Source organism: Desulfoluna sp., assembly GCF_030145185.1.
In the GTDB taxonomy this organism is placed as follows: Bacteria; Desulfobacterota; Desulfobacteria; order Desulfobacterales; family Desulfolunaceae; genus Desulfoluna.
Map to the genome: position 1 here is coordinate 1 of NZ_JAQYWB010000035.1, position 57,671 is coordinate 57,671.

The 57,671-nt window shown below is 52.8% G+C and carries 41 protein-coding genes and 1 riboswitch (1 of these 42 running past the window's edge); of the genes, 19 read left to right on the plus strand and 22 right to left on the minus strand.

Annotation, left to right across the window (positions count from 1 at the left end; genetic code table 11):
• Window positions 1-221: 221 nt before the first annotated feature.
• The 6 genes from Q1Q75_RS12505 to Q1Q75_RS12530 form a co-directional block, all read right to left on the minus strand.
• Complete coding sequence (locus Q1Q75_RS12505) at window positions 222-416, minus strand: type II toxin-antitoxin system RelE/ParE family toxin (protein WP_300671015.1); 195 nt, start codon at window positions 414-416, stop codon at window positions 222-224.
• The gene (locus Q1Q75_RS12510) at window positions 413-694 is read right to left on the minus strand and encodes a type II toxin-antitoxin system Phd/YefM family antitoxin (protein ID WP_300671018.1); all 282 of its coding nucleotides are present in this window, start codon (window positions 692-694) and stop codon (window positions 413-415) included. The genes Q1Q75_RS12505 and Q1Q75_RS12510 overlap by 4 nt, the downstream gene beginning before the upstream one ends.
• A 391-nt stretch (window positions 695-1,085) precedes the next feature.
• Complete coding sequence (gene ansA, locus Q1Q75_RS12515; protein ID WP_300671021.1) at window positions 1,086-2,102, minus strand: asparaginase; 1,017 nt, start codon at window positions 2,100-2,102, stop codon at window positions 1,086-1,088.
• A gap of 357 nt (window positions 2,103-2,459) precedes the next feature.
• A complete protein-coding gene (locus Q1Q75_RS12520; RefSeq protein ID WP_300671024.1) occupies window positions 2,460-3,668 on the minus strand; it encodes an L-serine ammonia-lyase, iron-sulfur-dependent, subunit alpha in 1,209 nt (402 codons plus the stop codon).
• A 220-nt stretch (window positions 3,669-3,888) separates the two neighbouring features.
• On the minus strand, window positions 3,889-3,987 hold the full coding sequence (locus Q1Q75_RS12525; protein WP_139163969.1) for a MetS family NSS transporter small subunit: 99 nt from the start codon (window positions 3,985-3,987) through the stop codon (window positions 3,889-3,891).
• A 5-nt stretch (window positions 3,988-3,992) separates the two neighbouring features.
• Window positions 3,993-5,468 carry a sodium-dependent transporter gene (locus Q1Q75_RS12530; protein WP_300671037.1) on the minus strand — a complete coding sequence of 492 codons (1,476 nt, stop codon included), beginning with the start codon at window positions 5,466-5,468 and terminating at the stop codon, window positions 3,993-3,995.
• A 353-nt stretch (window positions 5,469-5,821) separates the two neighbouring features.
• On the opposite strand from Q1Q75_RS12530, the gene Q1Q75_RS12535 reads away from it, so the two are divergent.
• Complete coding sequence (locus Q1Q75_RS12535; RefSeq protein ID WP_300671039.1) at window positions 5,822-7,162, plus strand: Na+/H+ antiporter NhaC family protein; 1,341 nt, start codon at window positions 5,822-5,824, stop codon at window positions 7,160-7,162.
• Window positions 7,163-7,373: 211 nt separating this feature from the next.
• On the opposite strand, the gene ugpC is transcribed toward Q1Q75_RS12535, so the two are convergent.
• Window positions 7,374-8,471, minus strand: a complete 1,098-nt coding sequence (gene ugpC, locus Q1Q75_RS12540; RefSeq protein WP_300671042.1) for a sn-glycerol-3-phosphate ABC transporter ATP-binding protein UgpC — start codon at window positions 8,469-8,471, stop codon at window positions 7,374-7,376.
• 473 nt (window positions 8,472-8,944) lie between these two features.
• Here ugpC and ugpB point away from each other — a divergent pair, with 473 nt between their 5' ends.
• The 4 genes from ugpB to Q1Q75_RS12560 all read left to right on the plus strand — a co-directional run bounded on the left by ugpB (window position 8,945) and on the right by Q1Q75_RS12560 (window position 13,056).
• On the plus strand, window positions 8,945-10,261 hold the full coding sequence (gene ugpB, locus Q1Q75_RS12545; RefSeq protein WP_300671045.1) for a sn-glycerol-3-phosphate ABC transporter substrate-binding protein UgpB: 1,317 nt from the start codon (window positions 8,945-8,947) through the stop codon (window positions 10,259-10,261).
• A 253-nt stretch (window positions 10,262-10,514) separates the two neighbouring features.
• Window positions 10,515-11,405, plus strand: a complete 891-nt coding sequence (gene ugpA / locus Q1Q75_RS12550) for a sn-glycerol-3-phosphate ABC transporter permease UgpA (protein ID WP_300671048.1) — start codon at window positions 10,515-10,517, stop codon at window positions 11,403-11,405.
• A 9-nt stretch (window positions 11,406-11,414) separates the two neighbouring features.
• Complete coding sequence (locus tag Q1Q75_RS12555) at window positions 11,415-12,335, plus strand: ABC transporter permease subunit (RefSeq protein ID WP_300671051.1); 921 nt, start codon at window positions 11,415-11,417, stop codon at window positions 12,333-12,335.
• Between the two features lie 121 nt (window positions 12,336-12,456).
• Window positions 12,457-13,056: a histidine phosphatase family protein gene (locus Q1Q75_RS12560; RefSeq protein WP_300671053.1), complete on the plus strand. Its 600-nt coding sequence runs from the start codon at window positions 12,457-12,459 to the stop codon at window positions 13,054-13,056.
• 137 nt (window positions 13,057-13,193) lie between these two features.
• Here the strand turns inward: Q1Q75_RS12560 and Q1Q75_RS12565 are convergent, their stop codons facing one another.
• Entirely contained in the window at window positions 13,194-13,679 is a 486-nt protein-coding gene (locus tag Q1Q75_RS12565; protein ID WP_300671056.1) for a dihydrofolate reductase, read from the minus strand.
• Between the two features lie 122 nt (window positions 13,680-13,801).
• Entirely contained in the window at window positions 13,802-14,194 is a 393-nt protein-coding gene (locus Q1Q75_RS12570; RefSeq protein WP_300671059.1) for a hypothetical protein, read from the minus strand.
• Window positions 14,195-14,654: 460 nt separating this feature from the next.
• On the opposite strand from Q1Q75_RS12570, the gene Q1Q75_RS12575 reads away from it, so the two are divergent.
• Window positions 14,655-15,257 (plus strand): hypothetical protein, encoded by a 603-nt coding sequence (locus Q1Q75_RS12575; protein WP_300671063.1) that lies wholly within the window; start codon window positions 14,655-14,657, stop codon window positions 15,255-15,257.
• 21 nt (window positions 15,258-15,278) lie between these two features.
• Here the strand turns inward: Q1Q75_RS12575 and Q1Q75_RS12580 are convergent, their stop codons facing one another.
• Entirely contained in the window at window positions 15,279-15,749 is a 471-nt protein-coding gene (locus Q1Q75_RS12580; RefSeq protein WP_300671066.1) for a polyhydroxyalkanoate synthesis regulator DNA-binding domain-containing protein, read from the minus strand.
• A 464-nt stretch (window positions 15,750-16,213) separates the two neighbouring features.
• On the opposite strand from Q1Q75_RS12580, the gene Q1Q75_RS12585 reads away from it, so the two are divergent.
• Complete coding sequence (locus Q1Q75_RS12585; RefSeq protein WP_300671068.1) at window positions 16,214-16,819, plus strand: TetR/AcrR family transcriptional regulator; 606 nt, start codon at window positions 16,214-16,216, stop codon at window positions 16,817-16,819.
• Between the two features lie 126 nt (window positions 16,820-16,945).
• Window positions 16,946-19,573 (plus strand): hypothetical protein, encoded by a 2,628-nt coding sequence (locus Q1Q75_RS12590; RefSeq protein WP_300671071.1) that lies wholly within the window; start codon window positions 16,946-16,948, stop codon window positions 19,571-19,573.
• Window positions 19,574-19,791: 218 nt separating this feature from the next.
• On the opposite strand, the gene queF is transcribed toward Q1Q75_RS12590, so the two are convergent.
• The 5 genes from queF to Q1Q75_RS12615 all read right to left on the minus strand — a co-directional run bounded on the left by queF (window position 19,792) and on the right by Q1Q75_RS12615 (window position 24,490).
• Complete coding sequence (gene queF / locus Q1Q75_RS12595; RefSeq protein ID WP_300671073.1) at window positions 19,792-20,610, minus strand: NADPH-dependent 7-cyano-7-deazaguanine reductase QueF; 819 nt, start codon at window positions 20,608-20,610, stop codon at window positions 19,792-19,794.
• Between the two features lie 572 nt (window positions 20,611-21,182).
• Window positions 21,183-21,842: a 7-cyano-7-deazaguanine synthase QueC gene (gene queC / locus Q1Q75_RS12600; protein ID WP_300671076.1), complete on the minus strand. Its 660-nt coding sequence runs from the start codon at window positions 21,840-21,842 to the stop codon at window positions 21,183-21,185.
• A gap of 4 nt (window positions 21,843-21,846) precedes the next feature.
• Window positions 21,847-22,476, minus strand: a complete 630-nt coding sequence (locus Q1Q75_RS12605; protein ID WP_300671079.1) for a 7-carboxy-7-deazaguanine synthase QueE — start codon at window positions 22,474-22,476, stop codon at window positions 21,847-21,849.
• Between the two features lie 11 nt (window positions 22,477-22,487).
• Window positions 22,488-22,886 carry a 6-carboxytetrahydropterin synthase gene (locus Q1Q75_RS12610; RefSeq protein ID WP_300671082.1) on the minus strand — a complete coding sequence of 133 codons (399 nt, stop codon included), beginning with the start codon at window positions 22,884-22,886 and terminating at the stop codon, window positions 22,488-22,490.
• A gap of 368 nt (window positions 22,887-23,254) precedes the next feature.
• On the minus strand, window positions 23,255-24,490 hold the full coding sequence (locus tag Q1Q75_RS12615; RefSeq protein ID WP_300671085.1) for a CinA family nicotinamide mononucleotide deamidase-related protein: 1,236 nt from the start codon (window positions 24,488-24,490) through the stop codon (window positions 23,255-23,257).
• Between the two features lie 969 nt (window positions 24,491-25,459).
• Between Q1Q75_RS12615 and pta the strand changes: the two genes are divergently transcribed.
• From pta to Q1Q75_RS12650, 7 genes are all read left to right on the plus strand, one after another.
• Complete coding sequence (pta, locus tag Q1Q75_RS12620; RefSeq protein WP_300671088.1) at window positions 25,460-27,568, plus strand: phosphate acetyltransferase; 2,109 nt, start codon at window positions 25,460-25,462, stop codon at window positions 27,566-27,568.
• Window positions 27,569-27,745: 177 nt separating this feature from the next.
• Window positions 27,746-28,951: an acetate kinase gene (locus tag Q1Q75_RS12625; protein WP_300671090.1), complete on the plus strand. Its 1,206-nt coding sequence runs from the start codon at window positions 27,746-27,748 to the stop codon at window positions 28,949-28,951.
• Between the two features lie 355 nt (window positions 28,952-29,306).
• Window positions 29,307-30,134: a DUF2628 domain-containing protein gene (locus Q1Q75_RS12630; protein WP_300671093.1), complete on the plus strand. Its 828-nt coding sequence runs from the start codon at window positions 29,307-29,309 to the stop codon at window positions 30,132-30,134.
• A 410-nt stretch (window positions 30,135-30,544) separates the two neighbouring features.
• Window positions 30,545-32,362 (plus strand): acyl-CoA dehydrogenase, encoded by a 1,818-nt coding sequence (locus Q1Q75_RS12635; RefSeq protein ID WP_300671096.1) that lies wholly within the window; start codon window positions 30,545-30,547, stop codon window positions 32,360-32,362.
• A gap of 532 nt (window positions 32,363-32,894) precedes the next feature.
• Window positions 32,895-33,353 (plus strand): hypothetical protein, encoded by a 459-nt coding sequence (locus Q1Q75_RS12640; protein WP_300671099.1) that lies wholly within the window; start codon window positions 32,895-32,897, stop codon window positions 33,351-33,353.
• 234 nt (window positions 33,354-33,587) lie between these two features.
• Window positions 33,588-34,322, plus strand: a complete 735-nt coding sequence (locus Q1Q75_RS12645) for an AzlC family ABC transporter permease (protein WP_300671102.1) — start codon at window positions 33,588-33,590, stop codon at window positions 34,320-34,322.
• Complete coding sequence (locus tag Q1Q75_RS12650; RefSeq protein ID WP_300671105.1) at window positions 34,309-34,632, plus strand: AzlD domain-containing protein; 324 nt, start codon at window positions 34,309-34,311, stop codon at window positions 34,630-34,632. The genes Q1Q75_RS12645 and Q1Q75_RS12650 overlap by 14 nt, the downstream gene beginning before the upstream one ends.
• 168 nt (window positions 34,633-34,800) lie before the next feature.
• On the opposite strand, the gene Q1Q75_RS12655 is transcribed toward Q1Q75_RS12650, so the two are convergent.
• Window positions 34,801-36,714, minus strand: coding sequence for a TonB-dependent receptor (locus tag Q1Q75_RS12655; protein WP_300671108.1), 1,914 nt, complete (start codon window positions 36,712-36,714; stop codon window positions 34,801-34,803).
• Window positions 36,715-37,012: 298 nt separating this feature from the next.
• Window positions 37,013-37,201, minus strand: a riboswitch (cobalamin riboswitch).
• A 1,038-nt stretch (window positions 37,202-38,239) separates the two neighbouring features.
• On the opposite strand from Q1Q75_RS12655, the gene Q1Q75_RS12660 reads away from it, so the two are divergent.
• Window positions 38,240-40,246: a methyl-accepting chemotaxis protein gene (locus tag Q1Q75_RS12660; RefSeq protein WP_300671111.1), complete on the plus strand. Its 2,007-nt coding sequence runs from the start codon at window positions 38,240-38,242 to the stop codon at window positions 40,244-40,246.
• A 438-nt stretch (window positions 40,247-40,684) separates the two neighbouring features.
• On the plus strand, window positions 40,685-43,900 hold the full coding sequence (locus tag Q1Q75_RS12665; protein WP_300671114.1) for a ligand-binding sensor domain-containing diguanylate cyclase: 3,216 nt from the start codon (window positions 40,685-40,687) through the stop codon (window positions 43,898-43,900).
• Window positions 43,901-44,057: 157 nt separating this feature from the next.
• Here the strand turns inward: Q1Q75_RS12665 and Q1Q75_RS22615 are convergent, their stop codons facing one another.
• The 3 genes from Q1Q75_RS22615 to Q1Q75_RS12675 are packed head-to-tail and all read right to left on the minus strand — an operon-like array spanning window position 44,058 to window position 48,633.
• Window positions 44,058-44,237, minus strand: coding sequence for a CHAT domain-containing protein (locus Q1Q75_RS22615; RefSeq protein WP_366945209.1), 180 nt, complete (start codon window positions 44,235-44,237; stop codon window positions 44,058-44,060).
• 20 nt (window positions 44,238-44,257) lie between these two features.
• The gene (locus Q1Q75_RS12670) at window positions 44,258-46,216 is read right to left on the minus strand and encodes an SUMF1/EgtB/PvdO family nonheme iron enzyme (RefSeq protein WP_300671117.1); all 1,959 of its coding nucleotides are present in this window, start codon (window positions 46,214-46,216) and stop codon (window positions 44,258-44,260) included.
• A gap of 50 nt (window positions 46,217-46,266) precedes the next feature.
• Window positions 46,267-48,633 carry an autotransporter outer membrane beta-barrel domain-containing protein gene (locus Q1Q75_RS12675; protein ID WP_300671120.1) on the minus strand — a complete coding sequence of 789 codons (2,367 nt, stop codon included), beginning with the start codon at window positions 48,631-48,633 and terminating at the stop codon, window positions 46,267-46,269.
• A gap of 462 nt (window positions 48,634-49,095) precedes the next feature.
• On the opposite strand from Q1Q75_RS12675, the gene Q1Q75_RS12680 reads away from it, so the two are divergent.
• Together Q1Q75_RS12680 and Q1Q75_RS12685 are read left to right on the plus strand one after the other, a co-directional pair.
• On the plus strand, window positions 49,096-49,671 hold the full coding sequence (locus Q1Q75_RS12680; RefSeq protein ID WP_300671123.1) for a porin family protein: 576 nt from the start codon (window positions 49,096-49,098) through the stop codon (window positions 49,669-49,671).
• A gap of 656 nt (window positions 49,672-50,327) precedes the next feature.
• Window positions 50,328-51,455 carry a DUF6765 family protein gene (locus Q1Q75_RS12685; protein ID WP_300671126.1) on the plus strand — a complete coding sequence of 376 codons (1,128 nt, stop codon included), beginning with the start codon at window positions 50,328-50,330 and terminating at the stop codon, window positions 51,453-51,455.
• Between the two features lie 104 nt (window positions 51,456-51,559).
• On the opposite strand, the gene Q1Q75_RS12690 is transcribed toward Q1Q75_RS12685, so the two are convergent.
• The 3 genes from Q1Q75_RS12690 to Q1Q75_RS12700 form a co-directional block, all read right to left on the minus strand.
• Entirely contained in the window at window positions 51,560-52,915 is a 1,356-nt protein-coding gene (locus Q1Q75_RS12690; RefSeq protein ID WP_300671129.1) for an IS66 family transposase, read from the minus strand.
• 885 nt (window positions 52,916-53,800) lie between these two features.
• On the minus strand, window positions 53,801-54,175 hold the full coding sequence (locus Q1Q75_RS12695; RefSeq protein WP_300671131.1) for a CbiX/SirB N-terminal domain-containing protein: 375 nt from the start codon (window positions 54,173-54,175) through the stop codon (window positions 53,801-53,803).
• A gap of 397 nt (window positions 54,176-54,572) precedes the next feature.
• Window positions 54,573-57,671, minus strand: partial view of an autotransporter outer membrane beta-barrel domain-containing protein gene (locus tag Q1Q75_RS12700; RefSeq protein WP_300671134.1) — the 3' portion only. It continues 831 nt past the right edge of the window; only the last 3,099 of its 3,930 coding nucleotides appear in the window; its start codon lies off the right edge, out of view — the gene reads right to left on this strand; the stop codon is at window positions 54,573-54,575.

A 57,671-nucleotide genomic window follows, 5' to 3' on the forward strand; every position in this document is an offset into this window, starting at 1 on the left:
TGTACGTCAAGACCGACATACGATAAAATTGGTTCCATACCTGCCTCCATGATTTTGGCTCTGTGCGTTATTTTCTTAATATAATGCATAATCCACGCTTTTCATGGAGCGCAGGTTCTACTTGGCAATCATTATGTCTACGGGGTCCCACGGTATCCGAAGGTCAAGGCTTATGCCGCAGGATTTCACACACGAGGCAAAAAAACCGCTTTCGAGGTGGCTCACCTCGCCGCCGGAGGCACGCTTTTATTGATTTCAGGTACAATCCGACCGACTTCAGGAGACTCTTTTAAGAGATCCACTTTTGAAAAAATTGTTTCAACCCACTTTCTTGCTGCTGAATGTTTCTCTTTAGCGATATAGTTTGCAATTTTAGAAGTTTTATCAATGGCCAATGGAGACCAAATAATCTTCATTTCAGGATACGCTTTAGTATGGTTTCTTTGGCATCATCATGTTCTATCCCTGTACAATTTTCCAGTTGCCCTATAGCTGTTTGAACCTCTGTTAAGAGCTCAATTTTTTCTTGCATCGCTTCATATTCAAGAGCACCTAATAGAACTGCAACACTCTTCCCATGCTGAGTAATTATAACTGGCCTTTTAGTATTGTGTATTTGTTTTATAAACGTTGCGATGCCAGTCCTTACTTCTGACAGGGGTTTTATATCCTGGTCAATTTTTAATCGTTGCATATTTACACCTCACATAAGTTTTTGTACATTATAACGTACAATATATGGAGCGCGCAAGCTTTTCCCTTGGCATAACAAATAGTAACGAATAGTTAAGGGACAGTGCATGAAGCCCCCCCCCGTAGCGGTGCGAAGCTGATCCCTTCAACCGGATGGAGCACGACGCGCCCAGCGTGGTGCATCAAGACGTTGTCAAAGTCCCAGCCGTGTTTTCATTCGGTAGCCCCATCACTCTTCAACAGCTCATGCACGTGCGACGCATTGCTCGCCCCCTTGCACTCGGCTCGTGAAATATCCGGGTCAGGACACTTTTTATCCTGTAATTATGACGTCCAAAGCGCATTCGCAAACCCGCTTTCAAGGTGGTTCACCTTGCCGCCGGAGGCAGCTTTTACTCCGTCAGTTCGCCCTTGAGGCTGGTCTGCATGAGGGTGCGAATTTCATCAACGTCGTGGCGGGTACTGAAGAGAAAAAACATTTTCGCCAGGGCGGCCTCAGGCGTCATGTCAAAACCGCTGATGACACCCGCTTCAAGAAGACCGGTGCCGGTGGCGTAGGCGCCCATCATGACGCGCCCTTTGAGGCATTGGGTGCAGTTGACGACGACCACGCCACGATCCGTGGCCTCTTTTAAAACCGCCATGAGCGAGGGGTCGTTGTCCGGGGCGTTGCCCACCCCGTAGGTTTCGAGAACCAGCCCCTTGATGGGCGGGGCCAAAAGGTTTTTCACCACGGCGGCGTTGATGCCTGGAAAGAGGCGCAGCACGGCCACCGGGGAGTCGTGAAGCCGCTGCACCTGAAGGGGGGCATGGCCTTCCGGCCTCGGCAGGAGCAGGGACCGGTTGATCTCGATATCGATGCCTGTGGTGCCCAGGGGAGGAAAGTTGGGCGAATCAAAGGCGTCAAACCCGCCTGCGTTCCACTTGGTGGTGCGGCTTCCCCGAAAGAGACGGTTGTCGAAGAAGAGGCACACCTCGTGGATATCGTCCCGGGCGGCCAGCAGCAGAGCGGTGATGAGGTTCTCCCGGGAATCGTTCCTCACCTCACACATGGGAATCTGCCCACCGGTGAGAATCACCGGTTTTTGAAGGCCCTCCAGCATGAACGGCAAAGCCGAGGCCGTGTAGGCCATGGTATCGGTGCCATGGATCACCAGAAACCCGTCATACTCATCATGATGGGCCGCAATGTCCTCGGCGATATCAAACCAGGCCGACGGGCTCATGCTTGAGGAGTCCATGGAAGGGTCGTACTCGTGGATATGATACTCCGGCATCAGCGGATTCTTAAGGATCTCCATCTTGGCCATCTGCTCCCCGAGAAACCCCGGGGCGGGCTCGTATCCCCTGGCCCCCGGCCTCATCCCAATGGTGCCGCCGGTATCCGCGATATAAATCTTTTTTTTCAATTTTTTCCTCTTGAATGGGATCAAAAAAAAGCCTCCGGCGGCAAGGTGTGCCACCTTGAAAGCGGGTTTACGAATGCGCTACGGCTGTTGGGTCTCTCAGCACCTCGCGTCCGCATTCGCGCGAAGGGTGGAGGCCAGCATCATACGTCGCAAGCGCGTGGGCTGTTGGTACTACTTTGTCAATTCACTTATTGACATAAACCGGAACAACCCTCAGGACCCGTTTGTCAAACCCATCTCATAAAAATTGGCAAAAGGTTGACCTCCGGCAGGGCCGCCGGAGGCTCTTTTCCTCTAACATGAACTCAACCTTCCGGCCCACAGCCACCACTCACCCGCACATGTGATCAGGCCGGCTCACCTTGGCACGCGATTGGTGTAGGCTCGTGCCAGCCCACCGGCGGAGGTCTCGCGATAGGGGCTGGGCAGATCGTGACCGGTTTCCCGCATGACGCGCACCACCTCGTCAAAGGAGATAAAGTGGGTGCCATCGGAGAAGAGGGCATAATCCGAGCAGTTCATCGCCCGTGTGGCGGCAAAGGCGTTTCTCTCAATACAAGGAATCTGAACGAGCCCGGCCACGGGGTCGCAGGTGAGGCCCAGGTGATGTTCCAGGCCCATCTCGGCGGCATACTCCACCTGGCGAACCGTTCCCCCCAGCACCTGGGTAGCGGCACCGGCGGCCATGGCACAGGCGGTGCCGATCTCCCCCTGGCATCCCACCTCGGCCCCTGAGATGGACGCATTGTGCTTGATCAGGTTCCCGATGAGTCCGGCGGTGGCCAGCGCCCTTAAAAAAATAACCTCATCCACCTGCACCACCTCCTTGAGATACCGAATGACCGCGGGAAGCACGCCGCAGGAACCACAAGTGGGAGCGGTAACGATCACGCCCCCGGCGGCGTTCTCTTCGGAGACAGCCAGGGCGTAAGCGCTGATTTTCCCGGTGCGGCGAAAATGGGGACTGCTCATCACGGCCTTCTGATGAAAGGTCCATGCCTTTCGGGTAAGCCCCAAGACACCGGGTAGTACGCCTTCGGTTTCCAACCCCCGCTCCAAAGAGGCCATCATCGCCTGATATTTTTCCCGTAAAAAATCCCAGATGCCCTCCCCTTCGCATTGTTCGACATATTGCCAGAAGGGAATCCCCTTCTTCACGCAATGGGCCAGAATCGCCTCCATGGTGGTGAGCTCATACGTCGATGTACCGGCGGACGCCAATCCGGTTTCGCTGATGGTCCCGCCACCGGTGCTGTAGACAATCCACGCATTCCCCTTGGCCCCCATGTCATCCAGGGTTTCAAAAAGCATGCCGTTGGGGTGCCCGGGAAGAAGCTCTTCGGGCCGCCAGACGAGGGTCACCGGGGTCGGCGCGAGCGCCTCGTTAACCGCCAGATCGGTTAAATGGCCCTTGCCTGTGGCGGCAAGGCTGCCAAACAGTGTCACCTGAAACCCGTGGGCATCCGGGTGCTTGCCGGCAAAGAGTTCTGCTGCTCGACGTGGCCCCATGGTATGGCTGCTGGAGGGCCCCACCCCTGTTCTGTAAAGTTCACGAAGTGACTCCATCCTTATCTCTCCTTCTCACCCAATCATCATAAAACACGGCTGAAGAGGACCCGAGGGACGCGCACAAAAAGCGGGGCCCACCGTCCAGATCAAACAAACAATGCCGCCGGAAAAAGCCACGGCGGCATTGATGATCTTACACTGCAAATCGATCTCCGGACAAGGCCGGGGTGAGATGCACCCACTTTTTTTTAAAGGAGCTCCCTTCAGGAGCCCCAGGCTATTTCAGGTTGCGCAGGGCAATGCCAATGCAAAAGCAGGCACCACCCCAGGTAACTCCCAGCCCGAAAACCATCATCAAAACGGCGGAGGTTTCCATACCGGCTACTCCTTTCGACCCAGAGAGTCGCATTTGGTAAACAGAAAGGCGATCACCGGCAGAGCCGCGACCACGGCCCAGCCATAAACACCCAAGGCCGAAGAAGGGTATCCTTCATAGGGAACTGTTATATCGCCCACACATTTCATCACCAGCATATAGCCCACCACAAAGGTGGTGAAAAACTTAAGGCAAAAGTTCCACCAGTTCCCCACCAGAAAATCGGAGGTGCGGTTGACGTGCTCACGAATCGACTCCAGGTTAAAAAACCAGGAGAGAAGCGCCACTTCAATGAAACCGCCAAGCAAGACAGCATAAGTATTGATATAGTGGTCGACGATATCAAGGACATACAGCCCGCTTCCGGTGGTGAAAATCACACTCGCCAGAAAACCCACCAGACAAAAAATGGTCGTGGCCGCCTTTCGGCTCAAACTGAAACCTTCCAGGATCCCTGCGATACAGGCTTCACAGATGGAGATCATGGAGCTGACCCCGGCAAAGAGCAGAGACAAAAAGAAGAGCACGCCTATAAATGTGGCCCCGGGCATGAAGTTAATGGCCTGGGGAATGGTGACAAAGGCAAGCCCTACGCCGGAGGAGACCACATCCTGGATGGGAACCCCCTTCTGAGCGGCCATGTAGCCCAGGACGGAAAAAATCATGATCCCTGCCAGCATGGAAAAGCCGCAGTTAATGAAAGCCGTCATAAAGGCGTTGTTGTTAATATCCGAATCATCGGAAAGATAGCTGGAGTAGGTCAGCATAATGGCGAAACCGATACTCAAGGAGAAAAAGACCTGCCCAAAGGCAGCCGCCCAGACCTTGATATCACCGAGTTTGGAAAAATCCGGCTTAAAAAGCCAGTTAAGGCCATCCACGGCGCCCGGCATAGTGACGGCACGGGCCATGATAAGAATCACCATGAAAAAGAGAGCCGGCATGAAGACCTTGTTGGCTGCTTCAATGCCCTTCTTGACACCGCAGATCAACACCCCCCAGCACGTCAGCCACACCAGGGCCACGGGCCCCAGGATGTGCCACTGGATGCCACCTACATCAAAAGCGCCGCTGGAAAGATGCAGATACTCTTTAAAGAAAAAGGCGCTGGTGTCACTGCCCCAACCCAGGTTGAAGGAGAACTTCAAGTATGAAAAGGACCAACCGATAATGACCACATAATAACAGGCGATGACAAAAGCCACGAGTACCTGCCACCAACCGATCCATGCCCATTTTTCTTTAAGAAGCCGAAAGGTGGCGGGGGCGGAGCCGGCATGCTTCTGTCCCACACCGAATTCCAAAATCAACAGGGGGATACCAGCCGTGAAGACCGCCACAAAATAAGGGATCAGAAAAGCCCCCCCCCCGTTTTCATAAACCATGTAAGGAAAACGCCAGATGTTTCCCATGCCGATGGCGGATCCCACCGCCGCCAGAATAAACCCGAGACGGGTTCCCCATTGATCTCGCTGTTTCATACTACCTCTTTTCCGTCGTGGATTTCGGTTCATATCATTATACCAGAAGCCGGTCCCTGTGAATCCACGATACATCACCCAGAGCCCAACTTTCAATTCCAATCCCTTTAAACTTTAAAAATGTAAAAAAGGATGCACTAAAATTTAACGATATACTCAATAGAGGCCTGCCTGTCAATCACCAACAGAATAACAAAACAGCCTGTTCCGTGTGACGGAAAACCTGTCAACAACGCCTTGAAACATAGGCATCCACGCGCCTTGACTGTCCTTGCTGATACTGATAAAGTAGCTGCTCCAAAAAAAATTAAATAATCCACCAAAATATAAAGCAGTTATCGAGGTAATCAGCAGTGAACAAAAACTTTTCAGCGCAACCCCATTTGTCGGCACTCCTCCCCCTGGGGCTTTTTCTTGCCATTTTTGTAGGAAGCGGGCTCTATTTTCAAAGCGTGGGCACCAGCTTTGCTTTTTATCAGGTAGCGGCCCCTGTGGCAGCGCTCCCAGCCATCATCCTCTCGGTCCTGCTCTCCAGGCAGAAACTGACGGAAACCGTCGAACGCTTCTTAACCGGCGCCGGTCACAGCAATATCATGGCCATGTGCATGATCTATCTCCTGGCTGGCGGCTTCAGCGCCGTGGCCAAAGCCACCGGCGGTGTCGATGCCGTCGTCGCTGTGGCCATCTCGGTCATCCCCGCCTCCTTTCTTCTTCCCGGCCTCTTTGTGGTGGGCGCCCTGATCTCCACGGCCATGGGAACCTCCATGGGGACCATTGCCGCTCTGGCACCCATTGCCGCAGGGGTTGCTGGTGAAGCGGGTCTTTCCATTGCCCTGACCGCCGGAGCCGTCACCGGCGGGGCCATGTTTGGTGACAACCTCTCCATCATCTCCGACACCACCATCGCGGCCACCCGGACCCAGGGGTGTGAGATGAAGGATAAGTTCCGCGTAAACATCGCTGTGGCCGTTCCTGCGGCCATCCTGACCATCGTGCTGCTCCTTTTCCAGGCCCAGGGCACGACCATTGCGGAAGCCAAGGATGCCTCCATGCTCCTGGCCCTACCCTATGCCGCCATCCTCGTCATGGCCGTTTCAGGAGTCAATGTGTTCGCCGTCCTTCTTTCAGGCATCATCCTGGCCGGACTCGCCGGCTTCATCACCACGCCAGACTTTACCCTCCTCCTCTTCGCCAAAGAGATCTACAACGGCTTTACAGGGATGCAGGAGATCTTTATTCTTTCCATTTTTATTGGAGGACTGGGAGAGCTCATGAAAGCCCAGGGAGGCCTCCTGGCTCTGGAACGGATGGTCTCAAGCGGCATCCGCCGTGTGGCCGCCGGCAAAGGCAGCACCGCCATTGCGGAGATGGGCATCGGGATCCTCGTCTTCCTGACCAACCTCTGCACCGCCAACAACACCGTGGCCATTCTCGTCACAGGGAGCGTGGCAAAAAACATTGCCGAAGCCAATGGCGTCGAGCCCAGACGCGCCGCCGGTACGATGGACATCTTCGCCTGCATCTGCCAGGGCCTCATCCCCTGGGGTGCCCAGGTTCTCCTGGCTGCGTCCATTTTCAAAATTTCGCCCCTGGACGTGGTGGGCAACGTCCACTACTGCATGATCCTCTTTCTTTGTACCATGGTGTCGTTTTTCATCCCCTGGGGGAAAAGAAAACAGGAACAGACCGTTTAAGAAGGTCGCCTTAATCGGCTCGTCCCGGTCATTTTAACGTAACCGGGACGAATCGGTAAAACGGGACCCGCAACACCAAAATAAAAAAAGCCCCGCACACCATGAGTGGTATGCGGGGCTTTCTTTGTTTCGATGACAACCTCACCCTGGAGGCAATAGATTAGCCCCCGACAGGGCCGCCGGAGGCATAAGCTGAACAGTTACAAACTTTTTAATAAACCGCCTGGGTCGTTTCGGCATCAAAAATATGGAGCTGATTAAGGTTGGCCTCCACCTGAACGAGATCGCCCGGCGCCACCACCCTTCGACCATCACACTTGGCGAGCATACGGGCTCCGCCCAGTTCCATGTGGACATGGGTTTCGTTGCCCAGGGGTTCCACCACATCCACCACACCGGAAATTTTCCAGTCCTCCGGAAAACTGGGCTCATCCCCTTCAAGGGTCAGGTCTTCCGCACGGATTCCGACAATCACGCTCTGGCCTGGAGAGAGTGCGCAGCCCTCTTTTTCAGGAATCGGGAGCCTCAGGTCGCCCTCAAATTGCAATGCCAGTCCCCCTTCGACGCCTTCAACCATAGCGGGCATCAGATTCATGGGGGGACTCCCGATAAATCCGGCCACAAAGGTGTTTACCGGCTTTTCGAAGAGCTCCAGAGGCTTGCCCTGCTGCACGATATGCCCGTCTTTCATGACCACGATGCGATCCCCCAGGGTCATGGCTTCCACCTGGTCATGGGTTACGTAGATAATGGTGGAGTTCACCCGGCGATGCAGTTTCTTCATCTCGATTCGCATCTGCGTTCTCAACTTGGCATCCAGGTTGGAGAGGGGCTCGTCAAAGAGAAAAATCTCCGGACGACGCACAATGGCCCGTCCCATGGCCACCCTCTGCCGCTGGCCGCCGGAGAGCTGCGAGGGTTTTCGATAAAGGAAGTCTTCAAGCCCCAAAATGGCCGCAGCTTCTTCCACACGACGCTTAATTTCCTCTTTGGGCCGTTTTTTTATTTTCAGACCAAAGGACATGTTGTCAAAGACATTCATATGCGGATAGAGGGCGTAGTTCTGGAAAACCATCGCCACCCCCCTGTCTTTGGGGGCAAGGTCGTTGATGACCTGGTCTCCGATGGACATGGTTCCGTCCGAAATTTCCTCAAGGCCGGCGATCATCCGAAGTGTCGTGGATTTACCGCATCCCGAAGGTCCTACGAAGACGACAAACTCTTTGTCCTCGATATCAAGGTTGATGCCGTGCACCACCTCTGTTTTGCCATACCTCTTCACCACATCTTTAATTCGAAGCCGAGCCATATCCTGTCCTGTTTTGTCAGCACCCCGTACGGGACGGAGCTTCTTATCACCGGCATCACGCCGGCCCCACCATATATTAAACAGCCGTCCGAAACCATCATGCTGCAGGGGGGAGGAGATCCCGCATCTCTGTCAGGGGTCTTAGCAGGAAAGTCTTTCATGAAACAATAAAAAAATAACTCTCCCAACCGGCTGGCCGATGATTTCTTGAGCTCTCCAGTCCCCTCCTTCCGTTGTCAAAGATATCCCCTGCAAAGAGGATGAAAATAATTAAATCAAAAAACAACGGTTCGGATTTAAAATCAATATTTCCTTTCGTATCCACACAACAGAGGGTGCAAAGCCGAATCGAGCTGATTATGCCTTGACGCTCCATAGAATACGACCTAACGTATCAATGTTATCGAAATATCTATGTCGTTATAATCAAACAGGTTTAATTACAATATTTCAGGATTGAAGAGGAGATAGAGATGGTTCTTCGAAAATGGGTCGCATCCATCACCGCGGCGCTGATTCTTGCACCGGCAGCAGCCATGGCCAAACCCGTCACCATCCAATGGTGGCACGCTATGAGATCCGCACGCGGCGAGGTGGCCAACGAAATCATCAAACGTTTCAACGAATCCCAGGATCAATACAAGGTCGAGGGCTCGTTCAAAGGCAACTATGATGAAACCCTGAACGCGGGCATTGCTGCCTTCCGAGCAAAAAAACAGCCCCACCTCATGCAGGTCTTTGAGGTCGGCACCCAGACCATGATGCTCTCCGGAGCGATCTACCCTGTATTCCAGCTGATGAAGGATACAGGCAACGACATCGACTGGTCCCGTTATCTTCAGCCCATCCTCTCATATTACATGAACGCCGATGGCAACCTGGTCTCTATGCCGTTCAACTCTTCGACCCCGGTCATGTATTACAACAAGGCACTTTTTAAAAAAGCCGGCATCGACACCATCCCCGTTACCTGGGACGACATGGGCGTGGCCACAAAAAAACTGCGCGACGCAGGTGTTGGGGCCGGCATGGTCACCGCATGGCAATCCTGGGTTCAGGTAGAAAATTACAGCGCCATTCACAATATTCCCTTCGCCACCCTATCCAACGGATACGAGGGGCTCGACGTAGAACTCACCATCAACAATCCCCAGATGGTCAAGCACATCACCCGTCTCAAAGAGTGGGCCAAAGATGGTCGTTTCGTCTATTCCGGCCAAAAATACCAGGGGCCCAAAGCCGAATTTCTGGCTCAAAATGCCGGCATCTACATGGACTCCATCAGTGGCATCGCCAAGCTGAAAAAAGCAGCCCAGTTTGACTGGGGCGTGGCTCCCCTTCCCGTCGAAGCCGACATGAAAAATCCCCAGAACAGTATTATCGGCGGGGCCTCCCTCTGGGTGTTCAAAGGCAAGTCCAAAAAAGAATACAAAGCCGTGGCCGCCTTCCTGAAATTTCTCTCCACCAACGAAATCCAGGAATACTGGCACAAAGAGACCGGCTACTTCCCGACCACGATCGATGCGTATGAAAGCCTGAAAGCCAAGGGGTATTACAAAGCCGATCCCAAGCAAGAGGTAGGCATCACCCAGCTTAAACGCCGCGATCCCACCAAAATCTCCAGGGGCCTGCGTCTCGGCAGCTTCACTCAGATCCGTAACATCATCAATGAGGAGCTTGAGCTGGTCTGGAACGGCAATAAAACCCCCCAGGAAGCTCTGGACTCCGCAGTCAAACGCTCTAATATCAAGCTTAAATCCTTTGCCAAAACCTACAAAAAACGATCTTAATCGTTTCGATTTAAGATAACGGGCCTACCGGATCCAGCGTAATCGCTGGATCCGGTTCTTTTGTCCAGGGATTGAAAAATCCAAAATTTTCATATATCAAATGATGCGCTTGCAGGGCCTTTTGCCCTGGGCTCCATTGGCGCCTCCCATGGGGAACGCGCCGCGGCACACAGTCGTGTTCCCTTCATAAGCTCCCAGGCTTTTCATGAAAGCCACCGAGCTTTGACGTTTTATACAGGCATCCATAGGCACCATGCAAAAACGATCCGTTTTTAAATCAAAATATCTGCCCTACGTCCTGATCCTTCCACAGCTTCTTGTCACCTTGACCTTTTTTTACTGGCCGGCTGCACAAGGGTTAATTCAATCTTTTTTTCTGAGCGATCCCTTTGGCCAGTCCAACGCCTTTGTGTGGTTCGATAACTATGTGGCGATCTTCACGGATCCCCTCTACCTGAAGTCCATCGGCATCACCGTCGCGTTCAGCCTGACCACGGCCTTTGTCTCCATCTCCTTAGGGCTCACCATCGCCACGTTGGCCAACCGCGCCACACGATGCAAGGCCCTGATCCGGACCATGCTGGTCTGGCCCTACGCCGTGGCCCCCGCCATCTCCGGGATTCTCTGGCTTTTTCTCCTGCACCCCTCCTTTGGGGTGGTCGCTCTGGCGCTGAAAAAAGGGTTCGGGTTCAACTGGAACCCGGTCTTAAATGGCGGTGACGCCCTGGCCATGGTCATCGTCGCCAGTGCCTGGAAAGAGATCAGCTACAACTTTGTCTTTTTCATGGCAGGCCTTCAGGCGGTGCCCCATTCACTCATCGAAGCGGCATCCATGGATGGCGCCTCCCCGTTCCGCCGATTCCGATCCATCACACTGCCCCTGCTTTCGCCCACCCTTTTCTTTCTCACCGTGATGAATATCATCTACGCCTTCTTCGAGACCTTCGGCGTCATTCACGCCGTCACCCAGGGGGGCCCCGGTGGATCGACCAACACCCTGGTGTATAAGGTTTACCAGGACGGCTTTATCGGGTTGGACATGGGCTCATCCGCGGCGCAGTCCGTGATCCTGATGGTTCTTATTGTCGGAGTCACTGTGTTTCAGTTCAAATTCATTGAAAAAAAAGTTCAATACGCGGGGTAAAGGCTCATCATGGTAGAAAAGACACCCATCCTTGATTTTTTGACCTACCTGTTTCTGATCCTGGGTATCGTCATCGTCGGATTTCCCATCATCTATGCCGGCATTGCGGCCACCCTGCCTCTGGAAAAAGTATCGATGGTCCCCATGCCCCTCATTCCCGGAGATCAGTTTCTGGTCAACATGAAGACGGCATGGACACGGGGGGATCTCTCAACCCAGCTGATCAACTCGGTCATCATGGCCTCGGGGATCACGATAGGAAAAATATCGGTCTCCATGCTGGGGGCCTTCTCCATCGTCTATTTTGACTACCGGTTTCGCACGATCGCCTTTGTCACAGTCTTCTGCACCCTGATGCTGCCGGTGGAGGTCCGAATCCTGCCCACCTATGAGATGGCTGCCAACGTCTTCGGACCCCTGCAGCCCCTCTGGGATGCGCTCCACCTGAACAGCGTGGTCAGCTGGTTTGCCGGAAATGACATTGAGGTTGCCCTCAACTGGAGCCTTCTGGACAGCCACACGGGCCTGATTTTACCCCTCGTGGCCTCGGCGACCTGCACCTTTCTCTTCCGTCAGTTCTTTCTGACCGTGCCCGAAGAGCTTTGTGAGGCGGCCAAAATGGACGGGGCCTCGCCCATGACTTTTTTTCGAAAAATTCTCTTCCCCCTGTCCAAAACCAACATCGCCGCCCTGGTGGTCATCGAATTCGTCTACGGATGGAACCAGTACCTCTGGCCTCTTCTCATCACCACCAACCCCAAAATGCAGACAGCCGTCATCGGCCTTCAGAACCTCATCCCCCTGGCCGACGACCTTCCCGAGTGGAACATCGCCCTGTCCGGCGCCCTGATCGTGATGCTGCCGCCCATTGTGGTGGTGCTGGCCATGCAAAAATGGTTCGTGAAAGGTCTCGTCGACTCCGAAAAATAGGCGCACGTTTAAATTTACGAATGCAGAGGGCGTCGCTGGCTTCGATTGGGACGCCCTCTTCTTTGTGGCATACAGCGGACCTCCCGGTTCCGCCAAAATAAACCAGACAAGGTTAATTATCATGATCACCCTACCCTTTCACACCAACCGCTACTTTATTTTACGACACGGCCACAGCGAGGCCAACGAACAGGGCCTCATCGTCAGCAGCCCGGAAAACGGCATCGGCGCATGGGGGCTGTCGGAAAAAGGCAAAGCGGACGTCGCACAATCGATTGAAAAAGCGATCCAGAACGAATGGTTCAATCCACGGATAAAACCCGTGGTGGTGAGTTCCCCTTTTTTACGTGCCCTGGAAACGGCATCCATCGTCAAAAAGGCGCTCAAAGCAGAACAATTTTCCGATATGAATTTAAGGGAGAGATTTTTCGGGGAATTTGATCTGAAAGAAAATACAAACTACGAAAAGGGATGGGAATCCGACGAAGCCGATCCGGAGCATCCCCGATTCGGCGTAGAGAGTGTCCAATCCGTGGTCACCCGTATGGTCGAAGTGATCAAACGCACCGGACGCCGTTACAATGAAAAGGACATCATCTTAGTCACCCACGGTGATCCGGGACAGATCCTGCAATGCGCCTTTGACGGCATCGACCCGGCAAAACATCGCAGCCTGCCCCCTCTGGAGACAGCTGAAATCCGACTCGTTCCCACACGTTAGGGCTCAGGCAAAAAACAGATGCCGAAACCCAATAAGAAAGCCGCCGTGAGTTGACCCGAGGAGCGAGGGATAAATCACGGCGGCAACCTGCTTTCAAGGTGGCTCACCTTGCCGTGCCATGGACACATGGCGCGGGATCAGTACTCCCCGGCCTTTTTTAAATAGATGGTATACGTGTAAGGAATGTCGGCGGGAAAATCCTGAGAAAAAACAGGTTTAAACACGGCGGGAATCTCCGGCATCAACACATCCCCTGCGACCTCCGTGTGAATATGGGAGATATGAAGGGTGTCGGCAAAGGGAAGGGTCGCCTTAAATATTTCCCCGCCCCCGGCCACTACGAGCCGGCGTCCCCCCTTGCAGCCCATCGTCAGGGCCTCATCAAGGGTGGTGCAGACCTGGCAACCGGGCGCTTCGTAGGCCGGATTACGAGTCAAAACGATGATCTTGCGACCCGGCAGGGGCCGCCCGATGGACTCCCAGGTCTTGCGGCCCATCAACACGCTGTGGTGATAACTCATCGCTTTAAACAAGGAGAGCTCCCCTTCGATCTGCCAGGGAATATCCGCGCCATCACCAATCACCCCGTTGTCCGCCACAGCCACAATAAATGACACCTTCATCCAGCTCTCCTCCCTTTAATGCACCACCCGACCTGTTCCCCTCTTTTCCGTTGCACGGTCCCCTTCGGGAGCCCCCAGAGGATTGTTATACCATCGCCCCAAAGGATGTGTCGAGGATCTGCCTATTTGATCACCTGAATCCCCATGGTGTGCATCCGGGCCATGCGCACCTGGCCCTTGGTCCCACGCGTGATGGAGAGGACCCGATTCACCAATTCCAGCAGTTCCCGACACACGGGTCGAAAGGCATTAATCGAGCACACCGACGGATGAAGCAAAATACTGTAACGATCCAAAAGGGTGGTTTCGTTCACCCCTTCCATCAATTCCTCAATGGACTCCGTCACATCTTCGGCCACTTCCCGAAACAGATCGATATCTACCACATCATATAAAATCGACACAAGACGAGCCTGGAGGTGCTCGAAATCTCGGCGTTTGACTCCTGCCAACGCCAGCGTACGATAATAACGAGTTTTCACAAGTTTTCCGACACTATCAGATAAAATATCCATACGGCCTCCCGTCCGAAGCGGGATTACGATGACTGCCCGGACTTTAGATCCACTGCCGGCATGATCATAAAAATATCTGGAATACGAGAAAGAGAGGGCTGATTTAGATGAGAAACAGTCGACATGCGGCCTGCGACAACCAAGCCCTGTCAGGGCTTGAATATACGGCCGACCTCCCGGTCGCGTGCCTCGGCACGTCAAACGGACAGATTGAAATTCGGTCAGGAGAGAATGATAGAAAATATCCGGCAAATGAAGGTTATGCTCTCAGTATACGTCGGAAGCCATTCTTCAGCAAGCTTTGTGGCCGCAAAGAACACCACGGGCAAAAAACGGGACTAAAGCCGGGCCTTCTTCCCGCCGAGATGATAAGAGAGAAACATCGCAATTAAACGCGCTGGCCTGACAAAAAGCGATATAGACGATAGGGGCAGCTAAAAGGGTTGGAAAGATCTCCGGGATGAAAAAACTCGACACGAAAAAACCAGAAGACGTCACGCCCATAAAAAGCCCAAAGAAGGTCCTCCGTCTCCTTGCCGTGGGGCTTCTTGTCGCAGCCCTCACCGCCGGGGGCTGGTTCGCCTATACCACCTTCTTCCGCTCGGATTACCCCAGGGCCGACCTTTCTTTCGTCGACTTGGACGACGCCGTACTCCGCTTTACATGGAGAGAAATTCCCGATGTGTATGGCCAAATCATCCAGGCAAACGCAGAGCTGGTTTTAATGGAAGGTGAGATCGATCGTATTACCCAGGTGGGGAAAAAATATCCGAGGCAAAAAAAAATCGTCACATCTGAGATCAACCGATGGAAAAAAAGTGTGCAAAAGCTCACAAGCCAACTCCATCGATTCCAGAACCAGGTGGAAGCTCTTTACGTCACCTTCCGGGTGAACCCCGAAAAAGGGAGAACAGCTATCCAGGAAAAGGCATCAGACCTTGCCACCTCCATGAAGGATACGTTGGCGGACGTCAAAACCCAGACCGTGCCTCTGAAAAATGCCCGGATCGCCCCGAAGGGGATCAAAGGGATCATTATCAGCCTCAAAGAGCGATTCCTTTAAAAAAACAGCCGCTCAGTCCGATCACGACCCCTCATCCTTGCCAGGCTCTTTGTCACCGGGACGAAAAAAGGGAAAGGGAGCGGCCTTGGCCAGATCATCCACAGATCGCCTCGCCATCTCGGTAAACTCTGTGCTGAAATGAAGCACCTGCTTAAACTGGTCGTCGAAGGACTTTCGCTGCTTCACATAACTGTCAATGGTCTGCGAAAGATGGATATCAAAAAAATCACCCATCATGTTGTCGTCGTAGCGAAGCATCAGATGAAGGAGACGAACGGGTAATAAGAATTTCTTCTTTTTAGCCTCCTCAACAAGGACTTGTGTCAGGATGTACGCCGTCACATCATCCCCGGAACTGGCCTCTACCACCTGAACGTTCTTTCCGCTTTGAATAATTTCAGCGAGCTGGTCCAATGTCATGTAGGCACTCTCAGAGGTATTGTAGAGGCGCCTGTTGCTGTATTTTTTTATCAGCACGGTCTCGTCTGCCATTGTCTCTCCCCGTTGGGTCATCCGTTAAGACCAAAAAAATCGTCAGCTTACGCCAATTGAGTCTGCCGTCAACGGGCGATATCATCCAACCAAGCCCACCCCATTTTTTTGCAGATGCCCCTCAAATATTTGTTCGTGTCTCTGACTATATGTCAGCCACCCAAGGAATGCAATTGACCTCCTTTTCACACATTCTTTGGGGGAAAAAGAAACCGCACCCCAAAAATACATTGTTCATTTTAAACAATTGTGTTTTTACTGGGTATGTATCGGTTAATATATGCGAATACTGTCCGGAGACAGATCGTCGATATCCGCCATGGACTTTTCAATAAGATTCATGCCGCCTCTGGATCGGCCAGTGCCCAGGTAATACCCGGACAAAGCCCCCCGCTCACCCCATACAGATCCGCCCGGCGTCTTTATACGACCCCTCCGCGGCCACTGAACAGGAGAACCGAAGCATGGCAAAATCCGTTCTTAAACAACTCAAAGAAAATGAGCGTGAAGTTCGGCGACAACTTATCATCCGTGCAGCCAAAGCCCTCTTCAATCAAAAAACCTTCCATGAAATCGGCATGCGGGACATCGCAACCGAAGCCGGGATTTCCGTGGCATCTCTCTACCAGTATTTCCCCAGCCAGGATGATCTCTTCGTAGAAATCCTCACCAACGATATCAACCTGATCAAATCGCGCCTCTGGGAAGACCGCCGTGCCCTCGAAGATATCGCCATCGACATTGTCAACTTCCTCGTCGACAACGAAGATATTTTTCAAATGATGAGTCACTTCATGATCAAGGGAGAAAAAAATCCAGAGACCCTTCGCAAATTCAACGTCATTCAAATTCTCTTCCTCGACATGCTGGACAAAGCGCTGACCCGTGCCGGAGAGACCCCGCCGGTCAGTTATTACTCCCACGCCTTCTTCGCCTCCCTGTTCGGTAATGTCATCACCTTTCGAAACTACCCGTCAAGTGACACCACCTCACATCGCGAAAGCCTGTATCATGTAGCCCGAATTACGGCCAAAGCCTTCCACGATACCCTTGTCTCTCACGGAAAATAAAAAACAAATGTAATAGAAAATTTTTAACGCCCAATTACAAAACTACTTTTATTGGGATAAACAATGTTATAAGATGATTTTCTTCAGGTCCACCGATAGCAACCCTTTCGGATAAGGAGACAGTCCGTGCAGAAACGCCTGACTCTGTTCTTCACCGCATTACTCTGCCTCCACGCCTCCTCCGCCCTTGGGGTCTGGAACTATGAACGCCCGGACGGAAACAGCTCCGCCCTCATGGGATGCTGGTCAGATGAATCCGTCTCATACACCGTCGGATTTAACGGCGCCGTCTTTCGCCGCCATATGGACGGTGCCTGGACAGATATCAGTGACCCTACCCTTGCGGGCGCTGCCCTCTTCGCCATCCAGGAGACCACCACAGGAGCTGTCTATGCCTCCGGATATCGACTCGGCACACCCCGCTTCGACTCCAATGACGACGGCCAGGTGAATGCCGATGACACCCAAAGCCGCTACGCCGTTATCTTTCATTACAACGGATCGGCCTGGGAGGAACTAAGCACCCCCTACGATCCGGAATCCCCCTTCTTCGCCTCCTCCTTTGTAAGCATCTGGGCAGATGAGGGCGGCACCGTCTATTTTGGTGGGGGAAAACAGCGTTCAAGCAACAGTGACGAGCCCTCAGGGGTATTTCTTGCCTACGACGGGGCCTCCTTTGAACCCCTGATCGGAACCTCCAGCAATGCCCCCAGCATCAACAGCATTCAGGGCACAGACGCCCACGTCTACCTGGCCTGCTCTTCCGGATGCATGATCGAATTCGATCTCAGGTCCCGCGAGTTCAGCGTCATGGAGCCCCAAAACTACGCGGTTGATTTCCGTGGGGTTTGGAAAGATACGGACAACACGCTCTACGCGGTGGCAGAAGGCACCTACGGCTACATCTTTCGATACCACGACACCCGCGGCTGGGAGCCCATGGCCATCGATCATCAGGAAGTTCCCCCCCTCTATTGCATTGCCGGACGCGGTGATCTCCTCATCGCGGCAGGCAGCTACGGCAAAGCCTTCTACCTCGACCTCGCTAAAGATAAGTTCATCTGGAAAGAGCTGCTCACAGGCACCCAGAGCCACATTAACGGCCTCGCCATGGCTGGCGATGACTTCCTGGCAGCCACCTCAGGCGGTGAACTCTACCGCATGACCGAAAAGGACCCCAGAACCGCCTACATCCTGGCCAACCCGCCCACGGGCATCGGAACCTTGATCGAGGGCACCCTGACCCATCAGGCCACCCTCTACGATTTTTCTCTGGGAGATATCTGGAAACGGGAATGGCGCTTCGACAATGAACCCCACCGCGATCCCGTCCCTGCCTTCGGCATCCTCTACTCCTCTACGGCAAACGGGGTGAATACCGCGATTGAGATCACCGGGGAAGGTGGAGAAGAGAGCAACAGGGAACTGCGCATCACTGACTGCAAAGACTGCACGCCCCATGTCGACATCACCGATACGGTCGTCAAGCTCTTTATTCAATCCGGACAGACCACCCAGAACACCATCAAAAAGGTTCTGGAAAAGAGCACGGCCGTCTCGAAGGTCACGGCCCGCAACGGTGACAGCCCCTGGGTGATCTCGACCAAAGAGTATGACCGCGTTCTACTCAAAGGGGGGCGCGACAACGAAAATCTCTTCATCAACGAAGCCACCTCCGGGGATGACTTCTACCTCGCCGTCCACCGATTCAAAGACAGGGGGACCTATGAACCCAGCCTGACCGTCTACCGGGAGAACGTCACCTTTATTGATGGAATGATCAAGGTTTACGGACAGCGGACCAAAGATAGCTGCACCACCATTGAGGTGAAAGACGACGATGTGATCCAATCGAAACCGGCCACGGGAATTCTTGGAGACATCATCGAAATCCATGCCGTCCACGGTGAAAAAGGCAACATCAAAATTCAACTGGTAGCCGTCTCCGATGCGGAAGCAAAGCCGTTATTGAAAGACAATACCCTCTATATCCCCATGCAAGAAGGTGTCACAACCGTCGGCGCAATCATTCAGCACCTCACAGGTCAGGAACTCATCGACACCGCCACCCCGAAGACGCCGGCCACGGAGGAGACCCTCTGGGACAGTGAATCCGAGAACACCTCCGTGATTCTGGAAGGGGGAACCAATGCCGCAGAGGTTGCGTACGACCCCGGAACCGACACCGTAACGATAACCATCGACAGCGGCCTCACCACCACAACAAATATCGCTGAGGCGCTCTCCACGGCCCACGACCCCGTTTCAGGCACCCTTATTTTCACAGGGGTTCTGGAGGTCGTCTGGAATAAAATATGGAATATCAATGACCACACCAACACAGCAACCCTTCCCGGCATGCTCACGGAAACCGTTTCCACCACCGTGCACGTGGTGGATGAAAACGATCTGGATTTCACCTTCACGCCGACTGAAGCCAAACTCAAGGCCACCCTCTGCCTGGCTGACGCCTCAGACCCGAGCCTTGACATTATCAAGTGGGAATGGGCCGTTTTCAGGCCCACGTCGAGCGGCTACGAGACCAAAGCCACGGTTAAGAGTGAAACCGGAAATGCCGAGGTCACCATCTCCGATCTCGGAAAGTACGACATCGGGCTCCAGGCCACCCTCAAAGATGGTTCCACCCTCACCATGGAGAAGGTAGACGCTATAAAAATAAAGGGGGAGCACGCTGGAGAGTCGAGCCTGGAGGGTGCCAGCGGGTGCTTCGTCGGCGCGGCATCGGCCCGCTGAACCCCATAAAAAAAGGCACCCCGGAAATCCTCCGAAGGGTGCCTTTTCAAACTCTAATATTACAAAACAGGTAACTATTCAGCTCCCCCAAAAGCCTCCGCGCAGATTTGAAATATGTATTTAAGATCTGTTTGTTAAACTTTTCAAAAGCTTAACCCCGACAGGGCCGCCGGAGGCATAAGCTGAATAGTTACCTCTGATGTTACAAACTATTCTCTTTACTGACGTACAAGTCTCCGATTGGAAAAGGATGCCGGCACGCTGCTTCGGCAGGGATTGATGTCCAACCCGCCCCGCCGGGTGAACCGCCCCACCACCGTCAGTGTGTGAGGTGCCAGGCGCTCCAAAATATCCGTATAAAGGGTCTCCACACAGTTCTCGTGATAGCCGGTGTGGGTTCGGAAAGAGACGAGATAGGCAAAAAGAGCCACCTCATCAATTTTTTTCCCGGAATAGGTGATCTCCACCGAAGCCCAGTCGGGCTGACCAGTCACCGGACAGTTGGTCCGCAGAATATGGGAGCAAAGGGTTTCATCGACGACCTCGCCGTCCCCGTGGGTTAACAGCGAGGCGTCCACCGAGTAAACATAGGCCTCAGCCTCATGATGATCGATACACTGGCCCTTCGCCCGGCACACACCCAAGGCGGCGGTATCGTCGCAGCCGAGAAAAGAGACAACAACGGCACCGTCCGCTACCCGTGAGAGATCTTCCGTCATCGCTTCCTTCACCTTTTCCGCACTCTCAAACCGGCTCAGGTTAAAAGAGTTCAAGTAAAGCTTTAACGACTTCGACTCTACAATGCACCGGCTCTCAGCCGAAAAACGGATCTCGGCCACCGCGGACACCGGTTTCCCCTTTCCGTCCAGCCACGAAAGCTCCCAGGCCGTCCAGATATCCTCCCCATAAAAGGGAAGTTCCCCCTCATCCAAGCCAAGAAACCCTCTACCCAAGGCTCTCTCCACCGGAAAAAGCTGGGACGGGTCGTAGGTAAAGGTGTAACCGGTCTTCTTCCCCAAGGGATTCTCTGTTCTCATATTCATGTGTCTCCGACGGCAAACTTTTTTGATGACCACCCCTTCTCAGCTATCATGCAAAGGCAGTGGTGGTTTGTAGAAAATGTTCTTCGTGCTTGGTGCCTGGTTCTTCGTTCGAGGAGTCGCTGCGCTCTATCCATTATGAGAAAATTGCAACTATTCAGCTTGCGCCTCCGGCGGCCCTGCCGGAGGCTAAACTTTTGCCTGATTTTATTAAGACGGGTTTAACAAACAGGTTTTAAAAATTATTCTTGATAAAATTCCATCTTAAATGCGGATGTGATTACCTCTTATTCACAGCCATGGGTTCCCTGTCCATGTCAGGCTTCAATGTCACCCACACCGGTGAGATTACGGCGGCGTAGTAGGATGGGCACCCATTTATTATCAAAGGGCGAAGCGTGCCCATCTGGCAGTCGGGAAACCCACAACGCTGAAAATTGTATAAATTTTGACGACGCAGCATCTCTCCCCGGTGTACAGAGTTTATACTGCACCAAAACCAGCTTTCAAGGTGGCTCACCTTGCCGCCGGAGGCATGCTTTTTGTGCCTTTATTTTTTTCCTGCAACCTTATTTCAGATACGTGGTCGGATCGAGGCCCTCATCATAACGCAGGGCGTATTTGCGTTCGTCGCAGGCACCGCAGGTTCCGCAGTGGGCGGCGCCGCCTTTGTAGCAGGTCCAGGTGGCGGAAAAATCAACGCCGAGGGTTCGCCCCAGATCGCCGATGGCCCGTTTGTCGATGTGGGCAAAGGGAAAGGCGAGGGTCACCTGGCCATCGGTACCAATTTTAATGGCCGTGGAGAGGGCCTCGTTGAAATCGGGACGGCAGTCGGGATAGATAAAATGGTCCCCGGCATGGGAGGCAAGAACCACCCGAGAGGCCCCTACGGACTCGGCGTATCCGGCGGCGATGGAGAGCATGATTCCATTACGGAAAGGGACCACGGTACTCTTCATGTTGGCCGCGTCGTAGGCACCGTCGGGAACTGACTCTCCCGATTGAAGGAGGCTGGAGTCGAAGAGATCGTTGATAAAAGGAAGCGGCACCAGGGTGTGGGTCACGCCCAGGCTCTCGCACATGGCTTTTGCCAGAGGAAGCTCACAGGCGTTGTGCTTGGATCCATAATCAAAGCTAATGGCCACACATCTTTGTCCTTTATCAACGCAATCTGCCAGAAGCACGGCAGAGTCCATGCCGCCGGAGAGAACCACCAGGGTTTCAAACATTGAATTAAATTCCTTTTTTCGTATCAAACGCAAGAATATGCAGGCGACTTGCCATGCGATAGCCTTTCTTGACGCAGTGATCCCAGACAAAGGGCATCCGGGCAATCTGCTCTTCACGGGTCATCCCCATGGGCATGAGCCACACCCGGTCCTTTTCAAGGCCATGCGTCGCCACAAAGTCATCGATGGAAGAGATTGTCTCCTCACAAGCCACAAACTTGAGATGATGGGCACGGGAGAGGCTCACCGCGTCCACCTGCCAGGCCCCGGAGAGGTATTTCGGCGAACAGATCACCTCACCCTTAATCCCTTCCGGGATGCGCACTTTGCCCGAGGTCTCGTACTGCACCTCAACGCCCCGCTCAAAAAGCGCACGGTCCAGCGTCTCCAGACCCGCAGCCCACTGAAGCAGGGGCTCTCCGCCGGTGATCACCACAAAACGGTGACCACTGTCTTTCACCGCGCCCAAAAGATGCTCAACGGACACGTCGGTGCCACCGTCCCAGGCTCCCTTGGTATCGCACCAGGGGCACAAGGGGGCCACACAGCCTGAAAACCGGATAAAAAAAGCGGGCCGGCCGGTATGGGGGCCTTCTCCCTGAAGGGAAGCAAACATTTCATGGAGATTCAACATAGGAAGAGGCCTCAAGCTGTCACGGTTGCCCAGGAATCCGGGGTTTCGTAGAGGCGCACCTCTTTCAAGGTCAGGCCGTCAAATTCAGACGCAGAGGAGAGGATCTTGAAAATATAGAGCACCATGTTCTCGGCCGTGACCGGAATATTCAGATACTCGGCAAGCTCATTCAGGTTGGCGTGATCGTATCGATCCACGATGCGCTCTTTCACCAGGCGTTTCAACTCGGTGAAGTTAACAATCATGCCCGATGCATCCAAGGGGCCGGAGACCGTCACCTGAAGGGTGTAGGTGTGCCCGTGAAAGGCAGAACATTTGCCGTAAAGGGCTTTGTTCTCTTCTTCGGAAAAGTCATGACGGCAAAGCCTGTGGGCAGCGTCAAATCGAAACTCTTTGGTAATGGAAAGCATAGACCACCTTAACTTACTGCGGCACAGCAGAGAGGAGCCCGGCAAACCATCATTAATAAATCAAGGAAGGTGTACGCTTAAGGGGCCACAACCGGCTGCGCGGTCAGTGAGGGAGAATTTTTTGTGCGGGATGCCTCTCGTCCGCATGGGCCTTAGCCCGGATATTTCATAAAAAATCGCCATGGACCTGCCATGGCAGATTGATGATTCCGTTTACAACAACAAGCGTTTGTATCACAGCGCATCCCATTTGAAAACGGGAAAAATCAAGCCTCCGGCGACTCGGCCTGGGGACAAACACATGAAACGTTGGGTAAACAGGTTTTCTTGTTCGCGTTATTTTGTGTTCGTCCCCTACCCTGCGCCGTCTACATCGCCCGCCTCAGCAAATCCAGCGCCTTAAACGCAAAAATCCGTTTGTTCTGGTGGCGCTCTTTAAAGGGAGAAACAAACCGGTGGGTTTCGGTACCGGCTTCCGTGGCAACCCCAATCCAGACGGTACCCACCGGTTTATCCTCGGTCCCGCCAGTGGGTCCTGCGATGCCACTTGTGGCAATGCCGATATCGGCGCCGGAGAGACGCCGGACCCCTTCGGCCATCTCTCGGACGGTTTCCTCGCTCACGGCGCCGCAGGAATCAAGGGTTTGCCCGGACACACCGAGCACCTTCATCTTGGCGCTGTTGGCATAGGTCACAGCCGAGAGGAGAAACCAGTCGGAACTGCCTGGCACATCGGTGAGCAGAGAACCGATCAGCCCTCCGGTGCAGCTTTCCGCCACAGCCACCGTTTTATGTGCCGCACTCAAGGACTCAGCTACCGCCTCGGCCATGGAGAGCCCCTGGACTGAAATCACACAGTCGCCCAGCCGCGTCACAGCTTCTGTGACCGCCGCGGCCTGTCGCTTCGCCAATGCCGCCTCCGCCCGGGCAAAGGCCCAGAGCTTGACCTCAATCACTGGAAAGGCGGCACGGTAGCCTACATGGATTCCATGAAAGAGTGTATCAAGCCCTGCAATCCGCTCTCCGACCACCGATTCAGGAAGGCCAAAGGTGGTGATGGCGGTTTTCACCAAACGACTCCCCCCTGGCTGCAGGGCTTCGATGGCTGGCATCACGGCTTTATCCATCAGGTAACGCATCTCGCGAGTCACTCCGGGCAAAAACCAGAAACGGGTTCCAGAAAGCTCCAGACAATAGCCCGGTGCCGTCCCCACAGGATTGGGAATGCACTCAGCCCCCCTGGGCAGACGGGCCTGCTTAAGATTGGAGGCAGGAACAGGCGCCCGACGCCCTTCAAAATACGCGGCCACAGAGGCAGCCGCCAGCGGATCCTCCACCAGGGGGACCCCGGCCGATTCTGCGGCGGCCCGGGTCGTCAAATCATCTTCCGTAGGGCCCAAGCCTCCGGTCACTACAGCGATCTCGCATCGCCCGGCCACCCGCAGGAGAACCTCCTTCAAAGAGGACAAATCATCTCCCACCGAAAGATGGCGCACCACCTCCACCCCCACTTCACTGAGCTTTTCCGAAATCCAGGCCGCATGGCTGTCCACCACCTCGCCTTTTAAGATCTCCTCTCCGGTCGTGACCACCATCGCTCTCATTTATCCATCTCCTTTCATCTCGTCACAGACCTTCCCTGACCACCGGATCCCCGGCAAGGCCATGGGCCTGATCCGTCCGTTCCGTACCCTCATCATGAATCACTGTGCTGACAAACCAACCCCCGCACGCCCGCTGATATCAGATGCCTGACACCGGCTGATCCAGCCGTAAAAAAACGTGTGGAATAAGCAACCCATATTCAGAATAACGGGCCAGCATGGCATTTCCACCCACCCGCCATAATCGCCCGTCCTGCTCACCGTAAGCCAATCACCCCCAGGAAGCAAACCCCAATGCCACCCATGACGTTCCCCCAATGGGCATAACCCGGCCGGTTCTTCGATTTCAGTTGGTCATCCCCCTTTTTTATGGTAAATTGCTTCCTGTTGTTTTGTCCTGATTTTCAGATTTTACCAAACGTTCGATATCTTGGACCGAGGAATGAATCTGATCTCATGGAGATACCAACGACTGTACCGTGGGGGCCGAGCTATCCGTTGGGCCCCCACGGTAGAGTGGACAAACAGCGCGCCACAGGTTGACCGGCCACAGGTCGCAGCCCCCCTGCGTGGGTTTTGCCTCAAATGAGGAGAATCGTTTGTATTTCGCTTCGCCTTCTTGTACGCAACCCTCCCATGCATCCGAAACGTCGGATATCAATTCCGTGACGCCCAAAACAACCAAACCGTCAGGGCAGACAACGGCCGTGACAAGGCGTTCCTAAAAAGGTGGACGCGCGTCCGTATTTTTGCACTATTCTCTGCTTTTTTAGCGAGTTACCGGAATCTTTTTGGAAAGATGTTGATTGTTTCAATCACATGAAGTATGAAATATTTTTTCCATGATGGCGCTTGATGTCGCGTCAAACAAACGCGATAAAGTTCCGTTCCAACGCAAAATACGATTGATACGGCACGTTGTGCCTTTTTTTTATTGAGTTGTGTTACCAGTAATCAAGGAATAGGCGTATGGCAAAAAGTCTCTACATCAGCACAACCAACGCCAGGAGCGGTAAATCAACCATCGTTCTTGGTATCATGCAGCTTCTCATGAGGGATCTGCAAAACGTTGGCTTTTTCAGACCCATCATCAACCCGTCGGCTGAAGAGCGGGACCCGGATACAGACCTGGTCCTCTCACACTTCTATCTCGGCATGAGATATGAAGACACCTACGCGATGACCCTCGACGAAGCCAAAAAACTTGTCAATGCGGGCAAGCAGAATCAGATGATTGAAATCATTCTCAGCAAGTACAAACAGCTTGAAGAGAAGTACGATTTCGTTCTCTGCGAAGGCATTGATTTCGTGTTGGGCAACGAAGCGTTTACCTTCGACATCAACGCCGTGGTTGCCGCCAACATGGGCTGTCCCGCCCTGGTGGTCACCAACGCCCACAACGCGACCATTGACGAAATTGTGAGCCTGAACCACCTGGCCATGGAAGATCTCGAGAACAAGGGTGTCGACATCCTTGGTATCATGGTCAACCGTGCCGAGGCATCACAGACCGAGGCGATCCTTGAGGCGCTTGAAAAAGACATCAAGGTCGACAACTGCTCCTTCCATGTCATCCCGGAAGACAGCAACCTCATGAAGCCCACGGTGGCAGACCTCCAGAAATGGCTGGGTGCCGAGGTGATTTACGGCAAGAAGACCATGGACAAAATGATCGATGGCTATGTGATCGCCGCCATGCAGATCAACAACTTCCTCAACTACATCAAGGAAGACAGCCTCGTGGTCACCGCAGGGGACCGAACGGATATTATCCTGAGCGCCATGGCCTCCCGTCTCTCCAGCTCCTACCCCAACATCTCCGGTATTCTGCTCACAGGTGGCATCGCCCCCTCCGACAGCATCCAGAGACTGGTAGAGGGATGGGAAGGGATCCCCGTCCCCATCCTTCTTGTCAAGGACCCCACCTACCCCACCATGCGCAATCTCAACCACGTGCACGCACGTCTTGAGCCCGACAACCCCAAGAAGATCGCTTCGGCCCTGGGTCTTTTTGAAGCCCATGTCGACACCCAGGAGATGCGCCGGAAACTCGTCGAGCGCAAGTCCGTTAACGTGACGCCGCAAATGTTTGAGTACAACCTCATCCAGAAAGCCAAGAAGAACAAACAGCACATCGTTCTTCCCGAAGGCACCGGAGAGCGCATCCTCAACGCATGCGACATCCTCCTTCGACGCGACGTCTGCGAAGTAACTCTGCTGGGCAAAGAGGCCGAGATTCAGGCCAAGATCTTCAAGCTTGGCCTTGACCTCTCCGGTGCCCACATTGTGGAACCCACCAAGAGCCCCCTGTACGAAGAATACGTCCAGGAGTTCTATGAGATGCGTAAGACCAAAAAGGGCATGAACATGGACGTTGCCCGGGACCTCATGAGCGATGTGACCTACTTCGCCACCATGATGGTGCACAAAGGAAACGCCGACGGCATGGTCTCTGGATCCGTCAACACGACGGCTCACACCATCAAGCCCGCCTTCCAGATCATCAAAACCAAGCCCGATGCCTCCATCGTCTCATCAATCTTCCTGATGTGCCTGAAGGATCGTGTCCTTGCCTTTGGTGACTGTGCGGTCAACCCCACGCCCAATGCAGAACAGCTCGCTGAAGTCGCCATCGGCTCTGCCCAGACCGCCGAAATTTTTGGCGTAGAACCCCGAGTAGCCATGCTCTCCTACTCCACCGGTTCTTCCGGCAAAGGCGCCGAAGTGGAGAAGGTGATTGAAGCGACCCGCATTGCAAAAGAGCGTTGCCCCGATCTGCTTCTTGAAGGTCCCATTCAGTACGATGCCGCCATCGACCCCTCGGTGGCCAAGACCAAACTGCCCGACAGCAAAGTCGCCGGCCAGGCCACGGTCTTCATCTTCCCTGATTTGAACACCGGGAACAACACCTACAAAGCAGTACAGCGCTCCTCCGACCAGGTGGTTGCCATCGGCCCCGTCCTCCAGGGCCTCAACAAACCGGTCAACGACCTCTCCCGAGGCTGCACTGTTCCCGACATCGTCAACACCGTGGCCATCACCGCCGTTCAGGCGCAGGCGGCCAAAGGTCTGGTTTAAATTCCAGGGTCGGTGCACGAGTTGCCAAGTGAGCATCCCAGGGGATCATCCCCCCCTGGGATGCCCTAGGCATCGTACGCGACCGTTTGTATGAGGAATGAGCTCTGAAACCAGACACCTTTGATGTTTCAGGTGGTCATTCCGATCAACGTTTTTACGTAACAAGGTAATTCTATCATGAAAGTATTGGTAATTAACGCTGGTAGCTCATCCCTCAAATATCAGCTGCTTGACATGGATAATGAAGCCGTTATGGCCAACGGCATTGTAGAACGTATCGGCGAAACCGTGGGTAACCTCACTCACAAAGCATTCCCCGACACCGACGCACAGAAAAAAGTCGTTAAAGAAGAAGAGATCAAGGACCACAAGGTCGCCATGCACATGGTACTGGATCTCATCACCGGGACTGAAGCCGGTGTCATCTCCGACCCCAAAGAGATCGACGCCATCGGCCACCGCGTGGTACAGGGCGGCGAAGCCTTCACCAGCGCCTGCGTGGTTGACGGTTCCGTCAAGGTCGCCATTGCCGACAACAATCCCCTGGCGCCCCTGCACAACCCCGCCAACCTCATGGGGATCGAAGTGGCCGAAGAGCTCTTCCCCGGCACCCCCAACGTGGCCGTATTCGACACTGAATTCCACGCATCCATGCCCAAGGAAGCCTTCCTCTACGCCCTCCCCTACGACTACTACAAAGAGCTGCGCATCCGTCGTTACGGTTTCCACGGCACCTCCCACAAGTATGTCTCCCGCAAAGTGGCAAGCCTCATGGGCAAAAAGCCCGAAGAGATCAACGTCATTACCGTGCATCTCGGTAACGGCTGCTCCATGGCCGCGGTTGAAAAAGGCAAGTGCCAGGATACCTCCATGGGCATGACCCCCCTTGCCGGTGTCATGATGGGTACCCGCAGCGGTGACATCGACCCCGCCATCGTCGCTTACATCGCAGAAAACAAAGGCATGAGCGCTTCCGAGGTCGACTCCCTGCTGAACAAGCAGAGTGGACTGAAAGGCGTTTGCGGCTTAAACGACATGCGTGATATTCACTCAGCCGTTGAAAACGGTGACGAGATGGCCAAGCTGGCTCTCGACATGTTCGCTTATCGCGTCAAGAAGTACATCGGCGCTTACGCTGCCGTCCTCGGCACCATCGACGCCATCGTCTTCACCGCTGGCATCGGGGAGAATGACGACATCACACGTGCTCTCATTTGCGAAAACCTCTCCGGCCTCGGCATCAGCATGGACGTCGAGAAGAACAAGGGTCGCAAGGGCGAGCCCACCAAGATTCACACCGACGATTCCAAGGTTCAGGTTTGGGTTATCCCCACCAACGAAGAGCTCCAGATCGCACAGGAAGCCGTAGAACTGCTCAAGTAGTTTCCGGCTTCTCTGCCACCTGTGGCAGGAGAATCGATTAAAAAAAGGCCCGTAAGGAGACGTTTCCTTTCGGGCCTTTTTTTATCCGCACCGTGTGTCAACCCGCACCGCAGAGAAAGAGAGCCCCAAAAGAGAACCGGCACACCCTTTGCTAAGGATCAGTCCACGGGCATACGCCGACGCAAAATGCGGGGTTGACGCAAAAGAGACGTTGGCATACAACAAATCAATTCGTAAAATAGAGTGGTTCGACTCGTGGGAGAGGCATCCACACCCCTGTGTGTGTATAATAACAGCGCTCCCGGATACCCGATAAATAAAGTTCAAGCCGTCAAGATATAAAGGTGACAACACGATGGGAGGACAGACGTTGAAAGAGCTCTATGTGGTCCTGTTTGAAGGGAAAGTCAGGGAACGTGAGAGCAAACGAGAGGTCAAAGACCGGCTCAAGGTCCATTTCAACATGGACAAAGCGGGCATAGACCGTCTCTTCTCCGGGCATCGCACCATCATCTTCCGCAGCGAAGACCGATCAAAGACCGATGATTTTGCAAAACGATTCGCCGACACCGGTGCCCTCTGCCGAATTGAAGTCCATTACGAGGAAGAGCCTGACACCCAGAGCGCCTCCCGTGAGAGGTCGGATGCCACCGCCGAAAATCAGGCGGAAGACACCCCATGGGAAGCCGACAAACCGGCATCACAAGACAACGAATCCCCCCTGCTGCCCATCTGGCAAGCCTATGTGGGCCCCCGTGGGGAGTGGTACGCGTCCAAATTCAAACTTTTTGCCCGAAACGGGCGAACAGCCTTCATCCCGTCCTGGAATTGGGGGGCCTTTCTTTTCGGAATCGTCTGGCTCATCTACCGCAAAATGTACGGACTGGCTTTCCTCTTCTTCGGTATCTCTGCCGCCGGCATCGTGATTCCCGGGGGCAGCCTGGCCGTCTCCTTCTTCTTCGGAGCCTTTGCCAATTTCATCTACTTTCTCCACGTCAAAAAGAAAGTAGCCACCATCATCTCAGCCAGTGACCACATCGACCCCACCCAGGCCATGGAGAACACAGGCGGCGTCAATCCCATCCCCAAGGTCCTGGCCCTGTTCCTAATTATGATGGGGGTTATGGCCCTTTTCGGCTCCTATTTCTTTGATCTGGCGAGTGTCGCACCCCAGATCAACTAAGGGCTGGCAAAAAATAAAGTAACTATTCAGCTTAAGCCCCCGGCGGCCCTGCCGGGGGCTTAACTTTTGAAAAGTTTAACACACAGGTCTCAAAAATATATTATGGTTACGATGAAAAAGCCATCTGTGGGTGCCTGATGTCGTCCGTCTTCATAAATACCCTAACATTGAGACCCGAAGAATGAACGGCCCGCCGCATCCAACGCCTTACATGCCTGCCATAGAGATTTCTTACTTGACATCAAAAAATAAAAACCTCTAGTTTAAAGCATTCAGCTCCTGAAGCCAGCATCCCCTCCTCTTCCCAGCATGATGACCTGAAAATCAGCGTCTTTTATCCGTGCACACATGATTCCGCCCATCTCGACCATCCAAGACACCCTTTATCGTTCACTTTTTTGGAGGTAAGCATGGCAACTCAACAAGTGGCAGACAGACGGGATATCGATTTTGTGTTGTTCGACCAATTCGATGCGGAGTCGTTGACTCAGCATGCGATGTACACCGACTTCAATCGAAAAACCTTTGAGATGGTGATCAACGAAGCGAGAAAATTCGCCCTCAAGGAGATTCTGCCCACGTACGCCCTTGGAGATCGAGAGGGAGTTCGATTTGATCAGGGCCGGGTCACGCCCCCCGCCTGTTTCAGGCGACCGTTCACGCTATTCCACGAAGGAGAGTGGCTGGCGCTCTCCGAAGCCCCGGAGGTCGGAGGCCAAGGCCTGCCTTGCATCATCAGCCATGCGGCAGGCGAATATCTCATCGGGACCAATTTCGCGTTTTCAAGTTACGCCATGCTGGGCCACGGCACCGGTAAAATGATCGAACTCTATGGCACCGAGCGTCAGAAACAGCTCTTCCTGACAAAGCTCTACTCCGGTGCCTGGGCCGGAACCATGCTCCTTACCGAGTCTGAGGCGGGCTCTGACGTGGGCGCTCTCACCACCTCGGCCCGCCGAAGCCACGACGGCACCTGGCTCCTCTCCGGCAGCAAAATCTTTATCACCTCCGGAGACCACGACTTCACAAAAAACATCATCCACCCGGTCCTGGCCCGTATCGAAGGGGCTCCCCCCGGCTCCAAGGGCATCTCCATCTTCCTGGTCCCCAAAATATGGGTCAACGAGGACGGATCCCTCGGCGAGGCCAACGATATCGTCTGCACCGGCATTGAGGAGAAAATGGGGCTCCACGGCAGCGCCACCTGCAGCATGTCCATAGGAAGTAAGGGCTCCTGCCGGGGGCTTCTCCTGGGCGAAGAGAACAAAGGCATGCGCATCATGTTCACCATGATGAATGAAGCCAGGCTCGGCGTGGGAATCCAGGCCTTCTCCCATGCGTCCGCAGCCTACCTCTATGCCTTGGACTACGCCCGCTCACGCAAGCAGGGCAGAGCCATTGAAAATGCACTGGACCCCACCGCCCCATCCGTTGCCATCATCGACCATCCGGATATCCGGCGCATGCTTCTTGAGATGAAATGCTGTGTGGACGGCATGCGCAGCTTTGCCTACTATATCGCCCTTCTCATGGATCTCCACCGAATCGGTGACTCTGCTGAAGACCGAGAGCTGACCGACGACCTGGTGGGTCTGCTCACGCCCATCCTGAAAACCTACAACAGCATCAGGGGCTATGAGGTCTGCATCAAGGCCATCCAGGTCTATGGCGGAGCCGGATACATTCGGGACTACCCGGTGGAACAGATCGCAAGGGACTGCAAAATTGCCTCCATCTACGAAGGCACCGACGGCATCCAGGCCATGGACCTGCTGGCCAGAAAACTCGGCATGAAAAAAGGCCGGGTCTTCATGGAACTCCTTAATCGCATCAATCAGACCATCGAAAAGGCGTCCCTTTATCCCGCCACCCGCCCCTTTACAGACACCCTGTCACTGATGGTCAACCGCCTCGGGGAATGCGCCATGACCCTTGGCACGGCCCTGCTCTCCGGCCAGCTCAGAACCTCCTTTGCCCACTCCGTCCCCTTCCTGGAGATCACAGGCGATGCAATCATTGCCTGGATGCTCCTCTGGCGGGCCACTACCGCTGCGGAAAAAATCGAGGCAGGTGCCAAAGCCAAAGAGCTCCCTTTTCTGGAAGGCCAGCTCAAAGGGGCCGAGTTCTTCTTCACAAATCTCCTGCCCGTGACCTTCGGTAAAATGGACGCGCTGATGGCCTTGGGAGATGCGGCTGTCACCATCGACGAGAAAGGCTTTGGGGGATAAGCATGCGCGCATAAATGATCAGAATAAACCTGCGTCGGGCGCATGTGGCGTATGCTGTTGATACGGCCGACTGAACGAATCTGATGATTCGCAGACCATCCCGCGCCTGCAGATACCCACAGGAGGGCTTTTCAATTGGCCCCCGAAACATCAAAAGAGCTCAGGTAACAGCCCTCCTATGTCCTTAACCTGTTTATTTCATGAATTTATCAAAAAAAATGCAACTATTACGAAAATGAAAAAATACACGTTGCCGTTTTCTGTTCGCTTTTCTCATCCTTCGGGTTGGTGCTCTGACCAATTTTCTAAAATTAATTCCTATGGCAGAAGCGCCCTGTCTCTGCTATAAATTATGTCGTATGCTAAATAAAGGAAAAAGAGATGTTTACATCCTTCATATTCAACATAAGCGCAACCCGAACAATTTCCCGTTGTCACTCGCCATTCCCCCCCCTAAACAGAGTCCAGCTATCCATGCCAAAAACAATGATTTTCGCCATGGAATCAAACTATTGGAAACTGGAGAGTTGATATGAAATCTTTCCATCCCTCTGAACCCCGAGAGCACCTTTTACTCGCCCTGATCGCACTGGCCACCTACCTGGTATCGAGTCGATTTGATTTTTTGGAAAAAATTGTCTCATTTTCGCAAACCTATGAAGCCTATGAAGTGGATGAACTTGTCACCGTCTGTATTGTTCTGGTTTTCATTCAGGCCATCCTTCTTCACAGAAAATGGATCGCCCTGCGTCACGAAAAAAAACGCCTCGAACAAGAGCATCTTAAACTCAAAGCGGCCATGCAGGAGATCAAACAACTCAAGGGAATTATTCCCATCTGTGCCTCCTGCAAAAAAATACGAGACGATGACGGTTACTGGCATCAGGTTGAGACCTATCTCAGCGCCCACTCCGAGGCCCAATTCAGCCATGGCCTCTGCCCTGAGTGCATGGAAAGTCTCTACGGAGATGTTCTCGACGAAACATCCTGATCTTGTCCCTTCCCATGGAATCCATCAAAGCCAACCCCTGGCAAGATTTTTGCTTTCAACGCCGAAAATAAAAAAACGTATACAATCAATGGATTGTTATCACCCATCACGCATTTTCGTACGGCCAACCCTGCAAACATTGACTAACGCACCGCATTCGATTAATAACATTTTTAATATTCTATGAGCCGCACACCGGCCAGGTTACAACGTTTTTTTCAAGCAGGTATGTTTATGAGTTATGCAATGCAGGAAGAAGAGCTTAACAGCTCCCCATCAATAAAATCCGCCCTCATCCAGGGGCTCCTGGCCATCTGGCCCATCTGTGTCGGGTATATCCCTTTAGGTCTTGCCATGGGAGTGCTGGGAGAAAAAGCAGGGCTCTCACCGATTCAAGTCGGCTTCATGTCCCTCTGCGTTTTTGCGGGCAGCGGACAGTTCATCGCGGTCTCCATGATCACGGCTGGCGCCTCAATTCCCGCCATTGTCCTGACCACTTTTATCGTCAACTTACGGCACCTGCTGATGAGCTCCTCCCTGGCCGTTCACTATCAGGGCGCCTGCAGAAAGAAGATCACGATGCTCAGTTACGGCATCGTCGATGAAACCTTTGCCGTGAATTTAAACCAACTGAAAAACGGTCCCTGGGAAATCGACAAGGCCATCGTGGCCAGTTACGCCGCCTTCTTCTCCTGGGTGGGCAGCACCACGGTGGGGTGCTTTTTCGGACGTTTCATCCCTGAGAATGCCTTTGGCCTGAACTACGCCCTCACGGCCATGTTCATCACCCTGCTCATCTACCAGCTCAACGGCCCCATCTTCACCATCACCGCAGTCATCGCCGGTGCCGTCGCCGTGGGCCTCTCCCTGGTCATGCCCGGCAATGCCTACATCATCATCGCGACCCTTTTCGCCGCCACGGCAGGGGTGATCATCAAGAAATGGAGGCAACCCCGTGGAAACCAATAATTTTATTCTCCTCATCCTCGGCATGGGACTCGTCTCTTTTATCCCCCGCTGGGTGCCCTTGTTCTTTCTCTCCAAGAAGCAACTCCCCCCTTTGCTTATCGAGTGGCTGGAGCTGATCCCGGTGGCCATTTTAAGCGCCCTTCTGATCCCAGGCCTTGTCACCTCTGGGAGCCCCAGGGTCTTCACCCCCTGCTCCATCGAGATGCTGGTGGCCCTTCCGACCTTTGCCTTTGCCTGGTATACAAAATCACTGGGCGGGACCCTGGTGGTGGGCATGCTCCTCTACTGGGGGGCGGGATTTGTGATGTAAAACAGTGAACCTGTTACTGCCCAAGCAACGAGCACAAAATAACCTCACCAACCCAGCACCTCCGACGGGTCACCTATTAAAAAAGCTCCGGGCTTCCCCAGCCCGGAGCTTAGATCTCACGCAAAAGTAAAGACACAAACCCCGTTAAAGCAAGGGTTTACAAAAGGTTTAGAACCTCATTTCATACCCTACTTTGTAGGTACGACCCAGGTCGTAATATTCGTATTGCTTTGTCTTGCCGACGGTGTTGTCACCCCAGGTCACCACGGTTTCGTCGAACAGGTTGTCCACACCGAAGGTAAGGTACCCCTTCCAGCATGCCAGCTTTCCTGCAAAATGCACCGGGTTGTAGCTGGGCAGGTTTCTCTCCCGCTCCCGTAAGATATCGACATTCAGGTTCAGCACCAAAGGCTCGGTGATATAGGACGCTCCCACAGAGGTCTGGAACTCGGGCGCGGCCTGGTACTCTTCGCCGTCGGTGTCTTCAGCCGTTGTATCGGCCAGGTAACCAGCCACGTCCAATGAGACGGCATCCAGAAACGAAGAATGGTTCACAAAGGGATAAAACGAGGTCTCCCACTCCACCCCCGTGGACTCGTAGTCGCCAGCGTTAAACTTTGTGGTGTCCTTACCGACGGTCATGGTCTCTATCTTATCCTCGTAGGTCATGTAAAACCCGACCAGGCGCACCTTCATATAGTCGTTGTCGTACTTCACGCCGCCTTCATAGGTCCAGCCACTCTCGGGATCGAGGTCCGGGTTGCCCGTGAGGGCATCGCCTTTGTAATACTGATCATTGAAGGTGGGGGCCTTAAAGGCTTTTCCGGCGTTGGCAAACACGTTCAAACCGGAGGAAACGCGGTAGGTGAGGCCTGCAGAGGGAAGAAAGATATCGTAGTCCTTGTTGTCGCAATCCCCGTAAATCAACTGCTCCCGGACCCCCAATACCACGGTGAGGGAATCGAAGAAATCCTTTTTGGCTTGCACAAAAACAGACACATCGTCCCTGTGGTGCCTGCCGTACTTTTCGTCGTAGTCGGCACCCCGGTAGACATAGTCCGCCCCCGAGGTCAGCTCCACAGACCCCATACTGACCCGGTAATCGCCCTGCACCCCGTAGTTGTAATTCTTGTTGCACTCCTCGGAAAGGCTATCGCTTTTACGCTCCTCCCGATCCAGCTGGTCCAGGTAGCCGAAGGCCTTGAGCTTGAGGTGCTCCTTTTCAAACCGGAGGTCGGCAAAATGCTTAACGTGCTCCTGGTCCGTCTCCTTGTCCACCCCCCCCGCATCCTTGTTTTTGGTATACCCGGTGGTGCTGATGCTCCCCATATAATCGAAGTAGAAGCCGTCGGTCAGAGTCGCGTTCAGGTTCAGGCCACCGCTGTCCACCGCATCCCGTGCGTAGGAGTAACCTTTATTTTTTGTTGAGTTGGGATAGATCGCCTGTGAGATTTTATCCACGGCGTCCAAATGGGCGTAGGAAACCCCAACGTTCACCCGGGAGCTGCTCACCGCGGCGCTCGCCGTGCGATGTCCGTGGGATCCAGCTTCCACAGACACGGATGCCTGTGTGGTCTTGACGTTCTTCCTCGTGATGATGTTCACCACGCAGGCCATGGCATCGGCCCCATACACGGTAGAGGCAGCCCCTTTCAGCACCTCCACCCGCTCGATCTGCTCCAGGGGAATCATGTCCAGGTCGTACCCCTGGCCGGCGGCACCCTGAACCGGACAGCCGTTGACCAGAATCAGGGTGCCCTTGGAAATCCCCCGGGCCGTAATCTCACTGTTCATGCCACCGAAGGAGACCCCCATAGGCCCGAAGGATTTGTACGAGAACCCCCCTTTTCGTCTCAAGGCCTGGGCCAGGTTATCCGCCCCTGTCTCTATCAGTTCCTCTGAAGAGTACAGGGTGACAAACCGTGAGCTCTCTTTTTCTCCCGTGGGGAATCGTTCCGCGGTAACAATCACCTCATCCAAAGAGGTGTCCAGTGCTGGCCCCGCAGACACAGGCCCTGCAAAACATAAAACAGCGGCAACAAAGCCGAAGCAGGACAAACCTTTCACATAACGTTTCAACATACGTCTTTCCTCATATCCCTTCTTGATTTACAGAAAATTATATGGGGAAAGCATTGATAACGCATCAAGACGGCCCCCATACAAATCCAGGAAAACCAGTCCTTATGAACCGATTCCCAACCTTGGCAGCTTCGATCCTGACCCTGAGAAATCAGCGCACCCTTGGGTGTCTATTGCGTGGGGGTTTTTTATCCTGACTGCAAAAGCAGGAAATAAAAAACCCACACAGATCAAAGCCTGTGTGGGATACCGTTTTTATTCCACAAAAATTATTTCTCACCCTTTCGCCACGAGTGAAAAATCAAACGCTCATTCAGGTAAGTCTTCTGACTCCCGGATCAACCTACTTGCCGCGCCTTCCCGTTACAAAGCAACAGTGACATATAGCGGCTTTCGTCCCCGGATACAGCGGCGGGCCCGTTCCTGATTCACACAGGATTCCTCGTTATGCTGCCAGTTAAGCAGCACCTGAATGTTTCATGTACTGAAGAGCCAGCAAACAAGGCTATCCGGGATATTTCATAAAAAAAACAATCAGAACTAAGAAATCATCCGCAATTACAGTACTTTGCAGTAATATTTTCAATCGTTTCAAAAATGCAAAATGTAATCCACGGTATTCTGTTTGATTTTCTCACCCTTCGGGCGAGCCGGGTGCACTCATCTACCGCGTTATCAGAGCTTTGAGGTAAACCGCTACATCTTCAGCTCTGATGCCTTGCATATGAGCACACCCAACTCGTGAAATATCCGGGCTATCTCTTCAATAAAGATAAATGAGTATATTAAGCCAAATGGGATGTCAAAGTAAAAAAGCACTGTCAGGGAAAAAACAAACCTTGGGACAGCCAGAGACGAGTGCTGCACCAGAGTTCGCCCCTTTGTAGAAAATAGCTGGCAATGTTACCCTTGAAATAACATAGGAATCAAAAAAGTTAGGCCACTACATATTTCCAGTTGACTTGAAATATGAACTGGGATAGTTGTTCGTAAATTTTATAAAATTCTATATAAAACCAAGAACAGAGAACCGATGTAAACCAAGGATATAACTATCAGCTCTTGTGAAATAAAAAGCAGATCCGAAGGTATACCCTGCCACCGCGGTTTTTTTTGGATCAAAATCGTTACAAAATCATTCAATCAACAAAAAAACAGTCCTTTGTTACCATTTAAGCACCAAGGCATAGACCGAGCAGATGTTTCATGGCTCCCTCACCACCCAACCTTTGCATCCCTGAAGAAATCAGTTTTTTCTATGCCCGTCCTCCAAGTTAAGCACACAATGACAAATATTATGCAACAGAAAGACAGCTGCCTACCCGTTAATGGCACAACACCCGCACCTCCCCTTTGTCTAATTTTATGACCTATTAATCTCCGAGTCCATTCACGCCACGACACCTGGGACCGTTCTGCCCGGCATTGTATTAGTGTGTCCTGCGCCAGGGATGCCGTCATTGAGACAGCCTCTTTATCAAAACATCGAATCTAAGAAAACCGTCCACAAGGAGAACCAGACCGGATGAACCCCCTTAAAAAAATGACCCTTCTATCCAAACTCACCCTCGGATTTTCAATGATATTGGGTCTTTTGGCCACAACCTCTCTGCTGGGAGTCGTGAAACTCAACACCTCCTCAAAGGGGTTCATTAGCTACCGTGAAATGGCCCGTGACGCCAACCTCTCGGGCCGTGTTCAGTCAAAAATGCTGTCAGCGCGTATGAATGTCAAAGAATATCTTATCTCTGGAAGCGATGCCGATATAAAAGAGTTCAAGAAAAACTTCAACGAAATGAACTCGTTTATGGGGACCGCGACCCAGGAGATCAACAATCCGAAACGAGCGGCAAAAGTCCAGCAAATAATAACCTCTGTGGGTCTATACCACCAGGCGTTCGATGAGGTGGTGAACCTGACAGGCCAATACAATCACCAGGTAGAGACCGTCATCACCCCCCAGGGGTCCCTGATGGAGTCCCTCCTTACGGAAGTCCTGGAATCAGCCCAACAAAACAATGACGCAGGCACCACGTATCATGCGGGGATGGCCCTGAAACACCTGTTGCTGGCCAGGGTCTCCCGGACCACATTTTTCATCAGCAACACACAGCGCGACGCAGATCTGGTCATGTCAGAGTTCATAATGATGCAAAAAGCGTTGGAGGTCCTGAGCCATAAAAACGTAAGCACCTCAACCCGCAACACCCTCTCCAAAATCCAAGAAAGTAAGGACACCTACCTGGAGAGCTTCATCCAATCGGTTAACGTCCTGGAAGACCGGAATGCAATCATTACCAGCACCCTTGACCGCATCGGTCCCGAGGTGGCCCAACTGATCCACGAAATCAAAATTGATATCAAAGGTGTTCAGGACGAAATCGGACCCCGCCTTCAAAGGTCTAACCGCAAGGGGATTTCCCTGATCATCGGAATAAGCCTTGCTGCCCTGCTGATGGGAATCCTGATCATCTTTATCCTCACCCGCAGTGTCTTGAACCAATTGGGCTGTGATCCCGCACAAATTGCAGAAATAGCCCGCAGCATTGCGGCTGGGGATTTTCTGCTGAGGTTCAAGCACGACAAACACGATAAAATCCGTGGCGTTTATAAAGACATGGAGACGATGACGTTCAAGCTCAAGGAGACCTTTACCAACATCAACTCAGGTGTTGAGACCCTCACCTCCTCGACCGCTGAGTTAGGAGTTGTTTCAGGCGAAATGGTGTCTGGATCGGCAGAGACCTCAAACAAATCAAACATGGTTGCCACAGCTGCTGAAGAGATGAGTGCCAATATAAACTCCGTCTCGGCGGCAACAGAGCAGGCGTCCACCAATATCGACATGGTCGCCGCCGCGCTCGAAGAGATGACCGCCACCATCAACGAAATCGGGATTAACACCGCAACAGCCCGAGAAATAAACGATGACGCGGTCAAGCTATCCGGCCAAGCCTCCACCCATATGGATACCCTTGGGACATCGGCCATTGAGATCGGCAAGGTGACAGAGGCCATCAAAGACATCTCCGAACAGACCAATCTCCTCGCCTTGAATGCCACCATTGAAGCCGCCCGCGCCGGAGATGCGGGGAAGGGATTTGCCGTGGTCGCCAGTGAGATTAAAGTCTTAGCGGTGCAGACCTCAGAGGCGACCCTGGAGATCAAAACCCAAATCGATGGGATGCAGGAGGCAACCACCGAGGCCGTCACCGGAATCAAGGGTATCTCCGAGGTCATCACCCAATTAAACGAGCTGGTAACGACCATTGCCTCGGCCATCGAGGAACAGTCCGTCACAAGCAAAGAGATTGCAGACAATGTCGCCCAGGCATCCATGGGAACCCGGGATATCACCGAAAGCATCGCCCAGGGCGCGGTCGTCGCCACTGAAATTACGCACGACATCAGCCAGGTCGATCAGGCGGCAGGTGCCATGACAATCAACAGCACCCAGGTCAGTACCAATGTCGAGACATTGAAAACCCTGGCAGATCAACTCCGGCACATGGTGGAGCAGGTCAAGTTCTGATAGCGTGAAGCACCTCCGGGGACACCATCTCTACAGGCGGCGTCCCCGGCCGGGCCACAGGTGCTGTCTGTCTATGCAGCCATTCCCTGAGGTCACGCAGTGAGACTCTATTTTCGTGGGGGTGGGCAGGTGATCCTGCACGCTTGGCACAACAAAGGTTTCTAAGGCGATTTCACAAAAGCTATATTTTCCAAAGAGTACCGACATGTCTCTTTTCTGCTCAACTAACGCAAGTCCGCCACAAGGCGGAATCCTAGCTGATCATTCCTGCCACCGCCCTGGTAAAAACCTGAGGAACGCCAATAACACAGGCTATACACGAAGCCCACCATCTTTTTTCGAAACACAATGCCTTCGAGTAATAGAACTGTATTTTAGCTTCATTGATGATATATAGCCTTTTTTAACTTCACTAAAAATGGCGATATAAGAATCAACATGTTCAAAACAATCACATATACCCTGCCCGTCGTTCTCCTGATGGTATTCCACAGCCTATCCTTCGCCGGCGCCTCCAAAACCTTTTTCGAACGCATCAGCCGAAATGAGGGCCTACCACAGGTCTCGGTAAACGCCATCCTTCAGGATCCAGAAGGATTTATCTGGGTTGCCACCCAGGAAGGACTGGCCCGTTTTGACGGCTATGAGTTCAAAACCTTCAAGCACAGCGCCAAAGACAAGCGTTCCATCGCCGACAACTCCACATGGGCACTGGCCCGTGGCACAAATGGAAATCTCTGGATCGGAACCAATGGCGGACTCAGCAGGCTCGACACAATAACGGAAAGCTTTACCACGTCTCGGTTTGAACCGGACAACGACACCAGCCTGAGCGATCTCCATGTCCGATGTCTCTTTATCGACTCTAAAAAAAGACTGTGGGTCGGAACGCGAAATGGGGGGCTCAACAGCTGTGTCCCTGAGGAGGATAACGCCCTGGCCTTCCGGCGATACCCAGCAGGAATAGAAAACACCTCTGGCACCTGCGGTTCATCCATCCGGGCAATCTGTGAAGACAGCACGGGTTTACTCTGGGTCGCCACAGACAAAGGGCTGAGCTGCTTAAACCTGAATGTACCATCCCGCGGTTTCACCCATTATCGCCACACCCCCGGGGTCAGGGACTCCTTAAGCAACGACAGCGTCCTCACCATCTATGAGACACAGGACGGCACCCTGTATGTGGGCACGGAAGATGGCCTCAACCGCTTCAACCGCGCCAAAAAATCATTTGAACGCTTCTACCATGATCCCCAAAACCCCCAGAGCCTCAGCCACAACACAATTGCCACCATCATTCAAGACAATACCGGCCATGTCTGGATCGGAACAAAGGGTGGCGGGCTCAACCACATGGACGCCAAAGGATCATTCACCCGCTTTAAACACGCCTCAGACCAGCCCTCAAGTCTGAGCGACAACGATGTCCGATCCCTTCTCATTGACACTCAAGGCATCCTGTGGATTGGAACCTATGGCAACGGGTTGAACAAACGGGACCTGACCACGCCTTGTTTCTCCTTTTTCCCCCATATCCCCAAGGATGAAACAAGCCTGAGCAGTCATATCATCCTCTCCATTTTCAAAGACAGCCACCAAACCCTCTGGGTCGGAACCTGGGGCGGTGGCGTCAACCGATTGACCGATGGAAAAAACAGAGACGCCGTCTTTGTCAACACCCCAGGTAACTCGACCACGATGGGCTCCAATACCGTCTGGTCGATGCTTGAAGACAAGAACGGCAACCTTTGGTTCGGGACCTGGGGTGGTGGCCTCTCCATACTGCCCACGGACCAGCGGCAAAACGATCATCCCCGGTTCATCAATTACACGCACGATCCGGAAAAGCCGGAGAGCCTGAGCAGCGATTCCATCCTTGCCCTGTATCAAACCTCCGAAGGAACCGTCTGGATGGGGACCTGGGGCGGCGGCCTTGTCCGCGTGGACAAAGCAGATCAAGACCTGACAAAACTGCACTTCACCACCTGGCAAAACCGCCCCGAAGATCCGGCCTCCCTCAGCGACAACTTCATTAAAGCCATCGGTCAGGACCACCTCAGCAACCTCTGGATTGGAACCTGGGGGGGAGGCATCAACGTCCTCACTGCCCCTGACATCGCTACAAAAACAGCCCCCTTCAAACGCCATCAAAATCAGTGGAACGACCCCAAGAGCTTAAGCCACAATGATGTTCTCTGTTTTTATGAGGACCCCTCTGAGGCCATGTGGGTGGGAACCTACGGCGGGGGCTTAAATCGCTACGACGCCAAAGCCGGAACATTTACTGCGCTCACGGAAGAAGACGGCCTTTCCAACAACGCCGTATACAGCATTCTGCCGGATTCCTCAGGCAGCCTCTGGCTCAGCACCAATCAGGGAATTAATCAATTCGACCCAGCGGCAAAATCCTTTGCACACTACGACTCCAGAGACGGTCTCCAGGGCGACGAATTCAATCAGGGTGCCAGCTTTCAAAGCGAAGACGGCCATCTCTACTTCGGTGGCATCATGGGTTTAAGCGTCTTTACACCGGAAGAGATCGTCAATAACCCATTTCTTCCCCCCGTTCACCTCACCGCTCTGTCCGTCCTCCATAAAGAGGTCCCGGTTTCAGAGTCCGGCATCTTGACAAGAGCCATCCACACCACCCATTCGATGACTCTGCCCCATCATCAGGCCACGTTCTCCCTGAAATTTTCTGCCCTGAACTATCGCCAGTCGGAAAAAAATCAATTCGCCTTTACGATGGAAGGCCTGGACGATCACTGGATTAAAGCAGACTCTCATCAAAGGACCGCACACTTCACCCGGCTGGCCCCCGGCCACTACACATTCCGCGTCAAGGCCTCCAACGATGATGGTCTGTGGAATGACACCGGGACATCCTTGGATATCACCATCCTTGCGCCATGGTGGGCCACGGGATGGTTCCGGGCACTGGCCCTCCTGGCAGGGTTAGCCCTCATGACCGCCCTATATTCGATAAGAATTCAAAGTCTTAAAAAACGGCAACAAGACCTCGAACACCAGATCGAGCTGAGAACTGAAGAGATCCGCCAGCAAAAAGATAAGATCATCAAAAAGAACGAGGTCCTGCGTCAGAAGAACACACTTTTGAACACTCAGGCGGACCAGCTCAATACCCTTGCACGGCATGACCCACTCACCCGTCTCTACAACCGACGCGGATTTCTTGAAAGGGTCGAAGGGGAAAGGACGCGAGCCAAACGGAGCCATGAGCCCTTTGCCATCCTTTTAGGGGATATCGATTTTTTCAAACAGATCAACGACACCCACGGCCACGATGCAGGGGACCGTCTCCTTATCGCGATCTCAGAAACCCTTCAGGGTTCCGTCCGCGAACAAGACACCGTGGCAAGATGGGGCGGCGAAGAATTTATCATTCTGCTCTCTTCAACCGACGCATCGCTCGCTGCAATCATCGGCGAGCGCATCAGAAAAAACGTGGCCGAACTCCACGTCCAGACAAAAAAGGCAGAGATCGGAGCAACCCTGACCCTCGGCGTGGCCATCCATGACCCGAAACAGTCCATTGATGACTGCATCGCAGCCGCAGACAAGGCTCTTTACAAAGGAAAAGAGACGGGAAGAAATCAGGTCGTGCTTCCACAGAAAATAAAAGTTAAAAAGTAAGGCAAAAATCAAGATTTAACCTCACTTTCATAAGCATCCGAATGCCACAGAGGGCGAAGTGGTGGTCATAGAGAGTCACGAGGGTCTTTTGAAGCGCCCGGCCCCTGACGTTTCCTGTGCGGGAGATCCCCGCATAAAGAGGGAAGCTTTCGTTCTTTTAGCGCCCGGTCAGCTGAAATGCAGCCCAATAATAGGGATGGCTGTGACCGTCTGCTTTGACAGTGAGTTGCGCTTTTTTCAGCGCCAGACGTTTATCTGACGTTTTAGCCAGATTTGCATAGAAATGCTGCATCAATTGGCTGGTGGCCTGATCATCAACCTTCCACAGGCTCGATATAACCTGACTCCCTTTCCTTTTTACTCATCCTTTTCATCAGCAGCAAGACGGAATCCTGCCCACACGTTTTTCCCTGTTTTCTTCATTTCATGCCGATAGGCCGACCGAATTTCTTTTGCCGAATTGGAGTAGCCGCCCCCACGAGTGCAGTGGTACTTTTCTTCACCATCGAGATACATCGCATGGAAAGGGTCCACCTGCGAGACATCTCCGAGGTTATTACGCCAGGCATCCGCCACCCACTCATTTACATTGCCATGCATATTATAAAATCCCCACGGATTAGGGCTGAATGATTCCGCCTTACAGGTTCCCGGCCAATCCTTGATACTACCCCTAAATCGTAGATCCCCCTCATTAACTTCATGGCCATCACCAATGGCATAAGGAGTCCCTGTACCGGCACGTGCGGCATATTCCCATTCGGCGTCGGTAGGAAGTCGGAATGTGTACTCAATGCTTTTTTCATTCAACTTATCAATAAACTCTTTAATCCCCGGCACAAATTTTTCTTCGCCTGACTCTTCATCCACAACGTTCTGTCCAACCAGATAGACATTTTCTACAGGGTATCCTGAAGAATCTGCGGGATAGGTAGTACCTGGCAGCGTCATCCAGCCTAAATCCTTAGGAGGAATATTATTTGACGTCTGACACAAGGAGGGATTTTCTCCCACGACCGCTTCCCATTGCCCCTGCGTCACCTCGGTGGTCATCAAATAAAACGCGTTGGTCAATGCAACCTCATGAAGGTCTTCATTATTCTTGCGATTCGGCTCGCTTTCAGGTGATCCCATCCAAAAAGATCCTTTGGGAAGTTCGGCAAATTTAAAATCCACGTCAATGGGACCCGTAAGGGAGGATAAAGTGATGGTAATTGTTTTCGTTTTTATCGGATCTCCCAGAAAAAAAGCGGACACCGAAGCGCTGGGAGCACTCTCGAAGATGCCTTCCGACGCGACCACAACAAAATAATAGGTACTATTTTTTTCAAGGCCACCCACAACGGTAAAGGAACGCTTCGTTGTCTCAACAACATTTTCGCTGTCGATTCCCGCATCCTGATTTTTGGACCAGTAGAGCGTGTATAATTCCGCTCCAGCCACCTCACCCCATGTAAGTTCCACCCCACCATCCACCGGCTTGGCAAAGACTTTTTGCGGAGATTGAAGGGTACCCGCTTTGGCCGTGGCATCTACCCTGTCACCGCTGTTTGAATAGACAACTTTATCTTTGCCCGTCACAGAAATGTCATAATAATACGTCTTGTCGTACTCCAGCCCCGTATGAACCCACTCTGTCCCCTTGATATTCGACTCCGTTTGCCACTCCCTCTCATACAATAAGGGGTCATCGGACCAGTAAACAGTATAGCTTCTGGCACAGGGCACCGCATCCCAGTTGACCGTAATCCCGGCATCTCCTGAAACCGCCTTGAAATGTTTCGGGAACTGAAGTTCTCCCACCTTCGGCGTCATAGAAAGGGTCTCAGAAGGATGGCTGGAGTGTGTGCCATCTTCCGCCACCACGACATAGTATAACTGTCGACACAGGCAGGTATTGGCATGGACCCATGTGGTTCCCTTTATGCCTTTTATTGGGGTCCAAACGGATCTATTGATATCCTTTACCGGGGCCCAGGTATCCGATTCCTCTGACCAGTAAACCGTGTAATGAGTCGCACCGGGGACGGCTTCCCAGGAGAGGTTAACTGAAGATTCCTCCTGAGCCATAATCACTGCCTGCGGTTGAGAAAGCGAGGGCGGTTCGTTGTCCGAACCCATATCATTTGATGAACGTCCCCCACCATCGCTACACCCAATCATGCCCAAACCCAAACCCAGGAACACCGGCAGCCAATACCACCGATGCCTCGCTTTACTACTCACCTTCATTTCCTTCATCGTGACCCCTTCATATCTCGTAGAATACTGCTTGCTGCCCATGATGCCGACCGGGTTTTCGCTGCTGCGTTGCATCCAAAAACCCTGCTGCCGACAGGCCTTGCCTTTTGTGCTTGTGATGCGACTCAGAAAGCCACCTGAACGGTGACCCACCCACTCTGCTGGGTTGTCTCCTCTTCGATTCGGCCGGTGTATCCCAAGACAAAAGAGGCGATGCCCTTTGTCATCTCAGCGCTCAGTTGCGCTCCAAAACTGGGATTATTCTGCCGGTCCGCAACGGTTGCCCGGTGGTCAGCAAGGGCCATGCTTCCGCTCATGGTACCGCCGGTTAAGACCTGCTCAGCGAAAAGACGGAGCTGGGGGTGAATGTCGGTGGCTCCTTTTTTCACGTGGCCCCTCCAGTTCAGGGCCGCCTCCCCGTAGAGTTCATTCTCGTCCAGTTTGCTGTAATGCGTGCCCATCCAGCTCATGTGATCGGTGGTAAAGGCGTCCTGGCGCACCCACTCATGCCGCAAGCCGATTTCAGGGGATAAAACAAAATTGGCGGTTGGGGAAAAATCGTAGCGACCCGCCAGCCGAGTGATGAGCCCCTGGCCTTTGTAATCGGCCTCTTCCAGGTTCCGGGGATCCTTGTCTTCAAAATCGTGGGTGGAGTAAAAAAAGGTGGATGAGAGGCGAAGGGAAGCCCTGGAGGTAAAACGGTGGAGACCCTGGACCCCGATGGCGGCATGGGTCATGCGGGTTTCCCTGTCCTGGAGCCTTGCAGGATCAAAATTCTGTTGCCCGCGCCCGAGGACAAAATGCACACCGGCCAGGGTGTCCCGACCCCAGGAGCGTGTCCCCCCCGCGCAGATCCCGCGATCCTCGGACTCATACGCGTCCCCATCAGACCGAATGGCAAATGGCGTCAAAAAAAGTGTTCGCCCTTCGGCCCCAGGGACCTCGCTGGACTCGCCTTCCACAGTGTCTGCCGAAGCCTGCTTAAGCGCCGCGTTCATCAGGGCCTCATCCGCCAGGTCGACGCATTGGTCCATCACGCGTGTTGTCTGCCGAAGGGCTTTAGTGGCAGGGTTGAACGTGGGGGCGTACCGAAGCAGGATGGATTCGTTGTTGTTAACGCTGACCAGCGAGATATCTTCAGGGAACGCCCCATCCAGTCGAGAGAACGTATGCGTCTCACCGGAAACAGCCCTATCAATACGGTAGGGCGTCTCAAAAGGGGTCTCCTCATCAATGCTTACGTAGAGGGTGGCATCCGTAAGGTCAAAGAATCCGGAGGCGGAATGGGCCCAAACCCCTTGAAGAATTTGGGGATCGTCAGCCAAATGAACCCCATACACCTTGACGGCAAGCCGACCGTCTGCGGCATACACCGCATAGGCATTGGCATGTCCCACGTCAGAGGATGCCAGAGCCTCAATGGCCCCCGTGGAATAGAGCTCTGAATCCCCATTGGAGACAATGCCATAGGCGTTGGCCGTGCCGCAGGAACGAGCCGAAACGGAGATCGTACCGATATTAACAAGCTGGCTCCCAGTGCTGCCCACCAGACCGTAAGCTCCCGCCAGGGGGCTGTCACCGGCATCGCCCCCGTCGGCTGTCACCACCACCTCACCGACGTTGACCACCGATGCCCCTGTGCCGCCAAAAAGGCCCATGGCCTGAACCCGAACCGTGCCCGCCGCAGAGGGGCTCCCTGCGGCCCCGGGATCTTCAAGACGATCCCCGTAAGCCTTGGCGATAATCCCCCCGGTATTGATCACCACCGAACCGGCCTTGCCGTACACCCCGCATGCGCTGACATCCGTCTCCATGGATGAAGTGTTGCCCTTAAGGCGCATGCCACCGGTTGCCGTAGCGGAAATTTGCCCGGTGTTCACACCCTCGCCATTCGCATCGCTGTATATCCCGTAGGCCAGGGATCGGGTCTGATAGGTGGCATCCGAGCCGGCCGCATGCCCCCCAAGGCCGGACGAAACCGATATCACACCGCGGTTCAGCGCCAGACAGTCCGTCTCAACAGAATTTGACGGTGCAGGCGCGCTTGAAAAAGCTAACTGCCCGGATCGGGTTGCCCACATCCCACAGGCCAACGACACCAAATCAGCACCCACCTCGGCATACCGGCCGTCCGTCGATAAAAGGACCGTCTCACCGGTAGCCCCGGCCTCAATGGACCCATTGTTCATAACAACGCCGCCGTTTAAGAGGCTCATGCCAAAGGCCTTGGCCACCGAATCCACACGGCCCACCGACGCCATGCCAGGGTACGCGGCCCCCAAGACGACTGCTGCGTTGTTTTCAACGAAAAGCGCATCACCTCCCACGCAAATTCCCGAGGCATACACAACCCCCTCACTGGCCCTTGCCTCAATAAGAGGAACCCCCTGTTTATCAACGGAAATATCCTCATCATGGATAAACACGCGACCGGCATACGATTCATGCAATGCCCCCAAATCGTCATCCGAAGGCACAAAAACGGACCACATCTCGGGAATCCTCGGATCACTGCCTGCATATTGCTCCGAGGCTCTCCCCGGGGTGTAAAAAAGACAGACACACAAAACAGCCATGAGACCCAATGTAAACCGATTCGACAAACAACCCCCCTCTTCGTAATGAGTTTACTCTAATAGATTAAATCAAGTTAAAAACTGACGTTGTATTTCAAAAAGAGCTTTCCATGTCAATAAAATACTACCGAAAATTTAAGAGAATCGTTTATGCTTGATAAAAAAACTAAATTATCAATTACTTACACTATAAGAATTCGAAATTATGAGACTATTTACAAATAGAGCATTTAGAGAGGAACATTGCTATGTCAGCTAAAAAGAACCATTGCCATGCCCTTTTAGATTTGCTATCAACACTTTTTTTATGAGGTTGAAGTTTACTGATAAATATTTTCAAGAAATAACATGTCACCCCCACGGAAAAGAAGGTCACCCATGAAAAAAAGTTTTAAAAGCCTTATGCTGTCATTTTGTATCATCTTTGCCCTGTCCCCTTGTTGCGCCATGGCCGGGGCCGATTCAACCATCTTTATAGGAGTCGGAGGGTCCAACCTTCATGAAAACATCGATTCCGGATCAAACGGCATCGATTTTGACGAGAGCGTGGGATTTAATGTCAAGCTGGGCTACCGGATAAGCGAGTCCCTTGAAGCCGAAATCGATTACCTCTACATCGATGGGTTTGAGGGAAGCGTCGTCGGTATCAATGCCTTCGAGATGGACGGCTATGCGGTCACCGCCAACGCAAAATGGTACCCCGGTGAAGGGAAGGTTCAACCCTATTGTCTGGCGGGAATCGGAATTGCCGACCTTACCGCCAGCGTGGACTATCAGGACATTCATGACTCGAAATCGGAATGGGGTACGGTGTTCCGTGCAGGCGCTGGGGTGGATGCCATTGTATCCGAAAACGTCGTCTTCTTCGCAGAGATCTCTTACTACCTCACATGCGGTGATATTAACGACAGCGACTTCATGCCCATGACCTTGGGCGTCAAGCGAACCTTTTAGGCTGCAGAAAAAATACCGGCGGCGAGGTGTACCACCTCGAAAGCAGATTTGCGAATGCGCTTCGGCAGTCGCACTCCAGGTTAAAATGCGTCCGCATTCGCCTGAAGTCCAAGGAAACGCCCACTGCGTCGCAAGTGCATGAGCCGTAGCCCCAATATTTCACGAGTCGCGTGCATTCCTATTCAAGGCACCAGAGCTGTAGATTGATGCAGTGGTTTACCTCAAAACCCTGGTAACGCAAAGAATGGGTGCACTCGGCCCACCCGAAGGGTGAGAAAATCGAACAGAAAACCCAAAAATGACATTTTGTATCTTTCCCCCTCTTTTGTCCCCCTGCCCCTGCACTTTTCCGAAAAAAAAAGCAAAACCCTTCACACCCGTCCCGCCAGTAAGAGGTGACAGCCCCAAAGAAATTTAAACGCCCGGCGAGTCCTTCCGCACGGCCCCATGGAAGCGATATAACAATCTTGACTTACATGCTAAAACATGTATTTCTCATTGTATCTACCACAAGGAATGACCCGTAGTGGCCCTGCCAAGGTTATGATTTTACCGCTGAAAGATCGACCCATCGCCATGGATAGAACAGTTCAAATACACGATAAACAATAGCAACAATACGAATCCATTTTAACCCACACCAAACCGGAGGACCCATGAAGATTGACGCCCATTACTACGGCATCCTGGCTTTCTGCAGAGCCTGCGGATTTACCAAAAAGGCAGCGGGCACCATCGCCTATGCCTCCCAGTATGTCGACGATGCCAAGATCAACCACATGGTGTTGGCCAAAAAGCCCAAGAACGTAGAACCGGAAACCATTGATGGCAAACTCGCCTTTTTCAACATGGCCACCTGCCACGCCTATTTTCAGCTTGATACCTACAACTACGACGCCATGATCGGCAACACCTGCGCCTTTCACTTCGTGCCGGGGTGCCAGGGAAACAGCTTTACCCGAAAGCTCCGGTGCAAGGAACAATCGCCCATCATCGAAGCGATCCTCGAAAAAGCCATGCAGGAAAACGATCTGGTAAAGTTAGGCATCGTCCTTCACGCCTACGCCGATACCTTCTCTCATCAAGGATTTTCAGGACTCTTGAGCAAGGTCAACAGCATCGAAAACCTCTCCGCAACGGTTAAAGCCCCCCTTACCCCTGCACACATCATCAAAAAATGGGTCATGCAGCTGCAAAAAAGCAAGCTTGGTGGCGCCCTTGACAGAGCTCTCCATACCATGGCCCCTGCCTATGGTCACGGACGGGCCTTGAGCTTTCCAGACACACCCCACCTCACCTGGACCTACCGCTACGATTTCAGCGATAATTTTTCATCCCAATTCACAACCTCCAAGGCGATCAACCCGGATCGATTCAATGGGGCCTTTAAAGCAATCCACGGACACCTGGCGAATTACCTTGAAAGGCACCCTGAATTCAAAGACCCCGAGGCAGGACTTGAAGACGTCACCCCCCTGTTCGACACACTTATTGCCGAGGTAAGCACCGACAAAAAACGAATCAAAAACTGGCAAAAAGCCATGGTCGACCTGAAACTTCTGGATGCCTCGGACAAAGAGCTCCGATACGATCAATTTGCATGGCTCAAGGACGCCTTCTCTAATTTCAAGAAAAAAACCTACGAGGGTCGCAAGGTGGAAAGGGCCCTTGCTGGCCCCGACTTCGCAGAAAGCGACTGGTACCAGTTCTATCAGGCGGTACACTGGTACAAAGAGCATTTTTTCAAATTGGCTGAAGAAAACGGGGTCATCATCCCCAGGTAAGACGGCAAGAAAAAATGAGCGCAACGATTCTGCTCATGAAATGCAGCCTTCTGTGGTTAAAGTGACCAAAAGAAACGTAAGCGTTCACGAGGTTGAGTAGGAATTTAGATCCAAGATGTGCACGGGAGTGAATTTTCAAAATGGCATCGGATGGCGTTGTCGAGAATGTCAAATGTACGCAAGCCTTTAATTCGGCAGGTTTCAACGAGGGATAGAATAGACTCAACCCATCGATTGCCCTTTTCGCTCTGGGTTCCAAGGCTTCGTTTTCGCCATAGAACGCCCATACGTAGCGCTCTTTCAGCTCTATTATTCGACGGTTCAATACCGTCAAAATCAAGAAAGACCCAAAGGCTTTCCAGCATATCAAAGACATGACGCGCCATTACGCCGGCATCATCATCTGCGTCACCATGTAGGCTGAGTAAAACCATCAGCTCTTGATAGAAGTCGGTCCATTCTTGTTCGTCAGGAGACTCTTTGGCAAAAGGGATGAGGCTTTGAAGAAGCTCAAGCATCATCTCACCAAATTTTTTGATGTGAGGGGTCCTTCTCTCAGACAATCCTCTGGCTCTTCGGATGAGGTGAGGGATGCATGTTTGCCTATGATTTATCCATTTTCGGTAGAGCCCATACCCATCACTGATCAGGATGCCATTCCAGTCTTCGACTAATTCTTCGAAGGCTTGCTTTGAACGGTGGGGGGCAATGCGATAGAAGCCAACCTGTTTGTTGGCCATGACCCACAACCAGCACAGATCATGAGATAGTTTCCAGCTGGTTTCATCAACATAGTTGCAGTAGGAACTTCGAGCGACCTCTGCAATTCTTTGATAAATGGGAGCCAGAGCATTTGTTACCCGGTCGATAATGTTTTGAATGGCTCCGGTGCTTATATGGATCTCGAACATCGAATGAATCAGATTTTGAACCGATAGACGACTTAGTCCTTTTGGCCCACTCATTTCGGCAACAAATGCACTGAACCTGGGGCCGAAACCGGTTTGAACATTTTGTGGCATTTCAGCCTTTGCTTGTTGCCCACAAGACGGGCATTGGCATTTATACAAAACGTAGTGACGAACATCCACACGGGGTGGCGGAAGTTCAATATTCTTGTGGGTGTAAAAAGGCTCACTTATAGCCTCATCAAAACAGGTGCACCCGCAAGAACAATATGATGGAAGGATAGCGTGAGTCTCGGTTGGCTCGAGCAATACTTGCTGGTGACCCTTGTGGCCTGGCTGGGCACCTTTCCGACGCTTTATGTCGGTCTCATTCCCCTTTGATTTTTCTGGCTTTTTGACCTGTCGTTTGCCTGAATAAGGGGGATCTGAAGAAGGTGGTTTACTTGAATTGTTAGAATCTTTACGCTTCTTGGAAGACAATTTGTCAATGGCCACCTCGAGCTGATCTAAACGCGCCTGCTGTGAGATTAGGATATCTTCAAGCTGGGTCATGTACGTTTGAACGGTATCTGGGAACCGCTTCCGATCTTTAGCTGATGGCGACTTTATTGTTTTCATGAGTGCAGGCTATCACACTATTTGTTGCATGTCTAGTTTGAATAATTATTGAACAATACGAATGTATTCATAAGTATTAATGATGCTTAAGGTGGATTACAGGTTCAATTTGGGCCGTGAACGCTTACAAAGAAACCTCCGGCGGGGAGCAAGGGGAGCAAGGGGAGCAAGGGGAGCAAGGGGAGCAAGAGAGGGAGCAAGGGCCAGGCAAAAAGGGCACTGGGGACAGGCGACATACCTATGATATTGAATCTCATGTCATAGGGTTTTCTTCCCACCTGATTTCTCTCTAAAAAAAGCGCTGTAACCCCGGTGATTCATCGGTGAACTTAAGTAAGATGTGATCATCAATCGATACCCGAATGGACCGAGGCAGGAACCGCCCTTCTAACTGCCATGCCCAAGGGCATAAAATGAATCGTATGCCCTCACGATCACACGAAGCAGTTCGTCTTTCACCGCATCTTTAAAAAGAAGGCCATCAAGCGCCGTGCGACTGATCACATGGTAAACGGTCTACTGGCCGAGATCTGTTCTGACAATCCGGGGAATACGAGGATTACGCTTCATCCTTAGTTTGTCATCTCAAAATACGCGTGTATTGATAAGATTTTTGAATGAATTTCAATTAAAAAGGTAAGTTACTTGTTGGAAATAAGTGTTTCACAGATTGGCGTGGAGATCACGTGCATGGTGCCTGTCCCCTGGTCTCCCTGGTCTTCTGGTCTTAAACATGAATTGATCGGGTTCAATCAACAAGACCTGTGTATTAAACCCTGTTCATAAAACCAAAAGAAACGTTGACCTTAAACGAGGAGATCATTCAGAGGTAGAGCGTTCGCTATGGCTTACAATCAGGTTACTGATACCTGGGATCGCCCCGAGATGCGGAATGACCGTCATACTGATGTTCGGAAATTTGTTGCGTCCCTCTTCGATAATCCGAGGGATATCATTCACCACGTGGGTTCCTGCAGCAAGGAAATAGGGAAAAACGACGATTTCAGTGGCACCTTCATCCGCCAGTTGAACAATCGCCGTGTCAATCATCGGGCTTGTCAATTCGAGAAAAGCACAGCAAACCTTTTCAAAAGCAGGCCCGGTGTTTTGCGCCACATGTTCTGCCAGTAAACGTACTTCGTCATTGGAATCCTTGCGCCTACTTCCGTGAGAAACAATCAAGAGTACCTTCATACGCTTCCCTCCTTTGGATTTTAATTTTTATATTATATACCCCTATGGCCACAACCAGACAACATTCATCTCAAAGGAACAGGGGAACAGAGGGAACAGGGAGGGAACATAACAGGGGCCAGGCAAAAGGGTCAGGGGCCAGGCAAAATGAATCTATATATCATGTGGGGTCTGTTGGAATGATTGGAGCCCAGTGCCTTGATTCTGGAAATGAACCCCATATCAAGACCGATCGGGTGGGACAGACCCAAAGATTGCAGTCTGTCATTACCCTTCGGGAAAGCCATGAAGATTCCATCTTCTTCGTTACCAAGGTTTTTTAAAGATGGGATTATCCGTAAGGATGAAAAACATTGTCGATATTATGTTCCGGCAGTTTGCTTTCAGTTTAAAAAAATTAGAACACCAGTGTGAAATCAAAGTTCAGGCTGTGGCTGTCGGCATTTTCCTGGATCTGCCCCTGGTAGTGCAGGGAGAGGGCAATGCCTGCATCATTCACCAATGAGGTGCCCAGCCCCAGGATCAGGGTGTCTTGGTCAGGACGGGCCATGGCAGAGGGATAGATCACGCCGGGCATTCCAGCCATGGTGGTGTTGACACTGGTGTCAGAAGAGACAAGTTCATGCATCCACATGGCTGAAACCCGGGGGATGATGCGGCCAAAACCCGTCGACCAGACATTGTCGACCCTGCCCCCCAGCCCGGTTCTCAAGGAATTATTGTCTGTGGAATCAACTGACAGATTTGCTCCGCCGGCCCCGGTCTCAGTATAACCTTTCTGGTGAAAGCGGGTATATTCCAGGGAAACCATGGGGGTCAGGCCAAAATCCCATGTATCAATTCTATACCCGCATTCGGTCTTGGCCGACAGGGTATAGCCTGAAAAATCAGAGTCTGCAATTCTGTTCATAAACGCAATGGCCCGCCTGACCTCATATTCATTCCAGGCACCCCCGAGAGCTGTGTCCACATACCATCCCTTGTCAAACCAGGTGCCGTATAGCCCTAAGCTATAGCTTTCCATATCGGCACGGCTTTTGCCAGTGTCCAGATAATCTGCACTGGTTGATGCATAGCCCAAGCTGATGCCTGCAAGCAAGCTCTCCCTGCCAAAAACCTCTGACACCATGTGGTCCAGCCCCCCGGATAGGGCAATGGTATTATAATCATATCCATCGTACCCGTCATGGGAGTCCTGGCCTCCGGTCTGCCCCAGCATACGAAGATGCAGGCCATCGGGCTTTTCCAGAGGCCGACGACCCAGGATACCTGCCAGGTCCCCGTTAAAAGCCAGCATAGGCCAGGTATCCGAATCTTCCGGGTCCATGATTTTCTTATCAGCCGTCATGATATGGCTTGACCGCATTTCAGCCATGCGCGTCTGAACAGCAGATGAAAAAATCCTGGACATGTCCATGCCCAGAGCTGAGATACCGGACATGGGTATGACGCCCAATTGCTTCATACTCTCATTAAACTCGCCCGGAGAAGATGAACTTTCCAGACTGATCAGGATGGTGGCAAGATCGCCGGAAGGAGTTGCACGTATAGAGTCATCAAACAAAGCGGCCAGTCTTTGTGAATTAATAGTGTCAAAGTGCATGTCTGAATAAGATTTCTTGGTGGCCTCGACATTGTTCCCCTTCGTATTAACGCTCAAAAACTGGGAAGAGGTCGTGTAGTCTCCCGTTCCAAGCAGCCCGTTGCTGGTAACCAGGGTAAAGGTGGTGCCTGAAGGCACAAAGAATGGCTCCATTAAGAAATCAATCTGCCCTGAATTTGTAAGTGTGTTGCCCAGGCTGATCACATCAGCTGCACGATTACGGACAACCGCCGTCAGAATGGCGCCGGGCGCGACCACCAGGTTGTTGGTAAAGACATGGGAGGCAGAAGAATCCAGGGACAGGGTTCCTGCCTCAACATTCAGGTCATGGGTATGGATCTTACCTCTGGCGGCCCAGATCCCCTTGCCAGTCTTGGCCATGGTGGTGATATTACCCACATCTCCGTTCAAGGTGCCTGCGCCGTCCAGGGTCAGCAAGTTCACCCCTTTGCCAAGCTCGATGCGTCCTGAGACGTTCGCTCCGTTTCCCAGCGTAATAGTGTCGTCGGAAAGGTCGTCCCCACGCCATTCTTTGCTTTTCAAGTCTAAGTGTCCCGCCCTGACAGCATAGGCGTCACCCTGTCCTGATAAATCTGCGGCCAAAAGATTTCCAGTCACATTGAGATTGATTCCCCCGCCTCCTGCAGCTGCCATGGCCAGGCCATTGGCAATTGCCGACACAGAGCCTGATATATTCATGGCCCCTCCTGCCCCATTGTTCATGCCGCCGGTTCCTGAATACAGGCCCATGGCCGTATGCCCGCCTGCACTGGCTGCGACAGTTCCTGACAGATCACCAGAGATCACAAGATTATCTTCCAAGGACCCTATGCCATAAGCCTTGTTGGTACCGGCCGTGGCATTAATGCTGCCGGAAAGGTTTTCAAGAGATAGCCCCTTTGAAAAAGCTCTCAGCCCAAAGGCATCTTCTCCGCCTGCAGACGCTTCAACCGAGCCTGACAGATCCCCATTGATAACCAAATCAGAGTCTGAGGCGAGCCCATAGGCATTCCTCCCTCCTGCAGCAGCCGAGACCGAGCCTGACAGACCGCCGTTAAGGGTCATGTTCTCAGATGAAAACAACCCATAGGACTCATCTCCACCTGCCGAGGCCGCAACCGAACCGGACAGATCACTTCCGAAAAACATAGTTTTTGCTGCACTCAAGCCATGGGCGATGTTGCCTCCTGCCGAGGCTGTAATGGAACCTGTCAGGCTTTGAATGCTTATTTCCTTTTTCTCGCTGTGCAAGCCCATGGCCGTATGCCCGCCTGCACTGGCTGCGACAGTTCCGGACAGATCACCAGAGATCACAAGATTGTCTTCAAAGGACCCTATGCCATAAGCATTGTTGGTACCGGCCGTGGCATTAATACTGCCGGAAAGGTTTTCAAGTGATAGCCCCCTTGAAAAAGCCCTCAGCCCAAAGGCATCTTCTCCGCCTGCAGACGCTTCAACCGAGCCTGACAGGTCTTTGGCAACGAAGATACCGTCACCTCCCCTCATTCCATAGGCACCATCCCCGCCCGCTAGGGCGACAATTGAGCCGGAAAGTTTCCCCTTGAGATTGAGTACATCTCTTGCATCCAATCCAACGGCATAATTCTCTTTTGCCAAGGCCCTAACCGAGCCTGACAGATCCCCCTTGATGATCAAATCAGTGCCTGAGGCGAGCCCATAGGCCAACCCCCTCCCTGCAGCAGCCGTGACCGAGCCTGACAGACCGCCGCCAAGGGTCATGTTCTTAAATGAAAGCAACCCATAGGACCGATCTCCACCTGCCGAGGCCTCAACCGAACCGGACAGATCACCGTCAAGGGTCATGTTCTCAGATGAAAACAACCCATAGGACTCATCTCCACCTGCCGAGGCCGCAACCGAACCGGACAGATC

Bases quoted from the DNA above. Each gene is read 5' to 3' on its own strand.
- Q1Q75_RS12680 (WP_300671123.1), top strand. From the start codon at position 49,096: ATGAAAAAAAGTTTTAAAAGCCTTATGCTGTCATTTTGTATCATCTTT.
- Q1Q75_RS12625 (WP_300671090.1), top strand. From the start codon at position 27,746: ATGAAAGTATTGGTAATTAACGCTGGTAGCTCATCCCTCAAATATCAG.
- Q1Q75_RS12505 (WP_300671015.1), bottom strand. From the start codon at position 416: ATGAAGATTATTTGGTCTCCATTGGCCATTGATAAAACTTCTAAAATT.
- Q1Q75_RS12665 (WP_300671114.1), top strand. From the start codon at position 40,685: ATGTTCAAAACAATCACATATACCCTGCCCGTCGTTCTCCTGATGGTA.
- Q1Q75_RS12655 (WP_300671108.1), bottom strand. From the start codon at position 36,714: ATGTTGAAACGTTATGTGAAAGGTTTGTCCTGCTTCGGCTTTGTTGCC.
- Q1Q75_RS12510 (WP_300671018.1), bottom strand. From the start codon at position 694: ATGCAACGATTAAAAATTGACCAGGATATAAAACCCCTGTCAGAAGTA.
- Q1Q75_RS12635 (WP_300671096.1), top strand. From the start codon at position 30,545: ATGGCAACTCAACAAGTGGCAGACAGACGGGATATCGATTTTGTGTTG.
- Q1Q75_RS12615 (WP_300671085.1), bottom strand. From the start codon at position 24,490: ATGAGAGCGATGGTGGTCACGACCGGAGAGGAGATCTTAAAAGGCGAG.
- Q1Q75_RS12605 (WP_300671079.1), bottom strand. From the start codon at position 22,476: ATGTTGAATCTCCATGAAATGTTTGCTTCCCTTCAGGGAGAAGGCCCC.
- queF (WP_300671073.1), bottom strand. From the start codon at position 20,610: ATGAGAACAGAGAATCCCTTGGGGAAGAAGACCGGTTACACCTTTACC.
- Q1Q75_RS12580 (WP_300671066.1), bottom strand. From the start codon at position 15,749: ATGGCAGACGAGACCGTGCTGATAAAAAAATACAGCAACAGGCGCCTC.
- ugpA (WP_300671048.1), top strand. From the start codon at position 10,515: ATGCAAAAACGATCCGTTTTTAAATCAAAATATCTGCCCTACGTCCTG.
- Q1Q75_RS12640 (WP_300671099.1), top strand. From the start codon at position 32,895: ATGAAATCTTTCCATCCCTCTGAACCCCGAGAGCACCTTTTACTCGCC.
- Q1Q75_RS12575 (WP_300671063.1), top strand. From the start codon at position 14,655: ATGAAAAAACTCGACACGAAAAAACCAGAAGACGTCACGCCCATAAAA.
- Q1Q75_RS12570 (WP_300671059.1), bottom strand. From the start codon at position 14,194: ATGGATATTTTATCTGATAGTGTCGGAAAACTTGTGAAAACTCGTTAT.
- Q1Q75_RS12565 (WP_300671056.1), bottom strand. From the start codon at position 13,679: ATGAAGGTGTCATTTATTGTGGCTGTGGCGGACAACGGGGTGATTGGT.
- Q1Q75_RS12585 (WP_300671068.1), top strand. From the start codon at position 16,214: ATGGCAAAATCCGTTCTTAAACAACTCAAAGAAAATGAGCGTGAAGTT.
- Q1Q75_RS12645 (WP_300671102.1), top strand. From the start codon at position 33,588: ATGAGTTATGCAATGCAGGAAGAAGAGCTTAACAGCTCCCCATCAATA.
- Q1Q75_RS12675 (WP_300671120.1), bottom strand. From the start codon at position 48,633: ATGTGGTCCGTTTTTGTGCCTTCGGATGACGATTTGGGGGCATTGCAT.
- ugpB (WP_300671045.1), top strand. From the start codon at position 8,945: ATGGTTCTTCGAAAATGGGTCGCATCCATCACCGCGGCGCTGATTCTT.
- Q1Q75_RS12670 (WP_300671117.1), bottom strand. From the start codon at position 46,216: ATGCAACGCAGCAGCGAAAACCCGGTCGGCATCATGGGCAGCAAGCAG.
- Q1Q75_RS12520 (WP_300671024.1), bottom strand. From the start codon at position 3,668: ATGGAGTCACTTCGTGAACTTTACAGAACAGGGGTGGGGCCCTCCAGC.
- Q1Q75_RS12560 (WP_300671053.1), top strand. From the start codon at position 12,457: ATGATCACCCTACCCTTTCACACCAACCGCTACTTTATTTTACGACAC.
- Q1Q75_RS12690 (WP_300671129.1), bottom strand. From the start codon at position 52,915: ATGACCCAGCTTGAAGATATCCTAATCTCACAGCAGGCGCGTTTAGAT.
- queC (WP_300671076.1), bottom strand. From the start codon at position 21,842: ATGTTTGAAACCCTGGTGGTTCTCTCCGGCGGCATGGACTCTGCCGTG.
- Q1Q75_RS12610 (WP_300671082.1), bottom strand. From the start codon at position 22,886: ATGCTTTCCATTACCAAAGAGTTTCGATTTGACGCTGCCCACAGGCTT.
- Q1Q75_RS12630 (WP_300671093.1), top strand. From the start codon at position 29,307: ATGGGAGGACAGACGTTGAAAGAGCTCTATGTGGTCCTGTTTGAAGGG.
- Q1Q75_RS12660 (WP_300671111.1), top strand. From the start codon at position 38,240: ATGAACCCCCTTAAAAAAATGACCCTTCTATCCAAACTCACCCTCGGA.
- Q1Q75_RS12530 (WP_300671037.1), bottom strand. From the start codon at position 5,468: ATGAAACAGCGAGATCAATGGGGAACCCGTCTCGGGTTTATTCTGGCG.
- Q1Q75_RS12695 (WP_300671131.1), bottom strand. From the start codon at position 54,175: ATGAAGGTACTCTTGATTGTTTCTCACGGAAGTAGGCGCAAGGATTCC.
- Q1Q75_RS12555 (WP_300671051.1), top strand. From the start codon at position 11,415: ATGGTAGAAAAGACACCCATCCTTGATTTTTTGACCTACCTGTTTCTG.
- ugpC (WP_300671042.1), bottom strand. From the start codon at position 8,471: ATGGCTCGGCTTCGAATTAAAGATGTGGTGAAGAGGTATGGCAAAACA.
- Q1Q75_RS12685 (WP_300671126.1), top strand. From the start codon at position 50,328: ATGAAGATTGACGCCCATTACTACGGCATCCTGGCTTTCTGCAGAGCC.
- Q1Q75_RS12525 (WP_139163969.1), bottom strand. From the start codon at position 3,987: ATGGAAACCTCCGCCGTTTTGATGATGGTTTTCGGGCTGGGAGTTACC.
- pta (WP_300671088.1), top strand. From the start codon at position 25,460: ATGGCAAAAAGTCTCTACATCAGCACAACCAACGCCAGGAGCGGTAAA.